The organism is Methylomonas lenta, assembly GCF_001644015.1.
GTDB lineage: Bacteria > Pseudomonadota > Gammaproteobacteria > Methylococcales > Methylomonadaceae > Methylomonas > Methylomonas lenta.
Window position 1 is genome coordinate 1 of record NZ_LUUI01000143.1, and the last position, 51843, is coordinate 51843.

The following is a 51843-nucleotide window of genomic DNA, read 5'->3' on the forward strand; positions in this document are numbered from 1 at the left end:
CTGTGCCCAATAAAATCACAGTTGTATTGGCGATGGGAATATTCCAATACTGGTTTTCATCCTTGGATTCTGTCAGATAGAGTACGCGACCATCTTTTTGCATCACTCGGCACTTTTCCAGGTAATAAATATTGGCCCGTTTGGAATGTAATATGGCTTTTAAATCGGTTAATTGATCCATGATCCTTTGGACTGTGATGTTTGCTGAGAGATTGGAAATAGTTAAGTTAGTTGATGCCCGTTAAGAATACAAATTCAAGTCTGATTGGGTGATAACGCTGACGGCCAGGTTTGTCGGCCCAGTCGTCCGCAAAGTTTGTGTAATAGCTGGATTACCTTTATAGAATTCAATCAAAATATGCATGCCGCACAGGATCAAAAATAGATACTAAAAAAATAGAAAATCATCAACTTAGGATTTCGCCAAATTTAACTTCCGCTTATGATTCCCATGCTTTGCGTCAATGCCATTAAGTTAAGAAAAAGCTCCCTCTCCTGCTGGAGAGGGTTGGGGAGAGGAGATTTATAATAAGGCAAAAAAGCTTTATTTAATCCCCTCATCCTAACCTTCTCCCGGAGGGAGAAGGGATTGTTCTTCCTTAACTTAATGGCAGTGACGCGAAGCGTAGGAACGATGCGAAATCATCAACTTAGTCGGCTATAGCGGATCTTACTTGAAATCTTTGGGATTAACATTAGCCCCACTCATGGGCTATAATTAACAATGATAAAAACATTTTAAATTTTAACAAGTTATCTCTTTGCGGGTATTTTTTGTAAGATTGAAAAAGTAACTTACAGCTATAAAATTTGCTCGGCAATTTGAGTGATCTGAGCAGATGCTGTTTTGTGTTTCACTTTTGCCGAAATAAGCTTGAATTTTGAATAAATTAGCCGATCTTGTCGCAAACTTGAAAAAAGATAACTATGAAGAAAGACAAGCCAGAAAAAAGAATGCAATCATTGGCTTAGGATATGGTTGGAAATAACATCCCGAAATCCAAGCGCATCGTTCCCACGCGGAGCATGGGAACCATAAGCGGAAGTTAATTTTGGCGAAATCCTTATTTATATTTAATGCAACTGAAATACATTTTTCCTAAGGTTTTGTAGAAACCTGTGCAACCCACAATCCGTTAGCGGTGCTTGGTTAATAGGTATCGCTGCAAAATAAACACACTTCATTTCAGGCCATGCTACAGACAATCTTACAACAATCACCGACTTTACTTATTTGCCTGGTTTCTATTCTGGGTTTGTTGGTAGGCAGTTTTTTGAATGTGGTCATCTACCGTTTGCCGGTGATGATGCAAACCGGTTGGCGGCGGGATTGTTTGGAATTTTTACAGCTGCCGGCTGAACAGCCGGGGGAGCGGTTTGATCTTATATTGCCCGGTTCGCGTTGCCCTAGCTGCCAAACCGAAATCAAAGCGTATCAAAATATCCCTGTGTTCAGTTATCTTTGGTTGCGTGGCAAGTGCGGGCATTGTGCTGCAGCTATTTCAATGCGATATCCTTTGATTGAAACCTTTACCGGAGTATGTTCGGCTGTGGTGGCATGGCATTTTGGTTATGGTCCTGCCATGTTATTTGGCTTATTACTGACCTGGAGTCTGATCGCTTTAAGTTTTATCGACATTGATCATCAATTATTACCAGATTCTATTACCTTGCCGATGTTATGGCTGGGTTTGTTTTTAAGTCTGTTTTCGATTTATACCGATAGTCATGCCAGTATTATCGGGGCAGTTGCAGGCTACTTAAGTCTTTGGGGTGTATATCACTTATTTAAAATACTAACCGGTAAGGAAGGTATGGGTTACGGGGACTTCAAATTACTGGCTTTGTTGGGCGCATGGTTAGGCTGGCAGTATTTGCCACTAATTATTTTGTTGTCGTCTTTAGTTGGGGCGGTAATAGGTGTGCTGATGATCGTATTTCGTCAGCATGATGCAGCTAAACCCATTCCATTCGGGCCTTATTTGGCCGCAGCTGGCTGGCTGGCATTGATATGGGGTAATGATATTAATGATTTTTACCTGAATTTTGTCGGGCTTTAATTCATGTTAAGAGTAGGCCTGACAGGTGGCATTGGCAGCGGAAAGTCGACAGTTTGCGATTTGTTCGCTGAATTAGGCATGCCCATAGTCGATGCCGATGTGATTGCCCGCCAATTGGTGGCGCCAGGTCAACCCGCTTTAACTAAACTGGCCGAGGTTTTTGGTCTATCTATCATTGAGCAAGATGGCTCGTTGAATCGCGCTCTACTCAGGCAGCTGGCTTTCAGCGATTTGCTCAATAAGCAAAAGCTGGATGCGATTATGCACCCGCTGATTTATGCCGAAATCGAAACACAGATAGCGAATTTGCAAACAGCTTATTGCATTATGGCAATTCCTTTATTGTTAGAAACGCAAAAAAAACATGCGGTGGACAGGGTGTTGGTGGTGGATTGTCCACCATTTATTCAGTTAAAGCGTGTGATAGCCAGAGACAATGTCAGCACTGAGCAAGCCGAAGCTATTATCGCTTTGCAAGCCGCTAGAGAGACCCGTTTGGCTGCCGCAGATGATGTAATCGATAATTCAGCCAGCCAGACCGGCCTTGCAGAACAGGTCAAAAGTCTGCACAATTCTTATCTTTTATTAGCCACCTCAGGGATAACTTCGGCTTGAATACGCAAACGATTTACGAATTCCCACTTAACGAACGAATTCGGGTGTTTATGCGCCTGGAGCAATTATTCCAACAGCTTAGTCATTTCATGACAGGCAGCTCAATTTTTGACAAGCGAGCGGCCATTAACACGTTGTTGGATATTCTGACCATATTTGGTCGTAGTGATCTTAAGTCTGAATTGATTAAGGAACTGGAGCGACACGCCAAGGTGCTGGGTCATTTGAGTAGCAGCCAAGACGTTGATAACCAGAAACTACAAAGCATTCTCGCCGAACTTGGTCAAGCCAGCCGCAATTTGTATAACACCACCGGCAAGGTGGGGGCTAGTGTATTGGAGAGTGGTTTGTTTCAAAGTATTTCCCAGCGTAGCGCCATTCCAGGTGGTAGTTGTTCGTTCGATTTGCCGGCATTTCATTACTGGTTGGAACAGAGTCAAGAGGAGCAGCAAAAAGATTTAGATCAGTGGATGCAACCTTTTGTCGATATCCGTATTGCGATTGACCTTGTTTTGGGATTCATTCGTCAAAGCAGTATGCCAAAACAGGAAATTGCCCAAGCAGGTTTTTTTCAATTGGCATTGGACCAAGCCCATCCGGTACAATTATTGCGCGTGGGTATACCGGTTTCGGTGCATAGTTTTGCGGAAATCAGTGGTGGCAAACATCGGTTTAGCATACGGTTTCTTAAGCCGTCTAATGATGAAAACCGGCCCGTTCAAACTAAGGATGATATTTCCTTTACCTTGTCACGGTGTGCAGTTTAATGACTGATCAGCAAGTTTTTTCGGTAGCTTGTCCGACCTGTAAAACCCCAGTACCGTGGGTGGCAGAGCAGCAATTTAAGCCATTTTGCAGTTATCGTTGCAAACTAATCGATTTAGGCGACTGGGCTACCGAAGCGCATAAAGTGCCTGGAGAACCAGCTTTGCCGGACTTCGATGCAGATCAGCCGGATTCTGAGTATTGATTAAGCGTTAGCTCAAAAAGGCGCTAATGCCGGCGATGCCTTGGCCGCCGGCGTGCAAAATCTGATTAACATCCTGCATATTCAAGCCACCTAAGGCGAACACCGGCAGATTCACTTGCTCGATTAATGCCGTCATGTTCTTCCAACCTAATGACATGGCATCGGGATGCGTTGACGTAGGCAATATCGGCGCCAGCACCACAAAATCCACACCAATATTTTCCGCATGTTTCAGCTCTGGCAAATTATGGCAGGAGGCTGCCACCCATTCATGAGCTTTTGGGCGGGTTTGACGGGCAAGCAGTGCCCGGCTGCTAAGATGAATGCCATCGGCTGTTGCATGAGAAAGCGGCAGATCGGAATTGATCAACAAACGTATGCTGTGTTGCCGGCATTTAGCCCACACGGCACGGTATACCGTTTCGATTTCAGCATGCGGCAGGGATTTGATTCGCAATTGCAGCAAGCTCACCTGGTTTCGAATTATTTTATCCAGATGGCCTAAAACCTGTTGTGTAGTATGGCCTTCCAGGATGGCATAACGATCAGGTAGGCGAGAGGCGGTAATAATGGGCAGATTGGCCGCCGGAAAATCGAATTCAGATAATTGCTGCGGCGTAACCCATTGCATGGCTTGGCCCTCAAGAGCCGAAGCAAGACCGGAAAACCGCTTAACTTGCCAAACATCCAGTAATACAGCTAGATCGGGATACTGGTGGTTGATTTTAATCAACGGCTGGGCGTCGAGTACATCAATGCCGACTTCTTCCTGTAATTCTCGCTGTAAAGCCTGAAATACGCTCTCACCCGGGTCCAGTTTGCCGCCAGGAAATTCCCATAACCCACCCTGATGCACATGCTTGGCGCGCTGAGTTAGTAAAATTCTACCATCGTCATCCCGCACGACGCCGACGGCGACATGTAAGGCCCTGCAGTTTGTCATTTAGGTGCGGTATTCAGCGTTGATACGTACGTAATCATAAGAAAAGTCACAAGTCAGTACTTCTTCGCGTGCCTCGCCGCGACCAAGACGAACCGTAACGGTTATCTCCTCCTGATTCATTACGCGTTGGCCATCTTGTTCGGTATAACCTGGTGAGCGGCCACCGTTTTCAACGATGCAAACCGTGCCTAGATAAATTTCGATTTTATCCAAGTCCATGTCTTCTAGGCCTGACCGGCCTACTGCAGCCAAAATTCGGCCCCAATTAGGATCGCTGGCGAAAAAAGCCGTTTTTACCAGCGGTGAATGGGCGATAGTTTTGGCAACTTGTACCGCCTCGGCACTGGTTTGCGCTTGTTCAACGACAATCTTGATTAGTTTGGTCGCGCCTTCACCATCGCGAATGATTAATTCTGCCAGGCGCTTGCAAACCGTGGTTATGGCGGCCGCAAACTTGGCATATTCCGGGGTGTCGGCCAAAATCTCAGCCGCGTCGCTGCAGCCGCTGGCTAATAATACACAGGCGTCATTAGTTGAAGTGTCGCCATCCACGGTGATACGGTTGAACGAGGTCTCGGCAGCAGCCGATAAGCATTGTTGCAAAAGGGCGGGCTCGATTTTGGCATCGGTAGCGATAAAACCCAGCATGGTGGCCATATTAGGCTGGATCATACCGGCACCTTTGGAAATGCCGGTGATAGTGACCGGACAGCCTGCGATTTCGATAACCAGCGATGCGCCTTTGGCAAAGGTATCTGTGGTCATGATGGCGCGGGCTGCCCTGTCCCAATGGGTTTCATGTAGATTTTCGACTGCTGCAGGAAGCGCTGCAGTCAGTTTTGACACTGGAAGCGGCTCGCCAATCACGCCGGTGGAAAAAGGCAAAATCTGTTGAGCAATACCTTCCACTTCGCCGGCCAGTGATGCGCAGCTGGCAAAAGCGTCTTGTAAACCTTGCTTGCCGGTGCCGGCATTGGCATTGCCTGAGTTAATCAGTAACCAACGAGGTTCTTGCGTCAGATGGTCGCGGGCGATTAAAACTGGTGCTGCACAAAATGCGTTTTGGGTAAACACTGCAGCACAACAGCCTGTGTCTGCCATTTCGATGACTAAAATATCATCACGCTGAGTTTGTTTAATGCCGGCATTGCTGGTACCCAGTTTGATACCTTTGACGGCATGCATGATGGGGAAATCACATTGTCCTACTGCCATGTCTTCACCTAAAACTAAAATTAAACTACTTCTAAAACAATGATATATTCGCCGTCGTCGGCCTTTGTTTCCAGTACTTTGTGGCCGTTTATACGGCACCAGGCTGGAATATCCTGCATCACGCCAGGGTCTGTGCACTCGACTGTCAGAATGTCACCGTTTTGCAGTGTTTTGACTTTATCTTGTGTGCGAATCACCGGTAACGGGCACAGCAAGCGGCGAGCATTTAAGGTTTCATGACTCATACAAACCACGCTGCGGGGATTTGCTCTGCCGTTAAAGGCTTGACTTGTATATTGCGCTCTTCACCCTGTTGGTTGCGTAGGGTGACTTCAACCATTTCAGCCTCGCGACCCTGTCCGTAACGGGCAGTAATTTGCCCGGCTAGGTACAGGTCTTCTTCTGTCGGCGTACCATCAATTAAGGCTAGCGGCCCACGGTGGCTAGCGCAGTTCATGCTGATAAACTCTTTTTTATAGCCACTCAGAAAGCGTGCCTCGCCATCTTCACGGGCAATAATAACTTTGAAATGCGGTTTAGGGCGAATATGTCGGCCCACTTTCAATAACATCACATCGTCTAGCTCATAGTCGCGATTGCCGCGCGCTTGCCATAAATCCACCAGTTTTTTGGAATAAGCTGCATCGGTCAAAAAACAGCAACCGCCAGCCGGTTGAGCGTAATCGGTGAAATTATATTCTTTGGCCAATGCCATTTGCGGCTTACGGGAGCGACCGCTGAAATCGAACATTTTTTCACGGCTGATCCAGTCTTCCCTCTCAGGTAGTGTAGCTGGAAGGTTTTGCGCAGACAACGGTCTGACCAGTAAATCGTTAGCACCGGATTCGGCAGAGACTATCGGCATAGTTTGTTTGCGCTGCGACATCGGGCGTTGACCGACTACTTCGCCGGTGATGATAAAATCGAAGCCATTTTCCGCCATCCATTGTTTGGCTTTGTTGACCATGAAAATCTTGCAATCCAGGCAAGGATTCATGTTGGCACCGTAGCCATGCTTAGGATTAAGTAATACCTGTTTGTACTCTTCAATCACATCGATGATGTGCAGCTTTATGCCGAGTTGTTCCGCTACCCAAAGTGAATTATTGCGCTTGGGTTTGTCGGCATCCTGTTTGCGAATAGCGTGAGTGTGGCCCTCTACGCAAAACCCGGTAAAAAAGTTGATACCTTCGACATGGATGCCTTGTTCCAGGATAGATTGAGTGGCTAACATGGAGTCCAGGCCGCCGGAAATTAGCGCCACGGCTTTTCGTTGTTGATTCATAACTGCAATAACACGTGTTTCAAAAAAAACCTATTATACGCGATAGCTGTTCGGCTTCACTTGCTTCAACCTACCTTAACTTACGCCGCGATTAATCTACACTTAATTGCATTCTTACAAACACCAGAGCTGATTATGGAATTTAAAGATTATTTGAAAATATTGGTGCAGCACGACGGCTCCGATTTATATCTGACAGTCGGCGCTCCGGCGGCTGCGAAATTTCAGGGGGTGCTGAAGCCGATAGAAAACGTCAAGCTTAATAATGAACGCCTGAAAGAAATAGCCGACAGCATTATGGATGCCGATCAGCGCGCCAGTTTCGAACATGTGCCGGAAATGAATCTCGCCATCAGCGAAACCGGTATCGGTCGCTTCAGGGTGAATATCTTTAAACAGCGCAATTGTTATGCCTTGGTGATACGCAATATCAAAGTGGATATTCCTAATGCCGATTCCCTGGGTTTACCGCAGATTTTGAAAAGCAAAATCATGGAAAAGCGCGGTTTGATTTTATTTGTCGGCGGTACCGGCTCCGGAAAATCGACTTCTTTGGCCGCTTTAATCGATCACCGTAACAGTAACGCCTCCGGGCATATCATCACGATAGAAGACCCCATCGAGTTCATCCATCCGCATAAAAAATCCCTGGTTAATCAGCGGGAAGTGGGGGTGGACACCTTAAGTTATGAAGATGCGCTGAAAAATACTCTCCGACAAGCGCCGGATGTAATTTTGATCGGCGAAATTCGTAGCCAGGAAACCATGGAACATGCATTGGCTTTTGCCGAAACCGGTCATTTATGTTTGTCCACCCTACACGCGAATAATGCTAACCAAGCATTGGATAGAATTATCAATTTTTTCCCGGAAGAGCGCCGTCCTCAACTGTTAATGGATTTGTCTTTAAATTTACAGGCCTTTATTTCCCAGCGCTTGGTGCCAACCGTTGAAGGTAAACGCGTGGCAGCTATCGAAATTCTGCTGGGTACCAAACTGGTCAGTGACTTAATTCACAAAGGCGATGTTCACGGCATCAAAGAGGCGATGGAAAAATCAGAGAACATCGGCATGCAAACTTTCGATAGTCATTTAATGAGGCTATACAAAAGCGGCGTGATTTCGTTGGAAGAAGCTTTAAGTAACTCGGATTCGCCGAATAACCTCAAATTAAAAATCAACCTCAGCGAGGGCTTAGGTTCTGCGACCGCACCCAAAGTCGAGGGCGCAAAAAGCACTCAGGCCTCGTTATCTCTGGAGTCGATCACAAAAGAGGAGGATGAACCAGAATAAAGCTAGTTAACCAGGCGATTTCCTGCGAAAACATAGCGAGTCATTTGGCTATATTGACACTTGGAAATCGCCCAGGCTGCACATTATTCCTTTGCTGGTTGGCAATTAAATGTAAATTTTTCAACTTCACCGCCAGCAGAGAGTGTAAAAATAATCGTATCCCCCGCTTTAATATCATCTGCAAAACCGATCTTTAGAATACCTGAATAACTTGCCTCGGGTTCAAGGGTATGCTGTCTCAAATAAGTTGAATTTAACTGCGTATAAGTCAGCTTATCAATATTTTCTTCATGTGATGCTGCACTTTGGCTGCCTACAGAATAAAACAATCTCCCAATAGAATAAGCAATACTACCAAAAGGGATGAAGCCAGTGCCAATGCTGGCTGCGGTACTGCCGACTTGAGCTGCCGTCTCATATCCTCCATCAGCGGCTTCCTTGGCTAATTGGTCAAAAGTATAAACAGTGCCTACTTCTGATGTATCTGAAGCTACTAAATCAACTGTTAGATTTTTCTCCGAAAATAAAATGCTTTCATTCGTTGTATTGGTTACAGTAAGGCTAATAAGAATTTCATCCAAAGAGTAATCGAGAATAGTCAATTCGGGTTTTAAAACCGTTTGAGAATTTAATTTAATGTTACCCCTGGCATAAGTAACGGCTTGATTATTAGTAACTATAGGATCGACCTGAACTCTGCTGGCTGAACATCCTGTTAACAAAATAGCTAATAATAAAAAAGTTATTTTCATTCTGATATTGGAAAGTTTGACTGCGGTTTATGGATTCAAAAAATCCATTTTGTCATGATATTAACAGCATACTAGCATCTATTCCCAGTATTGTTGGCTATCCTTGGCTTTAATAAAAATAGACAAGTTCCAAAGCGATGATAACAGGTGTCAGTTAGCTGATTAGTCCTTTTCCATTGACTGACACAGACATAACAGATTGATTTTATGAAAATTCTGCTGATGGCATTACAAGTCATCAGCAGTCAAGATTTTATAAGTTGCGTAGGCGGGTCGTTGATAAGGATGAGCCGCTAATAAGGCAGCAATAGCAGGCTTGATATGCTGATCCAGACAAATCATTTCCACTTTGTATTCAGCCACGGTTTCTAGCTGGTCTATTTTTCCCTGGTAGGGCTGGCTGGTAGTTAACGGCCTAAATTGACCTTGCCCTAGTGTTTGCCAGGCACTCTGGTCATAATCTTTATATTGCCCAGCACCTGCGGCGAATAAGGCGTTTTTGACTAGTTCCAGATGGCTGGCGGGGACGTAAAAACTTAGCTGATACATGCGTGTAAGCTTAGCTGGCGCTGGTTAGTAAATACAGACCCCATAATACAACCAGCACAGTCACATCCTCCAGCATGTTAATTGCAGATTGTCTAAATTGACGGCTGCGCATGGCTATTTGATTGGATTTTTGGTCTCGCATATGAACGTATTGTTTCATCATGATGTTGTCTCCTGATGGAATCGCTTAGTTAAGCAACGGTTATGTTGCGGGCTTAGGCTTTTAACGGACTTAGCTTGAGATCGTTGGGTAGGTTCAAGCTGGCGCTAAAATGTTCTCAATTTGTTTTTGATAAGTATAGACAGAAACAAAAAAAGAACAAATAGTTTTTTTATCCGTTTTTTTTTGTAGACTCAAAAGCAGGCTTAAGCTGAGTAACTGATTTCCGGCAGCACGACTTCCCAAAAATTGCAGCGCAGGTTTTTAGAATCGGTGGGGGATTTATGTCTAGCGAGGATAGCAGCAACCTTTACAGCGCTGATTTTACCGGCTGGTGGCGAAAAAGCCTGGGCCATGCGAGTGACGGTTATTCCCTTAACTGTTGCCAGTTCCCAGCCAGTTTTACCGTCTGATCTGGCTTGTAAAATCAATTCACTACCGACATCCAGTTCGGCAATGGCAGCATGAATGGCTTTATCCGCGGCGAAATAGCCGGGCCAGGATAATACGACTTGCTTAGGATTCGCCATCCAGCAGCGTTGCCCTAGTGCTTGATGCGGTTGAGTGGGCGTAGGCTGCGATTTTAGGCAAAGTTCTTCACAGTCGCGGATAAAGCCGTGCGGACTGTCTTGTCTGGCACATAGGGTTAAGGTTAGGCGGGCCCGGGTCATGGCCACGTAATACAAGCGCCGTTCTTCGTCGTTAGTGATTTCCCAGCCGCCAGCGTCCATGATCAGCACATGATCGAACTCCAATCCCTTGGCGCGATGGGCGGTCAGCAGTTGCAGCGGCGCATGCTGTCTGTGGCTGGCCGCAGATTGGCTGCCGGAACGGAATTCATAAATCGCATCAATGACATCGGTTACTCGAAGCTGACAACCCGGCGTGGTGGATTCGCACTCAATAATGAATTGAGCCAGCATTGCCCGATAGGGATGTTCGATAAGATCATTCACCTGTAGTCGATAACGGCGACTGAACCAACGTGACAGTAAGCCGTAACGTAGCAGCAAGCGAGGTTTTCGTTGGCGTGTCTGCGGGTTGTTCAATAGCGATAGCAAGCTAAAGCCTTCACGAGTGCTGTGCAAGTCAAGCAAGTAGTCGTCTTTCAGCAATTGCACAGGGATGTTTTTTAGACGACACAAGGCCGCCATCGGCTCCAGCGCCTGCCAATTTCTGGCGATTACCGCGTAGCGACCCCAGTGGCTCATCTGGCCAGCGTTTTTCAGTTTATTCAATCGTATCAATTCGGCCAGTGCCAGCTCGACCTCAACAAATAACTGCGGCGGCGTTGCTATGATATGCACCCGGCCTTGAGTCAGGCTATCCAGTGCCGCAAACTCACCGCCGTCCGGCGCGTCGCGGCGAGCGTAATCGACATGGATATTCTGCCGGGTTTTCATGCGCTCTCGGGCGGGAGCGATAACCCGATTGGCGCAATGAATAATCTGCGCCGTGGAGCGGTAATTCTCTAGCAGATAATAGGTCTGGGCTTGATAGTCGCTGGCGAATTGTTTAATGAAAGTTACATTGGAACCGCTGAAGGCGTAAATATTTTGATCGTCGTCGCCGACTGCCAGCAACCAAAGCTTATCATCCTCACCAGCTAGCGAACGTCCGGCCAGCGCGCTGATCAGCGCGTAATGTTCGGCATTGATGTCTTGATATTCGTCAACCAACAAATATCGCAAGCCCGCTAGTAAACGGTCGCGATGAGTTGATAATGCTATCTCATCGCTAGCGGCTGCTTTGGTTAGTTGTGCCGTGGCGGTTTTAATCGCAGCAGGAAAATCGATAGCTTCCCCGCGTTCGGCTGCTACGGCATAACTAATCCCGGTCAAACGCATGGCCAAACCGTGCAAGGTTTGTATGCATACGCCTGCCGCATCGGCACCGACCAGCGCCCACAAGCGTTGGCGAATTTCAACCGCTGCCGAACGGTTGTAGCTCAACACTATGATCTCTTCCGGTAAAACCATGCATTCGCGCAGCAACCAGGCGACCCTATGCACAATGACTTTGGTTTTGCCTGAACCGGGACCGGCCAACACCAAATGATTGCCTTCCATAGGCGCTGCTACGATGGCTTGTTGTTGCGGATTTTTGAGGTCGATCAGGATGCGTCTATGCGAGGCTTCGGTGGTGGCTATTTCCAGAATATCCTGCCGACCGGCAAAGTAGCGGCGCACAAACAGGTCTCTATCCATGCCAAAATAGTCGACAATAAACGTCATTGCGGCTTGAATTTTACCCATTGCCAATCGGGCATATTCGGCCATCACATGTACCTGGATGATTTTGTCTTTGTAATGCAATGCCAGCTCGGCGTAATCCGATTTTTTAAACTGTCGCCGTCTGGCCTCGGCATTCAGTTGTATGTTCATCGCTGCACGAAATATCGCTTTGCCGCGAGCCAGATGCAGCACTTCGTTGCTATCCAGATAGATCAAGGTAGCTGCCAAGGCCAGATTCCAGTCGTGCACATCCAAATCCTGCAAGGTCAGGTCAGTCTGTAAAGCGGCTTCCAGGTCGCCCTGTTTGCAGGTGACTAGCAGATTGTTACCTTGCCGTTTAGCGATAAAGTAGCTGACTAAGGCTTGCGCCAAACGCATACGCTTCTGCCGGATAATGTCGATATCCTGCCAACTGCGCAGTAGCTTCACACGCCGACTATCCAACCCAGCTGGACGCAAGGCGAAAAAACCCCGTTGACCGGCACCGCTACCAAAAGCTTCGGCAAATGATTTCATCAGCCGCGACAGTTTATCCGGTTCCAATTCAACGCCGGCGTCGCGTCGCAAGCTATCGCATAAATACCGCATATTCAGGATTTGCCATTCCTCTTGATCGGCATCAGGCGCGGCTTCGCGTAAACTGGCAATCAGGGCGTCTTCCAGCTTACGTAAGGCTTCGAGACGGTCAACGCTATCGGGGTCGCGGTACAGCAAGACACCCAGTTCGGTATCATTCGACAGCAGTTTCAGTCTATCCAGATCACGCAGCATTTGCTGCACCTGATGTGAATCACGGCCGGTGGTCAGCATTAAATCATCGGTACTGATGCCTTCGTCGTCTTCGCTATAAAACAACTGGGACAGTATGTTGATGTAAGGCTCGATGTCGGTATTCGGCCCCAACTTTTTCTCCAGCAAGGTCCGGGCTTCATCCAGTGTAGCGACTTGCAAACTGCCGGGAAAAACACGGATATGATTTTCCTGTCGCTGCAATAATCTAGCTTCTTCCAGCCAGGATACCGCGATGCGGACTTTGGTGTCGGCATCGGCGGCATCAGGATCGATGCCGTGTTTGTCCGGAATTTCCAACAGGATTTCACCGCTGGTCACTACTACCGAGCCTTCGCTACGGTCTTTCTTTTCTATGCTTCTAAGGGCTTTCAGTATCGCGTAAATATCGTGTTGAGTGAGGCGGGAATTGCGCAGCAGCCGAAACTGTACATCCAGGTCGGTATCGTCAAACAGCAATATGCAGCGCGCCGGTGACTGGTCGCGACCGGCGCGACCGGCTTCCTGCAGATAATTTTCCAATGAACCCGGCGTATCCAGATGTATCACCAGCCTAACGTCGGCCTTGTCTACGCCCATGCCAAATGCATTGGTGGCGGCAATCACGCGGAGTTCACCGGCGATAAAGGCTTCCTGTACCTGGCGTTTTTGTTCCGGCAGCATGCCGCCATGAAAATAACCGCAATCCAGCTCGGCCTGTTTTAGAAATTCGGCCATTTCTTCGACGGTTTTCTGCCGCGCACAAAAGACGATGGCGCCACCGTCGTCACGTAAGGACTCTTGCAGCAAGCGTAACACTTCCGGGTATTTGGCTTGCGCGGGCACCGCATGCACTTCGTACAGTAGATTGTCTCTACTGACGCCACCGGTCAGTGTTATCAATTTAATGCCCAGCCGATTATGAAAATGCTCGACGATATCGTGCACCACATCCGGCTTGGCGGTGGCGGTAAAACAAAAAACCGGCGACGGCGTGTCTTTTTGCCGGGTTTTGATGAAACGGGAGACGTACAGGTAATCCGGCCGAAAGTCATGTCCCCACTTGGATAGACAGTGGGCTTCATCGAATACCCAGGCACCCACTTCTCTATGCATGAGTGCCTTGGTAAAGGTTGTGCTGCGGAATTGTTCCGGGGCGACGAAAATCAAGCCCAAATCACCCAGTCGCAACTTATCCAGCATCATGCGGCGTTCCAATGGATTGAGCAGGCTGTTGAGGTAACCGGCGCAAGTGATGCCGTGTGCTTCCAGATTATCGACCTGGTCTTTCATTAAAGACTGCAAAGGCGAAATTACCACGGTCAGACTACCGTTACGATAAAACCTGGCCAGGGCCGGTAATTGAAAACACAATGATTTACCGCCGCCCGTCGGCAGAATAGCCAAAGTTGGAGTGCCGGCAAAGCCATGTTCGACAATCACTTGTTGCAACGATAAGCCATCCGGGGTGGTGGGGGTGGCTCTAAACTGAGTCATGCCGGGAAAATAACGCGGCAGTAGTTGGTGCAAATCATGCTGTTCCCGGCACCAGGCACATGCCGGGTCGATGCAACGCGTGTCACGTAACAGCGCGATTAGACTGCGGGTTTTCGGAAACGCCAGGCTAACCCAGGGCGGTAATACGGAATTAGCACCGGCAACCCGCAACCAAGTCAACACATAAGCCAGTGGTTTATGCCAACTTGGATCGGACAGGTATTGATTTATCAGCTGCTGTTGGCCGGTGATACAAACCTTGCCATCAGTTGCACGCTGCCAGGCGGCTTGGGTTTCCGTCAACGTTGGACGCAAAGCTGCGCGTAAGGTAGCAAAGAAATTCGCCTGGCCTTTACCGTTTTCCGCTGTCAATAGAAAGTGAAGGCACAGAACTTCTTCAGGATGATCCAACACACGTTGCCGCAAGGCTTGATCTTGATCCATAAACAGTTCGTAGGCCAGCTCGGCGTCACGTACCGGGTCGTTACGGGTGGTGGTGCACAGCTTGTAGTCTTTTACCAGGCGATGATAAGGATTCTGCGGAAACGCGATCGGCGATAATTCCAGCGTATCCACCAATGGCAAGCCATGTAATGCCAAGTCAGGATGGAGTAATGCCAATGCGGGCTGGTCAAAGGCAATCACATTATGGCCCAGCACAAAAGCCGCGCCGTCAGTCATACGATCCAGTTTGCTAACAAAATCAGTAGCTTTGCCGGATAACCGCAAGCGAACATCGGTATCGGGCCGATAAGCGCCGATTTCGCGTAACTGTAAGCGGTCTTGGCGGGCGGTTTCAATGTCTATACACAGGCACTTGGCTCTGAGTTTGCCCGGGAAGTCAGCCATTATGTGGGGTAAAGGGAATGTTTAGTGAGTGTTTTGGTTTTTGCCGGAATGCGGGTTAACTATAGTCAAGCTGCCTGGACATGACAAATCAAAGGCTGTAAATGGAGAGCAGGCCAGGGTTTGTAACCCCGGCCCGCTAAGGTTTATGAAGCCTGACCTGCGTTATGCTTAATGTAGCTACGAACGATTTTGCGTAAACCGTTGGCTGAGATCTCCAAGCCAAACGGCGAGCCTATGGATTCGACTTCGTACATCAAATCAGTCGCGGCAATCAAGGTTAAATAACGCAAACTCTCCGCACCGGGTAGCTGTTGGGATACGCTGCGTAACAAGGGGGCCAGTTGATCCCAGGATTCGTTGATAAATTGACGGACGGGATCATGGTCTTTTTCGTGGTCAACGGTTAAGCCTTGTTCAAAAGCTGTGCCGGCATTTTGTAAAACATTGTGCAGGGTGTCGCGGTTGGCAGCCATTTCATTCGTCAGCGGCAATTGATCTATACCTTTTTCTAAAGAGGCTTGCCAGTCTTGCCAAATGGTTTGCCATTGCAGTAATTCATCAGCACTGAGGGCGTCTACCGGATGGGTGTCAGCAGGTTTTACATTGGCCTTGAAGCCCAGGTTAAGCAAGATATTTTTGTCATCGACTTTAACACCGTTAAAACGCAGGCTGTTGACCGCGTCATGCAGTTGTTCGCTGTCTTCTGCCGGCACATAGGGCAGCAGGGTTTTGATGATGTCGTCACGCGATTTGTTCAGGTCTATTTTTAAATCGGCTAGTTTAGGCGCTACCACTTGCTGCAACAGATCCTGCAGCTGAGCAATATCAAGTTTTTGGCCTTTGCTGTCGAATGCGTTAGTGCTGGTGACTGGAAAGCTGAGTACGGTGCCGGTTTTATCCAGCGTGGGTTTTTGCAGGGTTTCTAAAATGCCATTCCACTTCACCAGCGTCATGCATTTGCCACCCATTTTGGCGCCGAATTTAGCATGCACATCGTTATCAATTTTGATTTGTCCGTTTTGTCCTGCAATTTGCGGATTAGATAAATCCAGGAAACTACACTCTTTGCCGTCTTTCCATAAGCGTGCGGATTGCCCTTCACCGGTGAACAATTGGCTGATCAGCACATTGCGAATCAGACCATAATCCAGCGGCACGGTTACGTTGACTTCGCGGGCCAGTGTATTGGCAGAGATTAACAGGCCAAGGCTGATTAATAATGGACGAAATATGAACATGATTTACTCCTGATTGAGGCTGGCAGTGCCGCGGTATGCCGATGATATCGGATACCGGCGGTCGCGGCCGAAAGCTCTGGGTGTGATGCGGATGCCGGGTGGCGATTGGCGACGTTTGTATTCGTTGCGATCCACCAGGCTGATGGCGCGTTGCACCGCATCCAGTGGGTAACCGAGTGCAACGATGTCAGCGGCGGATTTATCCTGTTCGATGTACAAGGCCAAAATCGGATCCAGCACCACATACGGCGGCAAAGAGTCTTCGTCTTTTTGATCGGGCGCAAGTTCCGCAGACGGTGCACGAGTGATAACGCGTTCCGGAATCACCGGCGAAATCGTGTTGCGATATTCGGCTATTTGGTACACCAATAATTTGGAGACGTCTTTTAGCGGCGCAAAACCGCCGGCCATATCGCCGTAAAGGGTGGCGTAGCCAACACTCATCTCGCTTTTGTTGCCGGTGGTCAGTAATAATTTACCTTGTTTATTAGACAAGGCCATCAGTAATACACCCCGGCAGCGGGCTTGGATATTTTCTTCGGTGGTGTCTTTTTTACTGCCGGCAAACAGCGGGGCCAGCATGTCGTTAAACGCATTCACCGCCGGCTCGATCGGAATGGTGTGATGCTGGATGCCGAGTGCATCGGCTTCTAAAATGGCATCTTCGTTACTCATATCCTGAGTATAACGAGAGGGCATTAAAACTGCTTCGACTTTATCCGCCCCCAGTGCATCTACCGCCAAAGCTAGTACCAGTGCCGAATCAATGCCGCCGGACAACCCCAATAAGGCGCCCTGAAAGCCGTTTTTACGCACGTAATCCTTAATGCCCAATACCAGTGCTTTGTATTCGCTGACTACCGGTTGATAGAGCGGTGCAATCGTGTTGGCTTGGGGTTGCTGGTCGACAAATTCGACGATACTGAGTTGTTCGACAAATTCCTCAGCGTGAAACACAATTTCTCCCTGACCGTTGGCGACAAAGGACGCGCCATCAAAAATCAGCTCATCCTGACCACCAATTTGGTTGACGTAAACCAGAGGCACGCCGGCAGCTTTGATTTGTGCGCAAATAACGTCTTCGCGTTGCTGCATTTTGCCGGCATGAAACGGCGAGGCGTTTAAGGTGAGGATGAGGTCGGCACCGGCATTGCGATTGTTGGCAATGATGCCGGTTTGCCAGATGTCTTCGCAAATTGTCAACGCCAAGCGGGTGTCTTTAATAGTGAACAAACAAGTTTGCTGCCCGGCTTTAAAGTATCGCTGTTCGTCAAAAACGCCGTAATTGGGTAGGGCATTCTTATGGTATTCGGCGATGATCTGACCGTTACGCAGTACCACCGCAGTATTGTAGAGATCGCTGCCTTTTCGCTGCGGATAGCCAATGACCAGATCTATGTCTTGTACTTGAGCGGCAATAGCGTCAACAGCGTGTTGGGCGTGTTGAATAAAATCATCACGCAGTAATAAGTCTTCCGGTGGATAGCCGCTGACGCATAGCTCCGGAAAAACAATGACGTCGGCATGTTGTTGTTTAGCCTGTTCCGCAGCCGAGATGATCTTTGCGCTATTGGCCTTGAGGTCAGCGACCGTGAAATTGAGTTGGGCGAGGGCGATTTTTAATGTCATTACAGGGTATTAGTAAGCTTTTTTCTGATCCATGCGGGGCTGCGACGACAATCCAGAACGGCATAAATTAGAATTGTTTGATTCTCTAGACGGTAATAAAGCGCAAAAGGAAAGCGTTTGGACAGCAAACGGTAAAATCTATCAAAGTAAACGGCATGTACGCCAGCATGAATCAATAAAGACTCGATATCGGAGAATAAGCTGTCGAGAAAATAATCGCCGATGGCTGGGGATTGTTGTTGGTAAAATCGCCTGCCATCAGCTAAGTCTTGTCGTGCAGACTTAAGTATCCTTATTTTCATTCAACGTGATTGCGTAGAGCTGCTTTTGCCGTCTCCCAGTCTTCAAAGCCATCATTGCCGTTGCGAATGGCTTCCTCTCGTTCAGCCAAAATGTCGCCATGCCAGCTAGGTGAAACTATTGAGCCAGTTTTGGCACACAAACTGTCCCATAGTGACTCCATCATCGCCAGCTTTTCTTCGGTACTGAGTTGGTCTAATGCAATACTTACCATGTTGTTCTCCCATTTTGGGCGGTCAGTGAGTGTAGATAATCCGTTATGTAAATTCCAAGACTCAGCTAGAAACAATCCCGCATCGCGATGCCGATGTCCGATGGCGAACTAACCATGTGAACGCCGGCTGCTTGCATGGCAGTAATCTTACCGGCTGCTGTGCCAGTGCCGCCGGTGACAATGGCGCCGGCATGGCCCATGCGTTTGCCCGGCGGAGCGGTTTGTCCTGCGATGTAACCGACCACCGGTTTGCTGACATGGGCTTTGATAAATTCCGCCGCTTGCTCTTCATCACTGCCGCCGATTTCGCCGACCATCACAATACCTTCGGTTTGTGGGTCGTCTTGAAAGCGACTGAGTACGTCGATGAATGTCATGCCGTGAATCGGATCGCCGCCTATGCCGACACAAGTGCTTTGCCCCAAGCCTTGACGAGTCGTCTGATGGACTGCTTCGTAGGTCAAAGTGCCGGAACGGGAGACGATACCGATTTTGCCGGGGGTATGGATATGGCCGGGCATGATGCCGATTTTGCATTGGCCGGGCGTGATGACGCCAGGGCAGTTAGGGCCGACGAGTAAGGCGTTAGTGCCTTTCATGGCGGCTTTGACGCGCAGCATTTGCAACACCGGAATGCCTTCAGTGATGCAGACGATTAATTCGATGCCGGCATCGACCGCTTCTAAAATGGCATCGGCGGCAAAAAACGGCGGTACATAAATCATGCTGGCGGTGGCGCCGGTAGCTTGCACGGCTTGTTGCACAGTATCGAATACTGGCAGATCTAGATGCTTTGAACCGCCGCGGCCGGGCGTGACGCCGCCGACCAGTTTTGTGCCGTAAGCCAGTGCTTGCTCGGAATGAAAAGTACCTTGTTTGCCGGTAAAACCCTGGCAAATGACTTGGGTGTTTTGATCGATCAGAATGCTCATGCGCCGACCTCCATGGATGGGGGAAGTGCGGTAGGGGGTAGGGAACCCCCTACGCCCTCTGCTAGTTTTACAACCATCTCGGCTGCACTGTTTAAATCTTCCGCTGTATGTAAACCTAAACCGGATTGCGCCAGCATGGATAAACCCAGTTCGACATTGGTGCCTTCCAAACGCACTACCACCGGTATGGTTAAATGCATTTCTTCCACGGCGGCCAGGATGCCGGCGGCAATTACATCGCATTTGACGATGCCGCCAAAAATATTAACCAATACCGCTTTGGTGGTGCCGTCGGACAATATCAACTTAAAGGCGGCTTTGACCTTGTCTTTATTGGTGCCGCCGCCGACGTCGAGAAAATTGGCCGGTGCGCCGCCCTTTAATTTGACCATGTCCATGGTCGCCATAGCCAAACCAGCGCCATTGACCATGCAGCCGATGTTGCCGTCCAGGGTGATGTAATTAAGGTCAAACTGTTTGGCTTCCGCTTCCTTGGTGTCTTCCTGCGAGGCATCGCGCATGGCGGCGATATCCGCATGGGCTGGCACGGCGTTGTCGTCGAAATTCATTTTCGCATCCAGCGCCACCAGCTTGCCGTCTTCGGTTTCGATCAGTGGGTTGATTTCGATCTGGCTGCAATCTTTAGCTAAAAACAACTCATACATGCCGGTCATGATTTTTTGCAACTGTCCTTGTTGTTCTTTGCCTAGCCCCAAAATAGCGCCCACCTGGCGGCATTGATAGGCTTGCAGGCCCGCCGCGGGATGTACCGAGACATGAATGATTTTTTCCGGGGTTTCGGCGGCGACTGCTTCAATGTCCATGCCGCCGGCTGCAGAGGCGATGAAAATCAGGCGTTCGCTGTCGCGATCGACCAGCAGGCTGAGGTAAAACTCGTTTTTAATGGCCGAGGCCTCTTCCACCCAGACGCTGTTGACCGGCAATCCATGGGCATCGGTTTGATGCGTCACCATTTGGCTGCCGAGCATGCTGCTGGCGAAATCAGCGGCTTCTTGTGCGCTATGGGCGACCTTGACGCCGCCGGCTTTGCCACGGGCACCGGCATGGATTTGTGCTTTCACTACCCACGCCGAACCCGGCAATTGTTGGGTAATTTGCTGGGCTTGATCAGCTGTAGTAGCCACAGCACCTTGCGGTACTGGAATCGCAAAATCACGAAACAGTTGTTTAGCCTGGTACTCATGGATATTCATTAATGCGCTCCGCTGTAATGACTTAGTAATCGTTTAAATAGAGTTTGCTATTATCTTTAAGTCTTAGCCAACTCGAAAAAATCGCCTTATGCCGTCCCATCAAGTTGATACCATCTATCCCTGTCCTTTTTCCAAAGGCTATGGCATCCCCGCAGGACAAGCCTGGTTGATGCTAAAGATATTTTTCATCTATCGGTTCATTAGCGCCACTTTGTTTGTGATGCTGTTTTTTTTAAGATTCGGATCATCTTCATTGGGTTCGCACGATGCCCAATTGTATCAGGTCACCAGCTTGACTTATCTAGGGATTTCACTCCTGAATGCGCCTTTTATTTTCAGGCGTTTGGTAGCTTACAATCAACTGGCGCAGTTATTTATTTTTACCGACATTGTATTCATCACAATGTTGATGCACACCAGTGGTGGCGTGACTAGCGGTGTCGGAAGCTTGTTGGCCATCTCTATAGCTGCCGCCGGATTATTGATTGGTGGCAGGTGCGCGTTATTGTTTGCGGCGTTGGCCAGTTTAGCGGTACTGACCGAGCAATTCTATGCCATGCAAACGCATGCTTTTGACATGGGCTCATTGAATTATTCCGGGTTATTGGGGGTGACATTTTTTGCTATCGCTTTGATATCCTTGATATTGGCGCAGCGCGTAGAGCAATCGGCCAGTCTGGCCAGGCGACATGCGCAGACCATTGTGCGATTGGAGGAGCTCAATCGCTATGTTATTCAGCATTTGCAATCGGGCATCATGATAGTCGATGTTCAGCAATTTATAGTACTGAATAACCATTCAGCGTTACGACTTTTGGGAATAGGCGAATCACCCACGCATTTGGCGGATGTTTCGCCGATGTTGCAGCAGGCATTTTTATTATGGAAAGAAAGTCCTGAGCAGGATTTTGCCATTATTCAGTTACAGAGTGGAGAAGAAGTTCAGGTACGTTTTTCTTTATTATCAGTCGAAGGCGAACAGCTATCTCTGTTGCTTTTCGAAGATATCAGTCTGCACAATCAACGTTTGCAGCAAAGTAAATTGGCATCATTAGGTAGGCTGACTGCCAGTATTGCGCATGAAATTCGTAATCCACTGAGCGCGATTAGTCACGCTGGACAATTGTTATCAGAAGCGCCGGAATTAAAACCGGAAGATTTACGATTGACCGGCATTATTCAAAATCATTGTCAGCGAGTGAATAACATCATTGAAGACATTCTTAAATTATCCAGACGTAATCCCTCGCAAAAACAACGAATTGCATTGGATCAATGGTTGCCAGCCTATGTACAGGAACAAAATAGCTACAATAAGGATGCGTTTATATTAGCGTTTAAGCAGACCGGCTTGAACGCCTATGTTGATGCCGGCCATCTTAAACAGATTCTGGATAATCTCTGCGCCAATGCCCTCAAATACGGTAAACCCGAGTCAGGACAGATCGGTATCGAAGCCGATCGTTTAGCCAATGGTTTGTGTATTCGGGTGATTGACAATGGTCCCGGTATAAACTCAGAGGGCTTGATGCATTTGTTTGAACCATTTTTTACCACCTCTAGGCAAGGAACTGGGCTTGGGCTTTATATTTCCCGTGAATTAGCCGAACTCAATCAAGCTGAATTAAGCTATGCTAAATATCAAAATAAAGCCTGTTTTACTCTGTCGTTGGCTGATGCTGAAAATGTTGTGATTGAAATATGAAGATGCCTGTCACTTTAGTAGTTGATGATGAGCCTGATATCAGGGAATTGTTGGAAATTACCTTAAATCGGATGAATATCCGCACCTGTTGCGCCGAAAATATTAGTCAGGCCAAACAACTATTGGCCAGTGAGTCATTTGATTTGTGCTTGACCGATATGCGATTACCGGATGGTGATGGTTTGGATTTGGTCGATTATATTCAAGAACGCGGCTTACTATTGCCGGTGGCTGTCATTACTGCGCATGGCAGCATGGATATTGCCATTAAGGCCATGAAAAAAGGTGCGTTCGACTTTTTGAGTAAGCCTGTGGATTTAGCGGCCTTGCGGCAATTGGTCGGTAATGCGCTGCAAACTTCACAAGCCAAATTGGTGGAAAAAGACAGGCGTACTCGGGATACTTTGCTGGGCGAGTCGGCACTGATGTGCGAAATTCGCTCTAAAATCGAAAAAGTGGCACGAAATCAGGCGCCGATCTACATCAGTGGTGAATCGGGTTCCGGCAAGGAATTAGTCGCCAAATTGATTCATCAGCAAGGTCCGCGTTCAAATAAACAGTTTGTGGCCATCAACTGTGGCGCTATTCCGCATGAATTAATGGAAAGCGAGTTTTTTGGACACAAAAAAGGCAGTTTTAGCGGTGCGATTGCTGATAAACAGGGGTTTTTTCAGGCTGCCGATGGCGGTACTTTGTTTTTGGATGAGGTGGCCGATTTACCATTGAGTTTGCAGGTCAAATTGTTGCGGGCAATCCAGGAGAAAAAAATCCGCCCTGTAGGTGAGCAACATGAAATTGCGGTGGATGTGCGCATATTGAGTGCGACACACAAAGATCTGGCAAAAATGGTGCAGGAAGGTAGTTTTCGCCAGGACTTGTATTATCGGATCAATGTCATCGAATTGAATCTGCCGCCGTTAAGAGCTAGGGTCGATGACATTCCGCAAATTGTGGCTCATTTGTTGGCGCGCCTGGCAAAAGCAAACGCTGTACCGGTGCCGCATTTTAACGATGCCGCACTGACTGTTCTGAAGCGATATGCCTTTCCTGGCAATGTGCGTGAGTTAGAGAATATTTTGGAGCGCGCTTTAGCTTTGCATGAAGGTGATTGTATCGAAGTCGATGATTTGAACTTGCCGCCATCAAATTCGGGGTCAATTTCAGAGGCAAGTCAGGTAAGAGCGGAAAAAATTTCGTTGGAAAGCTATCTGGAAGATGTGGAGAGAAAGGCCTTAACGGCTGCGTTGGAAGAAAATCACTGGAATCAATCAACCGCTGCCCAGCAATTGGGCATGACGTTTCGATCTTTGCAATATCGGCTAAAGAAATTGGGTTTGGAAAAATGAGGGGCCGGTGTTTGGGCGTCGATTTTTGTTAAAAATATTTTAACTGGGTAGGGTCTAAACTGTTCGACCCTACCGCATTGGATTTTTTCAAAGCACGGGTTTACTGGTATTTATCCATGGCTTTCAATTGCTGTAAGGCAGCCTGGATTTTTGCCGTGGCATCGGTGTCCAGTTCATTATTTTTATAAACTTTATCCAGTAAGCCTTCTTCTACCAAGGCTTCCTTGATCCAGCGCTTGGCAAACGCGTAATTGCCTGGGAGTTTTGCTGTTTCACCGGTTTTCGGGTTTTTCAAGCTATCAGCAGAACTGCTGGCTGTGGTTTTTTTGGTCGCGGCAGGCTTGGCTTTGGGTTTACTGCTAGTCGCTTTACTGACGGGTTTAGTAGCTTTTGGCGGCTCGGGAGCTTTTTCGGCGACGGGTGGCTGCGGCGCTTCTACGCTGGCCACTGATGTTTCGGGTTGGCTGGGTTCCGGTTTTTTTTTCTTACCTATGGCTTCATACACCACATAGGCAACATAAATTGTTGTAACTATAAACAGCAGCTCTGCCATATCGCTTCCCCTTGGTTTGTTTTAGTTTTTAAGTTTAAGTTATAGAACACTATGATGGCTTATATTGACACCGAGTTCGAATATACCAGAGCCTGTCAGGGCGGTAAACCAATATACTATTTGAAACTATTTTGCATAATCCCTAAAAACTGATATTACTCCGTCGGCTTATTTAAAAACATTGGCCTCGAGCGGCTTTTATCGGCAGCCTGACTTTCCTGTGAGTTTAGCAAAATGGCTAACGAAACTTGGTGACTTTCCAATAAATTGCGTTCTGGTTTGCCAAATGCGTAACCTTGCCCAAGATTAACCCCTAGTTGTTTCAGTTTTAAGGCAATGTTGGGTGTTTCTACGAATTCGGCAATGGTTTGCTTGCCCAATTTCCCGGCAATTTCAACCATAGATCTGACTAAAATGCTGTCAGTTTCATTGATATCCAATTGCCTAATAAACTGACCGTCTATTTTTACATAATCAACCGGGAAGGTTTTTAAGTAATTAAAGGAACAAAAACCGGCACCAAAATCATCCAATGCAAATTTGCATCCCAGATCACGGATCTTATGAATCATGTCGCGTGTGCGTTCAAAATTATCCACGGCTGCAGTTTCGGTTATTTCAAAAGTCAGACGACCGGCGTCAACCCAGGTTAGCTCGAGTTTATCGCGGATGACCTGGAGCAAATCAGGATACTGAAAAGCACTGCCGGACAAATTGATGGCCAGTGCTATATGCGACAGATAAGAAGGCAGCGCTGCTAGAAAATCGATAGCATTTTCGACCACCCATAAATCGATGGCATGAATTAAACCCATGCGCTCGGCAACCGGAATGAATTGATCGGGCGTGATGGTTTGGCCTTCGTCGCCACGCATCCTAATCAGAACTTCATAATGTGAAATATCGCAGGTATTCAGTTCGACTACAGGCTGAAAGACTAAAAATAAATCGTTGTCGCGTAAGGCTTTGCGTATGATCGGAACCCAATATATATCCCGGCGACGTTCTTTGATGCTGACGTCTTCATGGTTGTATATGCGTATTTTGTCGCGACCGTTTATTTTGGCAAAATTGCAGGCTTGGCGGGCATGCAAAATCATTTCGCCGGGGTGTTTTGCAGGGGATGAGTTGTCCAGCGAGGTAATGCCAATGGATACACTGGCGCTGTAACAAATTTCGCCGGTAAAAAAACGGAAATTTTCCACCGTTGTACGGATGGTTTCGGCGATGATGTGCGCTTGTTTTTTAGTTTTGTTTTCCAAAAACAGGCAGAATTCGTCAGCACCTATCCGGGCAAAAAGACAACTAGGTGGCACCAATTTACGTATCAGGATCGTCAACTCTACTAATAAACGATCGCCGACATCGAACCCTTCCAGTTCATTAATCATGCTGAAACGGTCGACATCGATAAAAAGCAGCGCCCCCTCCTTTTTGAGTTTGTTGCTTAAATTCATGATCAATCTTAGCTGGCGTTCAAAGCTGTTACGGTTGAACAAGCCCGTGAGTTCATCGTGAGCAACCAGAAACTTTAGTTTGGCTTCAATAACACTTTTGGATGCCAGTTCATTAATCAGTTGTTCTTCTTGTTGATGGCGTATAAGACGCTCTTGTTTCAGCTGCATTAAAAAATTAATCGATAGCGCTAAAACCTGCGGTTCGACGGGAGAGCTGATTTGGAATATCAGGCAATTAGTCGTTGAGGCCAAATATTGATCAATTGCACTGGTGCTCTGGCTCGAATCTGATGGTCTTAATATTACAAAGGGTATGACTAAGCCATCGGTTGAGTTACATAAACTTTGGCTTAACTCGATCAAATTACAATTAGGCAGGTTTTGGTTTACTACGATTAAGCCAATTTTTTCTGGTTGTTCATGAAAAGGTCGCAGAATGTCATAGATTTTCTGGCCGCTACTGGCGTGGCGGATATCTAAAAAGCCGCTTTCTTCAAGGATGGAGGCGATATGCTGAGCTGAAATACTATCGTGCTCGGCAACAATAATGATCAAATCTTTAAGTGAGTCACAAACAATCATCGTTTAATGGTAAGGTGTTTTGCGGCATAATAAAAATAGCGTATTTCAGGTTAAAAGTTAAATGTAATCAAAAGCCTACACGAAACTTGTAATTCTAGTGAAACCCGTTAGGCTTAAACGGTATACAGCCCCCGAACTGTCAAACCTCAAACCAGTATAGGCATAAATTTAAAGAATGTAATATTGATGATAATTTCAACACCGACTTTAACGATTAACGACTTGCTAAAAGGTGATATCAAACTTGCCTCGCCGCCTACTGTTTATTTAGCTTTAAAAAAGGTAGTTGATAATCCTAGGACGACTGCGAGGGATGCCGCCTTTGTTATCGAGAGCGATGCTGCATTAGCATTACGCTTGCTTAAAATCGTCAATAGCGCATTTTACGGATTTCCATCAAAAATAAGTTCAATTACAACAGCAATCACCCTGATTGGGGTGCGTGAATTACAGAATCTGACCTTGGCCACCACCGTGATCGAACGGTTTTCCGATTTGCCTGGACAACTATTTTCCATTCACGATTTTTGGTCGAAAAACCTGCGTTGTGCATTGTTTGCCAAACAGCTGGATGCCGTGATGGGCAAAAAATACGCTGACACGGCTTTTTTATGCGGTTTGATTCATAACATTGGTCAATTGGTGATGTATAGACGTATTCCGGTATTGGCTCGAGAAGTGGATTTACTGACGCAGGCCCGAATGCCAACCGAAGTTGATGCGGCCTATATTGAACAGCAAGTCATTGGTTTTGATCATTTCCAGTTAGGTGCCGAGTTATGCCGATGCTGGAAGTTGCCCGAAGTAGTTGTCGAGTCCATCCGTTTGGAGCTGTTTCCGGATCATGTGGGCAATTATGCTGACTTAGCCACAATAGTGCGTATCGCCAATCACTTCAGCAAGCTTGATACGCCGCATGATGCCATTGTCGCCAACGGTTTTGAATTATCGCCGGAACAAATCAGTGAAATTTTGGATAAAACCCACGACGAGTTTGAAGCAATTTTTAAATTGTTTTTTCCGACTAAATAAAATTAGTCTCATCAGTTCTTGCCGGAAGGTTTACTTTTAATCCAGAAAGGGGGTTGATTTTGCTTGCAGAAATGAGGGTTTACGCCTATTCCGAATAGCATAGGTAATAAAGCACCGATTCACATGTGTAAATCTCTATAATTGCCGGCAATGGCATTATTGATCAAGAGGCTGGCATGATTTCCGAAACCGTTGTCGAATTATCGCGCTGGCAGTTTGCGATAACCGCGATACTGCATTTTTTATTTATCCCATTAACCCTTGGGTTGGCACTATTACTGGCATTAATGGAGTCTGCTTATGTCTTGACTGGCCGCTCGGTTTACCAGGCCATGGCACATTTATGGGGGCGTTTATTCGCAATTAATTTCACCCTGGCAATGGCTACCCGATTGCTAGTGGTCTGTCAGTTTGGAATGAATGGTTCGTATTTTTCGCATTATGCTGGCGATATATTTGCTTTGCCGTTAGCCATAGAAGCTTTAACCAGTTTTTTTCTGGCGGCAGTCTTGTTTGGGCCGTATTGGTTCGGTTGGGAGCGACTGGGTAAATATCAGCATTTGATAGTGACCTGGGTCATTGTATTGGCAGTCAATGCTTCTACTTATTGGATTTTGCTGGCTAATGGCTGGATGCAAAATCCGGTAGCCGCAAGCTTTAATTATCAATCTTATCGTATCGAACTCACCGATTTTGCTGCGTTTCTAAGCAATCCGGCAACTATCGAAAAATATCTGCATACCGTTGCTGCCAGTTATGTTACTGCTGCTGCGACCTTAATGGGGATTAGCGCATTCTGGCTGCTGAAAAAACAAGACGATGAATTGGCTAGCAAGAGCTTCAAGTTGGCCGCTGTCGTAGGTATGCTGGCGATTGTGATTACCGTTGGGCTGGGTGATGATACACCTTATCTAAATAATTCAGCACAACTGGCAAAACGGGCCGCCATTCACGGGCAAGTGAATCAAAACTTGCTGCCGGACATCGAAACGCGGATTCGCAGCGGTATTAAAGCCTATGTCCTGCTACAGGATTTACGTGATGATAATAAAGACCCGCAACTATTGGCAGAGTTCGATCAGCACAAAGCCAATTTGGGCTATGCCTGGCTGTTAACGCCGTGGCATAAAGACATTATTGATGCTAAAGACAAGCAGATTGCATTGGCTGCGCAATCTGCTTTGCCGGCATATCCAACTTTATTATTCTGGGTTTACCGTTTGATGATTGCTTGCGGTTTAGTGAGCTTGGCGTTGTTTACGCTGGCAGCTTGGCACAGTGTTATCAACAAGCCCCTGAGCGTCTTTTTGCTGCGCTGGAGTTTATACCTTGTGCCCTTGCCCTGGCTGGCATGTATTGCGGGTTGGTTTGTTGCTGAGGCGGGTAAGCAACCTTGGGCGATTGCCGGTTTATTGCCCACTTTTTGGGGTGTGTCATCGCTGACGGTGCCTCAATTATTAATTAGTAGCATAGGCTATATGATTGCTTATTTGGCATTACTGGTTGCAGGAGGGTATTTAATGCGACAAACCATACTTGATCGCGGTTTAAATAAGTCGGGAGTTCAGCGATGACAATTGATTTGGAATCTCTGCGTCTTATTTGGTGGGCTCTATTGGGACTGGTAATGGTGAGCTTTGTGTTATGCGAAGGTCTGACCTTAGGCGTATGTCTATTGCTGCCGATGATAGGGAAATCCGAAAGCCAGCGGTTAACACTGATCAGTAATATTGTACCTACCAGCATGGGTAATTTGGCATGGTTCATTGCTATGCTGACCATTGTATTTGCAGCCTGGCCGATAGCTTATGCGGTAACTATGGCTAGTGTTTATCCATTATTGTTGCTGGTATTGCTGGCTATTTTATTGCGGCCGTTAGCGATGTATTTCCAGCATGCGAGTAATCAACCGCTTTGGCAGCAATATAGTGCTAAAGTGCTGGTGGTCGGTGGCGTGGTGCCCGCTACGCTTTTGGGGTTGTTGGCAGGGAATATGTTAAAGGGCATTCCTTTTCATCTGGATAGTGATATGCGTATCCTGTTTTTAGGTGATTTTGCCGGACTGTTTAATTTGTTTTCCATACTGGCAGCGGCATGCAGCGTTGCCTTACTGGCCTTGCATGGTGCGGTATTCATACAGCTTAAAACTAACGGCGAACTGCAGCAAAATGCCAAAGCTTTGACCTTACAAGCAGGAGTGGCCTTTTTGCTATTATTTGCTACGGCAGGGTTATGGATTATGCATCTGGAGGGTTATCACATTGATTCCGATATTTTGCCTGATGCGGCGTCTAATCCGTTGGCAAAGTTTGTTAAACGTGGCGAAGGGTTGTGGCTGGATAATTACGAACATTTGCCCTTGCTGTGGGCGTTACCGGTATTAGCTTTTATGGGCGGACTGGCCGCGATATTGTTCGCAAAATGGGATAAAACCTATTTTGCCATGATCGCCAGTTCGCTATGTGTCAGTATGGTGGTTTTGACTTTTGGTGTATCGATGTTCCCCTTCTTGCTGCCATCCAATATCTCTCTCAATAGCTCGATGACAATTTGGGATAGTAGTGCCAGTCACATGACCTTGCAGAGTTTATTGTGGCTGGCGGTTTTTGCGCTGCCGATGATGGTTATTTCCACGCGCTGGGTGTTTTGTCTGTTTGCCAAAGATAATCACCGGCGAGAGATGGTCTGGGGCGATGATTGACAACAATTTGTAGGGCATTTGTAATAAGTCTAAATGAACAGTTTTCATGTTGCTGTCAAATGGCTAGTCTAAAATGGACTCAGAATAACTTAACTTGTAATTGATTGATTTTTTTCTAATAAAAGGATGGCTTATGACACTCTCTACTCAAGAAACAGAATCTATTAATGCCTATTGGCGGGCCTGTAATTATTTGGCAGCGGGTATGATTTATCTGCGGGATAACCCCTTGCTTAAAGAGCCGTTAAAACCTGAGCATATCAAGAAACGTTTACTCGGTCATTGGGGCGCTAGCCCTGGACTCAGCTTTAGCTATATTCATCTCAATCGCCTCATCAATAAATATGATCTAAATGCCATATTTCTGGCTGGCCCGGGCCATGGGGCGCCAGGTGTGTTGGCGCCAGTGTATCTGGAAGGTACTTACAGCGAAATCTATCCTAACAAAAGCGAAGATGAAGAAGGTCTGCTGAACTTTTTCAAAGAATTTTCCTTTCCTGGCGGCATTGGTAGTCATTGCACCCCGGAAACACCAGGTTCGATTCATGAAGGTGGAGAATTAGGATACAGCGTTTCGCATGCATTTGGTGCTGCCTACGATAACCCGGATCTACTGGTCGCGGTCGTAGTAGGCGATGGTGAATCCGAAACCGGACCCTTGGCGACATCCTGGCATTCCAATAAATTTTTAAACCCTATCCGGGATGGCGCGGTATTGCCGATTTTGCATTTGAATGGCTACAAAATTAACAATCCCTCTTTGTTGTCGCGGATTAGTCATGAAGAGCTAGAAAATTTGTTTAAAGGTTACGGCTGGCAGCCGTATTTTGTCGAAGGCAGTGAGCCTATGGATATGCACGGCAAAATGGCGGCGACTATGGAGGCGTGTGTGTTGGAAATTCGCCGGATTCAAGAGCAGGCCCGTAGTAGCGGTAAAGCTGAACGTCCGCGTTGGCCGATGATAATACTACGCTCACCTAAAGGCTGGACCGGCCCAAAAGAAGTCGACGGTCATAAAGTCGAAGGTTTTTGGCGCGCGCATCAAGTGCCTTTGAGTGGCGTGCAGGAAAAGCCGGCACATTTGGCGCAATTGGAAGCTTGGTTGCGCAGTTATAAGACAGATGAATTATTTGATGAGAATGGCACGTTGCTGCCGGAGCTGAAAGCCTTGGCGCCAAAAGGATTGCGGAGAATGAGTGCCAATTTACATGCCAACGGCGGCCGTTTACGTAAGGCGCTGCGCATGCCGGATTTTCGCGATTACCGGATTGAAGTAAGTAAACCAGGCACGATTTCGGCCGAAAATACTCGACCTTTAGGCAAGTTTTTGCGCGACATTATGCAAGAAAATATGCAAAATTTTCGCGTATTCGGTCCGGATGAAAATACCTCCAATAAATTAGACGATATCTATGAGGTGAGTAAAAAAACCTGGATGGCGGATTATTTACCGGAAGACGCCGACGGCGGGCAGTTGGCGGTAGATGGTCGCGTGATGGAAATACTGTCCGAGCATACCCTCGAGGGTTGGTTGGAAGGCTACCTACTGACTGGCCGACATGGCTTTTTTTCAACATATGAAGCTTTTGTACATGTGATCGACTCCATGTTCAATCAACATGCTAAATGGTTGGAAATGTCAAAAGCCGTACCATGGCGCGCACCGATTTCGTCTTTGAATCTGCTGATTACCTCCACCGTTTGGCGGCAGGATCACAATGGATTTACTCATCAGGACCCGGGTTTTCTGGATGTGGTGGTGAATAAAAGTCCGGCCGTGACACGAATTTATCTGCCACCGGATGTAAACACTTTGCTGGCTATCAGCAATCACTGTTTGAATAGTACCGATTACATCAACGTGATCGTATGCGACAAGCAAAAACACTTGCAATTTCTGGATATGGATTCAGCCATCAAGCATTGCACCAAAGGCATAGGTATCTGGAAATGGGCCAGCAGTGATAATGGTGCCGAGCCTGATTTGGTGATGGCTTGTGCCGGTGATATTCCAACTAAGGAAGCATTGGCAGCCACTGTGATTTTGCGCGAGCATTTTCCGGCTTTGAAAGTGCGATTTGTGAATGTGGTCGACTTGTATAAACTCTCGCCGGCATCGGAGCATCCGCACGGGTTGTCAGATAAAGATTTCGATAGTTTGTTTACTTTGGATAAGCCGATTCTGTTTAACTTTCATGGCTATCCCTGGTTGATTCATCGCTTGGCCTATCGTCGTAACAATCACAAAAATATGCATGTGCGCGGTTACAAGGAAAAAGGTAGCATCAATACACCTCTGGAGCTGGCGATTCAGAATGAAATCGACCGCTTTAGTTTGGTTATCGATGCTATAGATCGGATACCGACATTACGGGTGGCAGGTGCCCACGTGAAAGAAAAAATGCGGGATATGCAGATTGAGTGCCGTAATTATGCTTACGAATACGGTGCGGATTTACCGGCGGCAGATAACTGGGTTTGGCCTTATTAAATTAAGCATTTGGGGTTGGCGTTTTTGCTAGCCCCTAAAGAACACCCTGCATTTTTTGATTAATTTTTCGGTCAATTGGTAGCGCGTCTTAGCGACTGTTTTTTTTACTTCCATCAACAATAACTAAAAAGGGAAACAGCATGAAAACATTACTGAACTACACCCTAATCGGCATCTTGGCTCTGATACCTGTGGTGGTTATTTTGCAAATTATTTTGTTTGTAAAAGATCGATTTTCTGATTTGTTTCAGTTTGTCTATGGTTATTCGGATAATTACTTTGTGACTTTTTTGCTGTTTGGCTTTAGTTTTGGGCTGATAACCTATGTCGGTCATCGTGTTAGTTTAGGTCGATTTTCTATGATTGCGGCTTTTGAGCAGGTCGTTGAGCGTGTTCCTCTGCTTAGTACTATTTATCGGGTGACCAAAAAGCTGGTTTCCATGATTGCCGGACACGAGCTAAAACAGCCTCGCGAGGTGGTATACATTGAATATCCAAAAGAGGGGCTTTGGGTGCCGGCTTATGTCACTAACAAAGTTGGAGATCGTTACGTATTGTTTGTGCCGACTTCGCCTAACCCAACCTCCGGCTTTGCCATTATCGTCCACGAAACGAAAGTTATTAAATCAGCAATGAGTATCGAGCAAGTCACCAGTTTTATTATCAGCGTTGGTGCCGATTATGAAAAAATGGCTGAAGCAAGCTTGCTGCCGAAGTAACCTGCAAATGAATGGGTTTTAATTCCGTAGTAGGTATTGCAATGCCACAGGATATTTATCAACTAGCCAAAGCAGTAGGGCAGCAACTTCAAGCCAGGCATTGGCAATTGGCTTTGGCGGAATCTTGCACGGGCGGTGGTATCGCGCAAGCCGTGACCGATGTGGCAGGCAGTTCTGCCTGGTTTGATCGTGGCTTTGTGACCTACAGCAATGCGGCTAAAGTTGAAATGCTGGGGGTTAAACAACACACGCTAAACCAGTTTGGCGCAGTGAGTGCAGAAACCGTGCTGGAAATGGTGGCTGGCGCTCTGCAGCATAGTCATGCCGATTTAGCTTTTGCAGTTACCGGGATTGCCGGACCGGATGGCGGAACGCTGGATAAACCGATAGGTACGGTATTCATCGCCTGGCAGTTTCGCGGTCGGGCGGCTTGTTATGTTAAGCAGCTTTTTTCCGGTGATAGGCTGGCAGTGAGACAGCAGGTGATAGTCTTTTGCCTGCAACAGGCTTATGCGCTGATGGCTGGAGAAAGCTAAAAGCAATCCAGCTATGCTTGAAAAAGGGTTGAGCCCCACTGCGCCAATTACGCTAAAATGACCCATTGTAATCAGTTTGCGGACGTTGACGAAATGTTGAAAAAAATTTTCCTGACAGTTTCTGCATCGCTATTTTTAAGTGCCTGCGCGACTAGCCCGACCGGTAGGAGTCAGTTTATCTATATGCCGGATAATCAAGTCAATCAAATGGGTTTGCAGGCTTTTGATAGCATGAAAAGCAAAAATCCGATTAGCACGAATGCCCGATATAACCAGTTTGCTCAGTGCGTTGCTTACGGAATTACTCAAGAAGTGGGCGGGCAATGGGAAGTAGTGGTGTTTGAAGATGATACCTTGAACGCGTTTGCTTTACCCGGCAATAAAATCGGTGTGCATTCCGGCTTGATCGATTTAGTCGATAATCAAGATCAGCTGGCAGCTGTTATTGGGCATGAAATTGGGCACGTCTTGTCCAGGCACAGTAACGAACGCTTGTCGCAGGAAACTGCGGTCAGCACAGGTCTAAGTATGGTTCAAGCCGTTACTCAGCCGCAAACCGCAATGGGGCAGACTGCCTTAGGCATGCTTGGTGTCGGTGCGCAGTACGGGGTGATTTTGCCTTATAGCCGTATCCATGAAACTGAAGCCGATACTATCGGTTTGGATTTAATGGCCAAGGCAGGTTTCGATCCGCGCCAAAGTATCAATCTTTGGTTAAAAATGGATCAAGCTTCCAAAGGCGGCCAGCCGATTGAGTTTATGTCGACCCATCCGGCGCATGCCAGCCGCATCGATAATCTTAATCAACATATGAACCAAGCCCTGCAGCTTCAGCAACAGGCTTTAAGTGCAGGCAAGCGGCCGAATTGCGTTAAATAATGAATCCACATTTACAACTATTACATCCCTATCCGTTCGAAAAGCTGGCCAGCCTTAAACGCGGCATCACACCACCTGCTGATAAAGCGCATATCGCATTATCGATCGGTGAGCCCAAGCATGCGACGCCGCATTTTATTCAGGAAGCTTTGTTGCAGCATTTGCACGGTTTGACGCAGTATCCGACCACCAAAGGATTGCCTGTTTTACGTGAGGCTATTGCCGAGTGGCTGAGTCGGCGATTTGCTATTCCTGGGCAATACATCGATGCAGAAACTCAGGTTTTGCCGGTTAACGGTACCCGCGAAGCGTTGTTTTCTTTTGTGCAGGCTGTGATAGATCCGCGCGACAAACCAATTGTCATTATGCCCAATCCGTTTTATCAGATTTACGAAGGGGCGGCACTGTTGGCTGGCGCTGATCCGTATTATCTGAACACGGTAGAGGCCAATAACTATTTGCCTGATTTTGATAGTGTGCCGGAAGAAATTTGGCGCCGCTGCCAATTAATATTTATATGTTCACCTGGCAATCCAACCGGTAGTGTCATGTCGCTGGCGGAGCATGAAAAATTATTAAAACTGGCCGAGCAATACGATTTTGTCATCGCCTCTGATGAATGTTATACCGAGTTATATGATGATGAGGCAAATCCGCCGCAGGGTTTGTTACAAAGTGCTTGTCAGGTGGGTAATGCCAGCTTTAAGCGCTGTGTGATTTTTCAAAGTTTATCCAAGCGTTCCAATGCACCAGGCTTGCGCTCGGGATTTGTTGCCGGTGATGCGGCAATCGTGCAGCAATATCTGAAATATCGCACCTATCACGGCTGCCCAATGCCGGTGCCGACTCAGTATGCCAGTATCGCTGCTTGGCAGGATGAAGAGCACGTGCGACAAAATCGCCAGTTGTATCGGGAAAAGTTTACCGCCTTCATCAATATTTTGCAGGGTGTTTGCGAAATCAGCCGCCCACCTGCCAGCTTTTATATCTGGTTAAAAACGCCTGTTTCCGATACCGATTTTGCCCAAAAATTATTTGCCCAACAAAATCTCACGCTATTGCCCGGCAGCTTTCTATCTCGCGATAGTGAGGGCATTAACCCTGGCCTCAATCATGTCCGCATCGCCTTGGTGGCGCCGTTGGAAGAATGCATCGAAGCGGCAGAACGTATTAAAACCTTTATTTTAGGCGAAAGGTAAAAGCCGAAAGCGAAAGTTAAAAATTACCCCTCTTTCGCCTTGAGACCTTTTCCTGGAACCTTTCAACTTAACCTTGAACCCAAGAGAATCTATGTCAAATCTGGAAGCCATTATTAACGACGCCTTTGAAAATCGGGCAGACATCAGTCCTGCCAGTGTATCAGCTGAAATCCGCGCTGCGGTCAATGATACATTGGATATGCTAGACAAAGGGCAAGTGCGGGTAGCTGAGAAAAAAGACGGCGATTGGATCACCAATCAATGGCTGAAAAAAGCCGTTTTACTGTCATTTCGGATTAATGAAAACAAAGTCATTGAAAGTGGCGATGTGCGTTATTACGACAAAGTACCGACTAAATTTGGTCAATATAGCGAAGATGACTTTGCAAAAGCCGGGGTTCGGGTTGTTCCCAATGCCGTCGCTCGTTTTGGTTCGTATATCGCGCCTGGCGCAATCTTGATGCCGTCTTATGTCAATATTGGCGCTTATGTAGATAGCGGTACCATGGTCGACACCTGGGTAACCGTGGGCTCTTGTGCGCAAATCGGTAAAAATGTGCATTTGTCAGGTGGCGTAGGCATTGGTGGTGTTTTGGAGCCTTTGCAAGCTAACCCGACCATTATTGGTGACAATTGCTTTATCGGTGCTCGTTCAGAGGTTGTTGAGGGTGTGATTGTGGAAGATAACTGCGTGATATCGATGGGCGTTTATATTGGGCAAAGCACAAAAATCTTTAACCGTATGACGGGTGAAGTCAGTTATGGCCGAATTCCTGCAGGATCTGTTGTTGTGTCAGGTAATTTGCCGTCTAAAGACGGCAGTCACAGTCTGTATTGTGCGGTGATTATCAAACAAGTTGATGAAAAAACCCGTAGTAAAACAGGCATCAATGAATTGTTGCGGGATTAATTGGCGAGCGTGACTTTCAATGCCAAGTCGGGCCTGTTTTAGCTTGCCCGGCTTGGCTTTTCTATCAAAATAATCAATAGTTCGTTGTTATCTGCAAAAAAATAGCGAGTGCAGTTAAAATTAAGTTGACAGGTTTGGATTTGTTGATTAATATGTGCGTCTCAATACGGGGCAGCACAACTGCCTTAGATTAGAAGGTCAAATTCGGGGTATAGCGCAGTCTGGTAGCGCGCCTGCTTTGGGAGCAGGATGTCGGGAGTTCGAATCTCTCTACCCCGACCAAGATTTTGCGCTTGTAGCTCAGTTGGATAGAGCATCGGCCTTCTAAGCCGAGGGTCGCAGGTTCGAATCCTGCCAAGCGTGCCACTCCTCGAAAAAATCATTATGGTGAGCGTAGCTCAGTTGGTAGAGTCCCGGATTGTGATTCCGGTTGTCGTGGGTTCGAGCCCCATCGTTCACCCCACCATCTTATCTTAAAATCAATTGTTTAGCTAAATCAGCAGGACTTGATTTCTCCTCAAAATAGCAAAAATTAGCTTGTCTAAGTTCCTCATAGCACATCAGTTTTGTATTAAGCCTTGTCCCACGCTCTTAGCTTTTTGATCAACTTGCAGCGTCATTTTGCTAACTCAAAGGAGCGCTATACCCGACGCAGTCAGGTTTGCGGATTTTTAAAATTGGCCATCCATTGATATACCTGAATTCTAGTGTTTTCATTTTCCGCAATTGTGACCGCGCGCAGTATCTGTAGCAAGGTTGTGCTGCAATCGCGGTGATCTTTTGAGAAAACAGCCACAAGCTGGCGCGCTTTGGCGAATGTTGGGTTTCCAACTTTTAATCTTGCCAGCGAGATGCGGTTTTGTGATATCTCGATCAGCCTTGATGATGTGGTATCAAGGCTGTCCTTAGTGGCTGTAATGAATGTATTGAAGTCGCAAACTAGGCGGCAATGCCGGTATGCCGTAATAAGGCATCGATATTGGGCTCTCTTCCGCGGAAGTTTTTGAATAGGTTCATCGCATTGTCACTGCCGCCTTGTTCCAGAACGTTGTGCAAAAAGGACTCGCCGGTAGCACGGTCGAAAATGCCTTTTTCCTCGAATAAAGAAAATGCGTCTGCCGATAGCACTTCCGCCCATTTATAGCTGTAATAACCAGCGGCATAACCACCGGCGAAGATATGTGAAAAACTATGGGCAAAACGATTGAACTCAGGCACTTTTACCACCGCAACCTGATCGCGCACTTGTTGCAGGATTTGATAAATCCGACCACCTTTGCTGGGATCGTAATGTTGGTGAATTTTGAAATCGAACAGGCTGAATTCCAGTTGTCGCACCATTAGCATGCCCGCTTGGAAGTTTTTGGCGGCCAGCATTTTTTCGAATAATGCATCCGGTAATGTTTCGCCGGTTTGATAATGAGCGGAAATTAAGCTGAGCGCTTCTTTTTCCCAGCACCAGTTTTCCATGAACTGACTGGGTAGCTCTACCGCATCCCATTCCACACCATTGATGCCCGATACGCCCAGGTGGTCGATTTGGGTCAGCATGTGATGCAGGCCGTGACCGAATTCATGAAACAGGGTTTGCACTTCATCGTGAGTGAGTAGTGCCGGAGCTGCGCCGGTAGGTGGCGTAAAGTTGCAGGTTAGGTAAGCTACTGGCGTTTGTAGGCCAGCAGAGCTGAGTTTGCGGCAAACGCAGTCGTCCATCCAGGCGCCGCCGCGTTTTTTGGCGCGGGCGTATAAATCCAGATAAAAGCGGCCACGTAATTGACCGGTCTTATCGAGAATTTGATAAAAATGTACGTCTGGATGCCAGCTGTCGAAGGTTTTGATTTCGCTGATTTGCAAGCCATAGAGTTTTTCGACGATGCTGAATAAACCGGGAATAACACGAGTGGCTGGAAAATAGGTTTTAACTTCTTCTTGTGATAATTGATAAAAATGCTGACGCATTTTTTCTGAGTAATAACCGATATCCCAGGCTTGCAGATCGTGTAGCTTGTGTTCTGTTGCGGCAAATTCTTTTAACTCGGCCAGATCTCGGCGAGCTTGGCGCCAGGATTTGTCGGCCAGATCTTCTAGAAATTGCACCACATCGTCAGTGGTTTTGGCCATTTTGGTGGCCAGTGAGTATTCTGCGTAGTTGTTAAAGTCTAATAATTGGGCTTTTTCATGGCGTAAAGCCAGAATTTGTTCCATCACTTTTGTGTTGTCCCATTGTCCGGCGTGCGGGCCCTGATCCGATGCGCGGGTGGAGAATGCCTGATAATGTTCGTGGCGTAAGTCGCGGTTGTCGGCATACGTCATAATCGCCAAGTAGGATGGGAATTGCAGATTTATCAGCCAGCCCTCTTTACCCTCGGCTTCAGCCGCTTGTTTGGCTTGCGCTAAAGCGGATTCCGGCAGTCCGGCTAGATCGTCGATATGCGTAATGTGTTTATGCCAGGCGTTGGTGGCATCTAATAGGTGCTCTTCGTATTGACTGGCCAGCTTGGATAATTGCTGGCTTATTTCTTTATAGCGTGCTTGTTTGTCAGCGGGTAAATCAACGCCGGATAAATGAAAGTCGCGTAAGGCGTTGTTGATGATTTTTTGCTGGGCGCGATCGAGTTGGGCAAATTCGGCGCTGTCATGAATGCTGAGATAGGCTGCATATAAGTCACGGTTTTGGCCTACTTCGGTGGAGTATTCACTGAGTTTGCCCAGGCAGGCGTTGTAGGCATCACGCATGGCATCGCTGTTGACGACTGAATTCATGTGACTGACAGGAGACCAGGCTTTGTTGAGACGGTCTTCCTTGTCTTCTATAGGTTCAATTAGATTGTGCCAGCTATAGGGTCCGCCGGATTGAAGTTTATCGGCTATGGTTTGTCTAGCCTCTACTAATAATTGAGTTATAGCTGGCTCTACATGTTCAGGCAAAATTTTAGAAAATTGCGGTAGTTCAGTGTTTTCAAGCAAGGGGTTATTCATAGCGGTAATTTTTGAGTCAGTAAAGTGGATCAGGTTAATAGTTGCAGGATTGCTTGGATGCGGTTTTGAGCTTTGTGCAGAATAGTAAACGAAAAATCCGCATCCAGTTTGCCTTGGGGGATTTTGCTATAGGCTGGAATTGTGTTGATGTAAGGTAGGCCCTTGGCTTTCTTGCTACCAAAGTAGCTATGTAACTTGGCCAGGATAACAATGTCGGTAATGGTTAGTTGTTCGCCGCTATCATAAAACCAGTTTTCTGCTTGATACGGAATGTTGCTGAGTTCTGCTGAAAATCCCAGCGTATGTAGAACCAGTGATCCGACCGGGCCTTTAAAAAAAGGCAGCGATGCTTCTAGTTCAGCTAGGTTTGGATACTGTTCAGGAAACTGCTCGGCAAAATGCAGCAGTGGAATGGCACCGATGTCGCATATTAAGCCGGCTAGTAAGGCGTCTTCAGGGTTGATGTTGCTAAATTCCTCAGCCAAAACAAAACACAGGCTGGAGAGGTAAAGGCTGTTTCTCCAAAGTTTTTGCATGCCTTGCATCAGCATCCGGTCCTTGGTATTAAAAAGCTGCTTTAGACTGATGCCTAATACCAGATTCCGGGTGGCATTTAAGCCGATACGGGTGATGGCATCATGGCAGTTATTTATCGGTGTCGTAGCTGCGTATATCGGACTGTTAGCAACTTGAATCAGTTTGGTGACGATGGGTGGGTCGATCTGAATAATCTCTACTGCTTCAGGGATGCCAATCTCTTGCTGCATGGCTTGCTTAAGTTTTAATGCAACATTGGGTAAAGACGGCAGGTGTAAGGTGTTTTTCTGGTAGGCCTGAGCAAAGCTATTAAAAAACCGGTTGTCGCTGAGTTCTGCCGGTAATTCAATATCCAATAGTTCAACACAGGTTAATTCTTCCTGGCATTGGTTCGCCCAAATGCGGGAAATTGAATCAGATACTTTTAAGATGTTGACATTATTGGTAAGCGCAGTGGCGGTAGCGCCATAATGTGTGCCGCAATTTAAGGGTAAGGTGGCTAAGGTGTTGCCGGCAACTACTTCATAACTATTGACGCTGTCAGGTTGCATGACAATTCGACCTGTTAGCAGGTAATAAATATGGTCAGAAGTTTGGTTGCGCTCAAAAATGATGGCGTTTTTGGGATAGTGCATAACGTTGTGCGGTAGGGTCGCAACAATTTCATCATCCAGGTTTCTTAAGGGAACGAATTTTTTTAGTTGTTCAATACTCAGTTTTACTTCTTGCCCGGTAAAGCTGTTACTGGATTCGAAAACATGAGGTGAGCTATGCTCTGCTGTGAGGTTTTCGTTTGCTGGAGATGTTTTTGAGTCAAATAATCCGTTGAGCCATTTCATGGTTAAGTCCTGAAAAAACTGAGGGCTTCTGCAATTTGTTGCTTGGCTTCTTGTAGGGCGAGAAGCGACATGTCGGGTGTTAGTGTGTTATCACCAAGCTTTAAGAATGCCGGTAAGGTGTTGAGTGGTGGTAGTTTTTCGGTTGTAGTTTGGCCTAATTGGGCGTGAAACTTGGCTAACAAAACAATATCACTCATTTCTAACTGAGGATAGTCATCGTGATACCAATTGCAGGCTTGTTTAGGCAGCTGTAACAGGTTTTTCGGGAAATGCCATTTTTCTAAGATAGCAACTCCTACTAAGCCTTGTAAAACCGAAAGGGTTTGATCCAGCTCTTCTGCCGTGTATGTATCATCCTTCAGCGTTCCGGCATAGGTAATAATGGGCAAAGCGCCAATACTGTGTATTAGTCCGGCTAATAGAGCTTCATCGGGATTGATGGTTTTCGTCAGGCTTGCCAGTGTATAGCTCAAGCTGGCAATTTGGATGCTGCTCTTCCACAATTGTTGAGCGCGGGCATTCAAGAGTTTGTTGCTGCTGCGAAACAGGTTGCGTAAGCTAATGCTGGTGGCCAGGTTTTGCGTGGTTTTTAAGCCTAACCGGGTGATGGCATCGTGACTGTTGTTGATAGGATTGATGCTTCTATAGAACGGGCTGTTAACCATTTGGATCAATTTAGAGGCAATGACTGGATCCAGATTGATGATTTTTACCGCATCTGCAACGCAGATAGACTCTTTTTGTAGGGCGCTACGTAATCTGATTGCAACATCCGGCAGGCTGGGTACTTGTAAATCATCCCGCTGAAAAGCGTCACAAAAACCTTTAAAAAATTTACTATTGACCAGGTTGGCTGGAATGTTTTTGGCGTTGATCAGCTGGTTGTTGGTTTCAACGGTTTGAGAGCACTGTTGTAATGTAGAGAGGGGCAAATAGGCGATTTTTGTGGCAGATTTGGCTATGGCATTGAATTGATGTTCGGTGTGGGTAGATAAGGGGTAATTTGCTTTGAAAGTTGCTTCGTCTACCATGTAACCATTGCCGTTAGCCGCCTCCATAAAGACATTGCCTGCATACAGATACAGCAAAGAATCTGCACTTTCACCACGATTAAAAATGATCTGACCAGGACTGAAACTGCGCAGACTGGTATTTAGTAATTGTAGGTCTGCATCGGTTAATTCACCCAGTGGAATGAGTCTTTGCAAAAAATCCAGTGGCAGTTTAGCTTTCGGGCCATCTATGCCAGCTTTGGGAATCCCTGCTTTTTCATCTTGTTTTTTTAAAAATTTCCAGAACATGGGCTTATCGGCTAAATATGGCTAAGGCTTCATTAATTTGGTTTTTAGCATCATGAAGTATAGCCAGGGTATTTTCGGGTGATAGAGCCATGCCTTTGAGCTTGCTGGCAGCTGGTATGGCGGTGATGGCGGGTAGTTCGGTGTTGTTTTTTTGTCCAATTAAGCTATGTAAGCGCGATAACACCACGATATCGGTTAATGAAAGCTGTTTACTGCCATTTTCGTACCAATTTGAGGAGTTTAAAGCTACATCGACGAATTCGTCTGCAAATTGCCATTCTTTGAGTACGGTGGCGCCAATTCTGCCAATAACTATGGGTAGCGCTTGATTGATTTCAGCTTCATTGATAAATTCATCGGGCAAGTTGGCGACGAAGCTAAGAAAGGGAATGACACCAATGTCGCAAACTAATCCAGCTAATAATGCATCTTCCGGGTTTGCTTGTTGACAGGAAGTCGCTAATACATGGCATAGCGCTGACATATATAGGCTATTTTTCCATAGTTTTTCCAGTCGCACTTTTATGTGCGGTGACTTAGTTTTAAAAATTTGTTTAAGGCTGATGGCTACCACCAGATTGCGGGTGGCGTTTAGGCCTATGCGGTTGACAGCGTCCAGACAGTTTGTGGCTGGGTTGACAGTTAAATACAATGGGCAATTGGCAACTTCAATCAGCTTGGCAGAGATGGCAGGATCTAATTGAATGATTTTGACAGCATCTTTAATATCGACGTCTTTTTGAATGGCATGTCGCAGTTTGATAGCTACTTCAGGTAGAGAAGGAATTTCCATCTCATGGTTTTGGAAATGATCGGCAAATAAGGCTAACAACTGATTGCTTTTTAACGCATCTGGAATTTCCAACGATTTATGTTGAAAGCGATTGCGGGTGGACATTATTTTCAACGAGACGCGCAAGATGCTAAGTGCCGTTTGGGCGACGGCTGTAGTGGTATGTTTATCTCCGCTGCAAATTGGGAATTTGGCTTGGTCGCTGCCGGATTCAATGATATAGCCACGGCCGTTTTGATCGGTGAGTTTAATGTTGCCTGAAATCAGGTAAATAGCGCAGTCGGCTGGGGTATCTGCTGTGAATAATGTGGTACCGGCATTGATCAGTTCGACATGATTTTCGGAGGCGAAGCTTTGCCGAATCTCTTCGCTGAGGTTTCTAATCGGGAAAAGTTGTTCAAGCTTTTCCAGCGAAATTTTATCGCCAAATTGCGGTTCGGTTGATGTTGATGTTGACGATTGTAGTTTTTCAAAGAAAGCTTTTATTGAGGCCATATTTTTCCTGCGCCAAGTCGCATTGAATCTTGATACTAGTATGGGTGATTTTCTCTGCTACCGGTACCTCAGATCAATAATTATGCGGATGAAGGCGGTAAATGACGTTCACTATTAAGCAACGCAATGACCGGAGAGGTTGCTGGTTGAATGCCGCGCCAAAGTTTAAAGGCCGCTGCGGCCTGTTCTACCAACATGCCTAAACCGTCCAGGCTAAAGCGAGCGTGCTGTGAAATGCCCCAGCGGACAAAGGCCGTAGGTTCATTAGCATAGGCTAGGTCATAGCAGCAGGCGTCAGCGCTCAAGAGGTTAGCTGGCAACGGTGGTAATTGGTTGCTGAGACTGGCCGAGGTGGCATTAATAATCAAATCAAATTGCATCTGAGCCAAATTTGCGAAGTCGCTACTTCGCAGGTTGCCGAGTTGGGCAAATTCTGTGGCTAGCGTGTCTGCCTTACTGCGTGTGCGATTAGCAATCACGATTTGACTGGGTTGCTGTGCGAGTATCGGCGCCAGAATGCCGCGTGTAGCACCACCAGCGCCGAGGATTAAAATACGTTGGTTTGACAGTGTAATAGCGTGATTGAGGGTTAAGTCGTTGACTAGGCCTATGCCATCGGTGTTGTCACCCAAAATGCGCCCGTCAGGTTGGCGAGCCAGCGTATTTACCGCTTTACTCAGTCGGGCACGATCGCTGAGATGGTCAGCGTAACTCCAAGCGAGTTCTTTTAAGGGAACTGTGCAATTGAGGCCATTGCCTCCATGGCTAAAAAAGTTATCTGCGCTTGTTTTGAAGTTTTTGCTGGGCACGTCTTGTGCTGTATAGGTTAGATCTTGTCGAGTTTGTTCGGCAAATAGCCGATGAATGCGTGGCGACTTGCTGTGGTTGATGGGGTGGCCAAAAACGGCGTAGCTATCAATCATTGTTGAGGGCATTTTGTTTGCGGATCCAGTAAGTCCAGAAAAAAGTACCACCAACAATCAGCACGCCAAGGCCGCTGCAGGCCCAAATATAATGTTCGATGTAGGCAACAATGATGGAACAGGAGGCCAGAAAAAATCCGAGCAATCTAAATTGCCAGCCTATGCGGTAGCCGTCAAGCATGGTAGATAAGGCCAGAATTAACAAAATGACCAAGCTGGCGCCAGTATCTGTCAGTTGTCCAGATTTGTTCAGTAAAAATGCGGCGCCAACAATAATAAGCGTATGTAACCAATGCATGGCTTGGGCTTTGACGATTTCGCTAAAGTCTTGCTCGCCATTTTTGGCTTGCAGCCAGGAAACGAAAATCGATAAAGCGCCGAATACGAATACCATGAGCAACCAATAGCCATAGCCATCGTGTGGTGAGTAATCGGTAACGGCAATACCTAATAAAGACAGTATCACCAATAAAATGAACACTATCTCTTCAAGGCCGAAATGGCGTTTGCCGGCTAAAAGTTCGTCGATTGGGGTGTTTTCTTGCATGCGAGGATTTCCTTGGTTAGATTTATTATTGTTTTAACCACTGTGCTGCAGATTTGGCAAAATAAGTCAGTATGGCGTCACTGCCTGCGCGTTTGAATGCCAGCAGTGATTCCATGACCACTTGCTTTTCATCCAGCCAGCCATTTTGCGCGGCGGCTTTCAACATGGCATATTCACCGCTGACTTGATAAGCAAAAGTCGGTACCCCAAACTCATCTTTGGCGCGGCGGATGATGTCTAAATACGGCATGCCGGGCTTGACCATGATCATGTCGGCGCCTTCCTGTAAATCCAGCGCAATTTCACGCATAGCCTCATCGGAGTTAGCCGGATCCATTTGATAGCTGTACTTGTTGCCAGTGCCGAGATTGCCCGCCGACCCTACCGCGTCACGAAAGGGGCCATAAAAGCTGGATGCATATTTAGCTGAGTAGGCCAGAATGCGCGTATTAATGTGGCGGTTGTTTTCTAAAGTGTGGCGGATGGCGCCAATTCTGCCATCCATCATGTCTGATGGCGCAACGATGTCCGCGCCTGCTTCTGCATGCGACAGAGCTTGTTTGCACAACACGGCAACTGTTTCATCATTGATGACATAACCTTGTGCGTTCAGCAAGCCATCCTGTCCGTGGGAGGTAAATGGGTCAAGAGCTATATCTGTGATTACACCCAGTTCCGGAAATGATTGCTTTAGGGCTCTAACTGCACGTTGCGCCAGGCCTTCAGGGTTAAACGCTTCGCCAGCGTCCAGAGACTTCTGTGCTGGGTTTATTATAGGGAATAAGGCAATCGCCGGGATACCAAGATTGAGTAGCTGATCGGCTTCTTGTAATAGCAGGTCTATAGATAGGCGGCATACGCCCGGCATGGATGATATTTTTTGCTTTTGATTATGGCCTTCAATGACAAACATGGGGCAAATCAAGTCATCGACGCTTAAATGATTTTCACGCATTAATCGGCGGGAAAAAGCTTGATAGCGCATTCGGCGTAGGCGAGTAGAGGGGAAAAAGTCTTTAGGGAGGGACATGTTTTCCATAGTAAAATGATGGGGTAAGTAGTTAGCCTGGTAAGGTTGGTCAATTTCATCGGATTGACGAAATTAATGAATATTATTGTAACAGTGTATCAGTGGTTGGACGGTTGAATTAATCATTGATACCTCATTTTAAGTGGTAACAAAAATCATGAATCGTTATATAAAAGTTTTAGTAGTTTTGACTTTTGGTATTTTTATGAGTGCGCTGTCTGCAAATGTCAATGCTGCAGATCTACTCGCACCTGAAAAAGTAATTGAAGATGCATCAGAACAATTAAAGCAGAGAATGCAGGATCCTAGTTTTACCAAGGATTTTCGTAAGATTACGGAGTTTGTTCAAACAGTGTTGTACCCGCGGGCTGATTTCGATCTAATTTCTTCGTTGGTGCTGGGTAAGCTTTGGAAGCAGGCGTCGCCGGCTGAAAAAGATGCGTTTACAAAAGAATTTCAGACTTTATTGGTCAGAACTTATTCCAGGGCTTTTGTTGAGTTTAAAGATTGGTCGGTTAGATTTTTACCGATTAATGCAGAGGATGATCAGCGAAAAGTAATGGTCAAAACCGAAGTTCTGCAGCCTGGTTTGCAGCCAATCAGTGTGAATTACCGTATGCTGAATAGGGGCGGAGAGTGGAAGGTTTACGACATCCTGATCGAGGGCGTGAGTTTGGTGACTAATTACCGGACCAGCTTTAAAAATGAAGTGGAGCGAACAGGATCTTTGCAAGAAGTCATCAATCAATTGGCTAAACGGAACACCGAAGCCTTGTCCGCAAATCAGTCCTAAACATGTATCTGTTCCCCGGCTTCGTTGTCGGGGAGTCTTGGGTGTAGTAATTTTTTACTTGACCTCATTCAGGCCGCCGATCAGGTGAAGTGGCGGTAATTTTTATTCTGTTTCGCATCAACGGATTGCTTTGAAGTGATAGATTATACGCCTCTATATCGAGCCCTAGAAGATGCTGGTGCTACTAGCTGGGTTGAGCAGTTGCCTGGGCAAATTCAAGCCGTATTGAATCAGCAGTCGCATGGCGATTGGGATAGGTGGCAAAGCGTGGTTGACAAATTGCCGAGCGTGATCCCAAGTAGTAATGAATTAATTGATTCGGTGCGGATTGGCAGTGCTGGAGATTTATCTACTGAGTTGCAGCAGAAGTTGTTTGATGAATTGCAAGCGCTGCATCCTTGGCGTAAAGGACCTTATCAAGTATTTGGTATTGATATCGATACCGAGTGGCGATCGGATTGGAAATGGGAACGTTTGAAAAATCATATTACTTCGTTGAAAAATCGCTTGGTGCTGGATGTCGGTTGTGGAAATGGTTATCACGGCTGGCGTATGTTGGGGGCCGGGGCAAGAATGGTTCTGGGTGTTGATCCTACCTTGTTGAGTATCATGCAGTTTCAGGCTTTGCATAAGCTTTATGGCGAGGCCGCTTTATATGTGTTGCCGCTAGGTATAGAGGACTTGCCGGCAGATTTGAAGTTGTTTGATACGGTATTTTCTATGGGGGTTTTGTATCATCGGCGTTCGCCTATCGATCATTTGCTGGAGTTGAAAGGATTTTTGCGGTCTGGGGGGGAGTTGGTGCTTGAGACTATTGTGGTAGACGGTGGCGTAGATACCGTATTACTGCCTGAACAACGTTATGCTCAAATGCGGAACGTTTGGTTTTTGCCCAGTTGTGACGCTCTAATAGTATGGATGCAGCGTTGTGGCTTTAAAAATATTAAGCTGCGAGATGTCAGTAAAACAACGATCGAAGAACAGCGCAGCACGGCATGGATGCGGTTTAATTCGTTGCAGGATTTTTTGCATCCAGAAGACGATAGTTTGACGTGTGAAGGGTTGCCGGCACCGTTACGGGCCATTGTGACAGCAAATATAGATTGAAAACTTGAAATCAATTTTTTATGGGCTATGCTAGCAGTCAGCATCAGGCGATTAAGTGAGGGGGTTAGTGCAGGATGCTGAACATGTAAACTAAATTCAAGGAGTAAGAAATGATAAAAATATTTATTTTTTTAAGTTTACTGTCAGCGAGTGTTTTTGCTGATCCAGTCAATATTAACACAGAAGATGCGGAAACAATTTCCAATGCTTTGACGGGTGTCGGGCCCAAAAAAGCGGATGCAATTGTTCAGTACCGTAAAGAGCACGGCTTGTTTAAATCATTGGAAGAGTTGGAGAATGTCCCTGGTATAGGTGAAAAAATCATCAAAGCTAATGAGAAAGATATCTTGATTACCGGTGAGTCGGCAGTTAAAAGTGATACGGCTGAAAAAGATGTCGCAAAGTCCAAACAAGAAAAAATTGAAAAGAAAGCAGATTAATAGGTATTAAGTCGATAGGGTGGTGTCATGGATGTTTATCACCCTATCCTTTGAAAGCTTCATTGCAAAAGCCGGATGTTGAAGCGGCTGAAAAGTTCAAAAAATGAAGTTTAACACCCAATAAGATATGTTGCAGGCATTGACATATATCCTATTTCTATCTTACAGTTGCCAACGCATCACGAGTATGTGATAAGCCTAGCAGATTGTGGCAGTAGGCAAATCAGCTATTACAACTATAAATTAAAACTTTCGGAGCACTTCACATGGCAAGACCCTTAATTCAAATGGCGTTGGACTCACTGGATTTCGACCAAACCGTAGCATTGGCCGATCAAGTAGCGCCTTATGTTGATATTTTTGAAATCGGTACCCCTTGCATCAAATACAACGGTATCAATCTGGTTAAAGAGTTGAGACAACGTTTTCCAGATAAATTGTTGTTGGTTGACCTGAAAACTATGGATGCTGGCGAATACGAAGCTGGTGCATTCTACGCAGCTGGTGCGGATATCTGCACCGTATTGGGTGTATCTGGCCTGGCTACTATTGCTGGTGTTATCAAAGCAGCCAAAAAATATGGCGCTGAAACTCAAATCGATTTGATCAATGTTGATGACAAATCTTATTGTGCAAGAGAATCGGTTAAATTGGGTGCGCAAATCATGGGTATCCACACTGGTTTGGATGCACAAGCAGCAGGTCATACCCCTTTTGGTGATTTGAATGAAATCGCTGGTTTAGGCTTAGGCGTTCGCATTTCTGTAGCTGGCGGCATCAAGCCTGCTACTGTGCAACAAGTTGTTGAAGCCGGTGCAAACATCATCGTTGTTGGTGCGGCTATTTATGGTGCGCCATCTCCAGCAGAAGCGGCCAGTGAAATTCGTGAATTGGTAGACGCAGCGGCGGTATAAGTTATGCATCAGCAATTAATTATCGATAAAATTTCAGGTATTCTAGAAGCAACACCTGATGGAAATGATAAGGCGCTGGTCGACATGTTGGATCAGGCCAAAAGAATTTTCATATCGGGTGCGGGGCGTTCTAAACTGGTCGGTAACTTTTTCGCTATGCGTTTAATGCACGGCGGATACGATGTCAGTGTTGTAGGTGAAATTGTTACGCCGAGTATTAAAAATGGTGATTTATTGATCATCATTTCAGGTTCGGGTGAGACAGAGCAATTGGTTGCATTCACTAAGAAAGCTAAAGAAATCGGCGCAAAAATTTTATTGATTTCTGCGCAAAGTGACTCAACCATTGGTGACTTGGCTGATATTACTCTGCAAATTGGTAGATCCGAACAATATGGTAAAGTCAAAGGCATGCCCATGGGTACAGTTTTTGAATTATCTACATTGTTTTTCTTGGAAGCGACCATTTCTCATGTAATTCATGAAAAAGGGATCGAAGAAGAAATTATGAGATCCAGACACGCTAACTTAGAGTAATAGCTAAAGACCTGTGGCCTTAAAGGGCTACAGGTCTTTTATACTTTAGGTGTCAAGGCGTTACCGATTCCAGCAGTCTAAAATACAGGGTGTTGTGTTGGTTGTCCTTGCAATTCACCGAGCCTCAGCCTAGCGATGTTTGAAGAAGCAAACGTCGAACCTAAAAACAAATTATAAGGAGACAAACATGCCTTCGCGCCGAGACTTAGCGAACGCCATCCGCGCACTCAGCATGGACGCCGTACAAAAAGCCAACTCAGGACATCCTGGAGCCCCGATGGGGATGGCTGACATTGCAGAAGTATTGTGGAACGATTTTCTGCAACACAACCCTGCCAATCCAAAATGGCCTAACCGCGACCGCTTCGTGTTGTCCAACGGTCATGGCTCCATGTTGATTTATTCCTTGTTGCACCTGGCGGGCTACAATTTGCCGATTGAGCAATTGCAACAGTTCCGTCAACTGCACTCACAAACCCCCGGTCACCCTGAATACGGCTACACCGACGGTGTTGAAACCACCACAGGCCCGCTGGGACAAGGCATCACCAATGCCGTGGGCTTTGCGTTGGCAGAACGTACGCTGGCCGGCCAATTCAACCGTCCAGGCCACGATATCGTCGACCACCACACCTACGCATTTCTGGGTGACGGCTGTTTGATGGAAGGTATCTCCCACGAAGCCTGCTCACTGGCCGGCTCCATGGGCCTGGGTAAACTGATCGCCTTCTACGACGACAACAACATCTCCATCGACGGCGAAGTGCGCGGTCACGGCAATGTTCACGGCTGGTTCCTGGACAACACCCCACAACGTTTCGAAGCTTACGGCTGGCACGTGATTCCTAAAGTCGACGGTCACGACGCCGACGCGATTAAAAAAGCCATCGAAGCCGCGAAAAAAGTCACCGACAAGCCGACCATCATCTGCTGCCAAACCGTCATCGGTTTTGGCTCGCCTAACAAACAAGGCAAAGAAGAATGTCACGGTGCTGCATTAGGTGAAGCTGAAATTGCCCTGACTCGCGAACAACTGGGCTGGCCGCATGCGCCGTTCGAAATTCCCGCCGACATCAAAGCCGGTTGGGATGCTCATGCCAAAGGCGCTGAACTGGAAGCCGGTTGGAATGCCAAATTCGCCGCTTACAAAGCTGCGCATCCTGAACTGGCGGCTGAATTCGAACGTCGCATGGCCGGTGAACTGCCAGCAGACTGGGCTGAAAAATCCAATGCCTACATCGCTGCGGTAGACGCCAAAGGCGAAACCATCGCCAGCCGCAAAGCCTCACAAAACACCCTGAACGGTTTCGGTCCCTTACTGCCTGAACTGCTGGGCGGCTCTGCCGACTTGGCCGGCTCCAACCTGACCCTATGGTCCGGTTGCAAAGACGTCAATGTCGACGGACACGACGGCAACTACGTCTACTACGGCGTGCGTGAATTCGGCATGTCTGCCATCATGAACGGCATCATGCTGCACGGCGGCTTCAAGCCTTACGGCGCCACCTTCCTGATGTTCAGCGAATATGCCCGTAACGCTCTGCGTATGGCCGCGCTAATGAAAGCACCGACCATCTTCGTTTACACCCACGACTCCATCGGTCTGGGCGAAGACGGCCCGACCCATCAACCGGTCGAGCAAACCGCTACGCTACGCATGATACCCAACATGCAAGTCTGGCGTCCGTGCGACGCAGTTGAATCGGCCGTATGCTGGAAAGCCGCGATCGAACGCAACGATGGTCCAAGCACGTTGATCTTTTCCCGTCAAAACCTGGCGC

At 46.9% G+C, this 51843-nt stretch carries 45 protein-coding genes, 3 tRNA genes and 1 pseudogene; 25 read left to right on the plus strand and 24 right to left on the minus strand.

What is annotated here, in order from left to right:
* Window positions 1-181 (minus strand): annotated as a pseudogene (locus A1359_RS17125) (type I-F CRISPR-associated endonuclease Cas1f); the annotation flags it as partial.
* Between the two features lie 1012 nt (window positions 182-1193).
* Here A1359_RS17125 and A1359_RS17130 point away from each other — a divergent pair.
* The 4 genes from A1359_RS17130 to A1359_RS17145 are packed head-to-tail and all read left to right on the plus strand — an operon-like array spanning window position 1194 to window position 3645.
* A complete protein-coding gene (locus tag A1359_RS17130; RefSeq protein ID WP_066985999.1) occupies window positions 1194-2060 on the plus strand; it encodes a prepilin peptidase in 867 nt (288 codons plus the stop codon).
* A gap of 3 nt (window positions 2061-2063) precedes the next feature.
* Window positions 2064-2675, plus strand: coding sequence for a dephospho-CoA kinase (gene coaE / locus A1359_RS17135; RefSeq protein WP_066986002.1), 612 nt, complete (start codon window positions 2064-2066; stop codon window positions 2673-2675).
* Window positions 2672-3442, plus strand: coding sequence for a cell division protein ZapD (gene zapD, locus A1359_RS17140; protein ID WP_066986005.1), 771 nt, complete (start codon window positions 2672-2674; stop codon window positions 3440-3442). The genes coaE and zapD overlap by 4 nt, the downstream gene beginning before the upstream one ends.
* Entirely contained in the window at window positions 3442-3645 is a 204-nt protein-coding gene (locus A1359_RS17145) for a DNA gyrase inhibitor YacG (RefSeq protein ID WP_066986009.1), read from the plus strand. Before zapD ends, A1359_RS17145 begins: the two co-directional genes overlap by 1 nt.
* 7 nt (window positions 3646-3652) lie before the next feature.
* Here the strand turns inward: A1359_RS17145 and A1359_RS17150 are convergent, their stop codons facing one another.
* Genes A1359_RS17150 through A1359_RS17165 form a run of 4 tightly spaced genes read right to left on the minus strand, consistent with a single transcriptional unit; the run spans window position 3653 to window position 7088 of the window.
* The gene (locus A1359_RS17150) at window positions 3653-4588 is read right to left on the minus strand and encodes a Nudix family hydrolase (RefSeq protein WP_066986013.1); all 936 of its coding nucleotides are present in this window, start codon (window positions 4586-4588) and stop codon (window positions 3653-3655) included.
* Window positions 4589-5803 carry a bifunctional glutamate N-acetyltransferase/amino-acid acetyltransferase ArgJ gene (gene argJ / locus A1359_RS17155; protein ID WP_066986016.1) on the minus strand — a complete coding sequence of 405 codons (1215 nt, stop codon included), beginning with the start codon at window positions 5801-5803 and terminating at the stop codon, window positions 4589-4591.
* Window positions 5804-5823: 20 nt separating this feature from the next.
* Window positions 5824-6048 carry a sulfurtransferase TusA family protein gene (locus tag A1359_RS17160; protein ID WP_066986019.1) on the minus strand — a complete coding sequence of 75 codons (225 nt, stop codon included), beginning with the start codon at window positions 6046-6048 and terminating at the stop codon, window positions 5824-5826.
* Complete coding sequence (locus tag A1359_RS17165) at window positions 6045-7088, minus strand: tRNA (5-methylaminomethyl-2-thiouridylate)-methyltransferase (RefSeq protein WP_066986021.1); 1044 nt, start codon at window positions 7086-7088, stop codon at window positions 6045-6047. The genes A1359_RS17160 and A1359_RS17165 overlap by 4 nt, the downstream gene beginning before the upstream one ends.
* Before the next feature lie 135 nt (window positions 7089-7223).
* On the opposite strand from A1359_RS17165, the gene A1359_RS17170 reads away from it, so the two are divergent.
* A complete protein-coding gene (locus A1359_RS17170; protein WP_066986024.1) occupies window positions 7224-8381 on the plus strand; it encodes a PilT/PilU family type 4a pilus ATPase in 1158 nt (385 codons plus the stop codon).
* Between the two features lie 83 nt (window positions 8382-8464).
* On the opposite strand, the gene A1359_RS17175 is transcribed toward A1359_RS17170, so the two are convergent.
* The 10 genes from A1359_RS17175 to sucC all read right to left on the minus strand — a co-directional run bounded on the left by A1359_RS17175 (window position 8465) and on the right by sucC (window position 20717).
* On the minus strand, window positions 8465-9133 hold the full coding sequence (locus tag A1359_RS17175; RefSeq protein WP_066986027.1) for a hypothetical protein: 669 nt from the start codon (window positions 9131-9133) through the stop codon (window positions 8465-8467).
* 228 nt (window positions 9134-9361) lie between these two features.
* Window positions 9362-9682 carry an NGG1p interacting factor NIF3 gene (locus A1359_RS17180; RefSeq protein ID WP_066986030.1) on the minus strand — a complete coding sequence of 107 codons (321 nt, stop codon included), beginning with the start codon at window positions 9680-9682 and terminating at the stop codon, window positions 9362-9364.
* Window positions 9683-9692: 10 nt separating this feature from the next.
* Window positions 9693-9845 (minus strand): hypothetical protein, encoded by a 153-nt coding sequence (locus A1359_RS22905; RefSeq protein WP_198159393.1) that lies wholly within the window; start codon window positions 9843-9845, stop codon window positions 9693-9695.
* A gap of 203 nt (window positions 9846-10048) precedes the next feature.
* Complete coding sequence (locus tag A1359_RS17185) at window positions 10049-15190, minus strand: RecQ family ATP-dependent DNA helicase (RefSeq protein WP_066986033.1); 5142 nt, start codon at window positions 15188-15190, stop codon at window positions 10049-10051.
* Window positions 15191-15333: 143 nt separating this feature from the next.
* Window positions 15334-16428 carry a hypothetical protein gene (locus A1359_RS17190; RefSeq protein WP_066986035.1) on the minus strand — a complete coding sequence of 365 codons (1095 nt, stop codon included), beginning with the start codon at window positions 16426-16428 and terminating at the stop codon, window positions 15334-15336.
* A gap of 3 nt (window positions 16429-16431) precedes the next feature.
* On the minus strand, window positions 16432-18057 hold the full coding sequence (locus A1359_RS17195) for an NAD+ synthase (protein WP_066986038.1): 1626 nt from the start codon (window positions 18055-18057) through the stop codon (window positions 16432-16434).
* Window positions 18057-18359 (minus strand): type II toxin-antitoxin system RelE/ParE family toxin, encoded by a 303-nt coding sequence (locus tag A1359_RS17200; RefSeq protein WP_066986039.1) that lies wholly within the window; start codon window positions 18357-18359, stop codon window positions 18057-18059. Before A1359_RS17200 ends, A1359_RS17195 begins: the two co-directional genes overlap by 1 nt.
* The gene (locus tag A1359_RS17205) at window positions 18356-18571 is read right to left on the minus strand and encodes an addiction module protein (protein WP_066986042.1); all 216 of its coding nucleotides are present in this window, start codon (window positions 18569-18571) and stop codon (window positions 18356-18358) included. The genes A1359_RS17200 and A1359_RS17205 overlap by 4 nt, the downstream gene beginning before the upstream one ends.
* 65 nt (window positions 18572-18636) lie before the next feature.
* Window positions 18637-19503: a succinate--CoA ligase subunit alpha gene (gene sucD, locus A1359_RS17210; protein ID WP_066986045.1), complete on the minus strand. Its 867-nt coding sequence runs from the start codon at window positions 19501-19503 to the stop codon at window positions 18637-18639.
* Window positions 19500-20717, minus strand: coding sequence for an ADP-forming succinate--CoA ligase subunit beta (gene sucC / locus A1359_RS17215; RefSeq protein ID WP_066986048.1), 1218 nt, complete (start codon window positions 20715-20717; stop codon window positions 19500-19502). Before sucC ends, sucD begins: the two co-directional genes overlap by 4 nt.
* 88 nt (window positions 20718-20805) lie before the next feature.
* On the opposite strand from sucC, the gene A1359_RS17220 reads away from it, so the two are divergent.
* Window positions 20806-22422: a sensor histidine kinase gene (locus A1359_RS17220; protein ID WP_066986051.1), complete on the plus strand. Its 1617-nt coding sequence runs from the start codon at window positions 20806-20808 to the stop codon at window positions 22420-22422.
* Complete coding sequence (locus tag A1359_RS17225) at window positions 22419-23768, plus strand: sigma-54-dependent transcriptional regulator (protein ID WP_066986055.1); 1350 nt, start codon at window positions 22419-22421, stop codon at window positions 23766-23768. The genes A1359_RS17220 and A1359_RS17225 overlap by 4 nt, the downstream gene beginning before the upstream one ends.
* A gap of 100 nt (window positions 23769-23868) precedes the next feature.
* Here A1359_RS17225 and A1359_RS17230 read toward each other — a convergent pair whose 3' ends face one another.
* On the minus strand, window positions 23869-24321 hold the full coding sequence (locus A1359_RS17230) for a hypothetical protein (RefSeq protein ID WP_066986058.1): 453 nt from the start codon (window positions 24319-24321) through the stop codon (window positions 23869-23871).
* A gap of 155 nt (window positions 24322-24476) precedes the next feature.
* Window positions 24477-26360: an EAL domain-containing protein gene (locus A1359_RS17235; protein WP_066986061.1), complete on the minus strand. Its 1884-nt coding sequence runs from the start codon at window positions 26358-26360 to the stop codon at window positions 24477-24479.
* A gap of 186 nt (window positions 26361-26546) precedes the next feature.
* On the opposite strand from A1359_RS17235, the gene A1359_RS17240 reads away from it, so the two are divergent.
* The 12 genes from A1359_RS17240 (at window position 26547) to A1359_RS17295 (ending at window position 37290) form a co-directional block, all read left to right on the plus strand.
* Window positions 26547-27392, plus strand: a complete 846-nt coding sequence (locus tag A1359_RS17240; RefSeq protein ID WP_066986064.1) for an HDOD domain-containing protein — start codon at window positions 26547-26549, stop codon at window positions 27390-27392.
* 176 nt (window positions 27393-27568) lie between these two features.
* Window positions 27569-28966, plus strand: coding sequence for a cytochrome ubiquinol oxidase subunit I (locus A1359_RS17245; RefSeq protein WP_066986067.1), 1398 nt, complete (start codon window positions 27569-27571; stop codon window positions 28964-28966).
* Complete coding sequence (gene cydB / locus A1359_RS17250) at window positions 28963-30093, plus strand: cytochrome d ubiquinol oxidase subunit II (RefSeq protein WP_066986070.1); 1131 nt, start codon at window positions 28963-28965, stop codon at window positions 30091-30093. The genes A1359_RS17245 and cydB overlap by 4 nt, the downstream gene beginning before the upstream one ends.
* A 133-nt stretch (window positions 30094-30226) precedes the next feature.
* Window positions 30227-32584 (plus strand): phosphoketolase family protein, encoded by a 2358-nt coding sequence (locus A1359_RS17255; RefSeq protein ID WP_066986073.1) that lies wholly within the window; start codon window positions 30227-30229, stop codon window positions 32582-32584.
* A gap of 140 nt (window positions 32585-32724) precedes the next feature.
* Window positions 32725-33303, plus strand: coding sequence for a DUF502 domain-containing protein (locus A1359_RS17260; protein WP_066986076.1), 579 nt, complete (start codon window positions 32725-32727; stop codon window positions 33301-33303).
* An 11-nt stretch (window positions 33304-33314) separates the two neighbouring features.
* On the plus strand, window positions 33315-33839 hold the full coding sequence (locus tag A1359_RS17265; RefSeq protein WP_232322343.1) for a CinA family protein: 525 nt from the start codon (window positions 33315-33317) through the stop codon (window positions 33837-33839).
* 93 nt (window positions 33840-33932) lie between these two features.
* Window positions 33933-34718 (plus strand): M48 family metallopeptidase, encoded by a 786-nt coding sequence (locus A1359_RS17270; protein WP_066986123.1) that lies wholly within the window; start codon window positions 33933-33935, stop codon window positions 34716-34718.
* Complete coding sequence (dapC, locus tag A1359_RS17275; protein ID WP_066986080.1) at window positions 34718-35917, plus strand: succinyldiaminopimelate transaminase; 1200 nt, start codon at window positions 34718-34720, stop codon at window positions 35915-35917. Before A1359_RS17270 ends, dapC begins: the two co-directional genes overlap by 1 nt.
* Before the next feature lie 91 nt (window positions 35918-36008).
* Window positions 36009-36827 carry a 2,3,4,5-tetrahydropyridine-2,6-dicarboxylate N-succinyltransferase gene (dapD, locus tag A1359_RS17280; RefSeq protein ID WP_066986083.1) on the plus strand — a complete coding sequence of 273 codons (819 nt, stop codon included), beginning with the start codon at window positions 36009-36011 and terminating at the stop codon, window positions 36825-36827.
* A gap of 205 nt (window positions 36828-37032) precedes the next feature.
* A tRNA-Pro gene (locus A1359_RS17285) sits at window positions 37033-37109 on the plus strand.
* 7 nt (window positions 37110-37116) lie between these two features.
* Window positions 37117-37193: transfer RNA gene (locus A1359_RS17290), tRNA-Arg, on the plus strand.
* A gap of 21 nt (window positions 37194-37214) precedes the next feature.
* Window positions 37215-37290 (plus strand) — tRNA-His (locus tag A1359_RS17295).
* Between the two features lie 476 nt (window positions 37291-37766).
* On the opposite strand, the gene prlC is transcribed toward A1359_RS17295, so the two are convergent.
* From prlC to hemB, 7 genes are all read right to left on the minus strand, one after another.
* Window positions 37767-39806 carry an oligopeptidase A gene (prlC, locus tag A1359_RS17300; RefSeq protein ID WP_066986087.1) on the minus strand — a complete coding sequence of 680 codons (2040 nt, stop codon included), beginning with the start codon at window positions 39804-39806 and terminating at the stop codon, window positions 37767-37769.
* 29 nt (window positions 39807-39835) lie between these two features.
* On the minus strand, window positions 39836-41182 hold the full coding sequence (locus A1359_RS17305) for an HDOD domain-containing protein (RefSeq protein ID WP_066986090.1): 1347 nt from the start codon (window positions 41180-41182) through the stop codon (window positions 39836-39838).
* A gap of 2 nt (window positions 41183-41184) precedes the next feature.
* Window positions 41185-42483: an HDOD domain-containing protein gene (locus tag A1359_RS17310; protein WP_066986093.1), complete on the minus strand. Its 1299-nt coding sequence runs from the start codon at window positions 42481-42483 to the stop codon at window positions 41185-41187.
* Window positions 42484-42487: 4 nt separating this feature from the next.
* Entirely contained in the window at window positions 42488-43771 is a 1284-nt protein-coding gene (locus A1359_RS17315; protein ID WP_066986096.1) for an HDOD domain-containing protein, read from the minus strand.
* An 80-nt stretch (window positions 43772-43851) separates the two neighbouring features.
* The gene (gene aroE / locus A1359_RS17320) at window positions 43852-44694 is read right to left on the minus strand and encodes a shikimate dehydrogenase (protein WP_066986099.1); all 843 of its coding nucleotides are present in this window, start codon (window positions 44692-44694) and stop codon (window positions 43852-43854) included.
* A complete protein-coding gene (locus tag A1359_RS17325) occupies window positions 44687-45241 on the minus strand; it encodes a hypothetical protein (RefSeq protein WP_066986101.1) in 555 nt (184 codons plus the stop codon). Before A1359_RS17325 ends, aroE begins: the two co-directional genes overlap by 8 nt.
* A gap of 25 nt (window positions 45242-45266) precedes the next feature.
* A complete protein-coding gene (gene hemB / locus A1359_RS17330; protein WP_066986103.1) occupies window positions 45267-46280 on the minus strand; it encodes a porphobilinogen synthase in 1014 nt (337 codons plus the stop codon).
* Between the two features lie 148 nt (window positions 46281-46428).
* Here hemB and A1359_RS17335 point away from each other — a divergent pair, with 148 nt between their 5' ends.
* From A1359_RS17335 to tkt, 6 genes are all read left to right on the plus strand, one after another.
* On the plus strand, window positions 46429-47064 hold the full coding sequence (locus A1359_RS17335) for an MlaC/ttg2D family ABC transporter substrate-binding protein (RefSeq protein ID WP_066986105.1): 636 nt from the start codon (window positions 46429-46431) through the stop codon (window positions 47062-47064).
* 135 nt (window positions 47065-47199) lie between these two features.
* The gene (cmoB, locus tag A1359_RS17340; protein ID WP_066986107.1) at window positions 47200-48171 is read left to right on the plus strand and encodes a tRNA 5-methoxyuridine(34)/uridine 5-oxyacetic acid(34) synthase CmoB; all 972 of its coding nucleotides are present in this window, start codon (window positions 47200-47202) and stop codon (window positions 48169-48171) included.
* 110 nt (window positions 48172-48281) lie between these two features.
* On the plus strand, window positions 48282-48611 hold the full coding sequence (locus tag A1359_RS17345; RefSeq protein ID WP_066986109.1) for a ComEA family DNA-binding protein: 330 nt from the start codon (window positions 48282-48284) through the stop codon (window positions 48609-48611).
* 266 nt (window positions 48612-48877) lie between these two features.
* Window positions 48878-49525: a 3-hexulose-6-phosphate synthase gene (gene hxlA / locus A1359_RS17350; protein WP_066986111.1), complete on the plus strand. Its 648-nt coding sequence runs from the start codon at window positions 48878-48880 to the stop codon at window positions 49523-49525.
* Between the two features lie 3 nt (window positions 49526-49528).
* Window positions 49529-50062, plus strand: a complete 534-nt coding sequence (hxlB, locus tag A1359_RS17355; protein WP_066986114.1) for a 6-phospho-3-hexuloisomerase — start codon at window positions 49529-49531, stop codon at window positions 50060-50062.
* A gap of 187 nt (window positions 50063-50249) precedes the next feature.
* Window positions 50250-51843, plus strand: a 1594-nt coding sequence (tkt, locus tag A1359_RS17360; RefSeq protein WP_066986117.1) for a transketolase, incomplete at its 3' end; no start/stop codon positions are given.

Bases quoted from the DNA above. Each gene is read 5' to 3' on its own strand.
- A1359_RS17325 (WP_066986101.1), bottom strand. From the start codon at position 45,241: ATGCAAGAAAACACCCCAATCGACGAACTTTTAGCCGGCAAACGCCAT.
- A1359_RS17265 (WP_232322343.1), top strand. From the start codon at position 33,315: ATGGGTTTTAATTCCGTAGTAGGTATTGCAATGCCACAGGATATTTAT.
- A1359_RS17200 (WP_066986039.1), bottom strand. From the start codon at position 18,359: ATGAAAATAAGGATACTTAAGTCTGCACGACAAGACTTAGCTGATGGC.
- A1359_RS17305 (WP_066986090.1), bottom strand. From the start codon at position 41,182: ATGAAATGGCTCAACGGATTATTTGACTCAAAAACATCTCCAGCAAAC.
- A1359_RS17175 (WP_066986027.1), bottom strand. From the start codon at position 9,133: ATGAAAATAACTTTTTTATTATTAGCTATTTTGTTAACAGGATGTTCA.
- dapD (WP_066986083.1), top strand. From the start codon at position 36,009: ATGTCAAATCTGGAAGCCATTATTAACGACGCCTTTGAAAATCGGGCA.
- sucC (WP_066986048.1), bottom strand. From the start codon at position 20,717: ATGAATATCCATGAGTACCAGGCTAAACAACTGTTTCGTGATTTTGCG.
- A1359_RS17225 (WP_066986055.1), top strand. From the start codon at position 22,419: ATGAAGATGCCTGTCACTTTAGTAGTTGATGATGAGCCTGATATCAGG.
- A1359_RS17230 (WP_066986058.1), bottom strand. From the start codon at position 24,321: ATGGCAGAGCTGCTGTTTATAGTTACAACAATTTATGTTGCCTATGTG.
- hxlB (WP_066986114.1), top strand. From the start codon at position 49,529: ATGCATCAGCAATTAATTATCGATAAAATTTCAGGTATTCTAGAAGCA.
- A1359_RS17345 (WP_066986109.1), top strand. From the start codon at position 48,282: ATGATAAAAATATTTATTTTTTTAAGTTTACTGTCAGCGAGTGTTTTT.
- A1359_RS17170 (WP_066986024.1), top strand. From the start codon at position 7,224: ATGGAATTTAAAGATTATTTGAAAATATTGGTGCAGCACGACGGCTCC.
- A1359_RS17150 (WP_066986013.1), bottom strand. From the start codon at position 4,588: ATGACAAACTGCAGGGCCTTACATGTCGCCGTCGGCGTCGTGCGGGAT.
- A1359_RS17130 (WP_066985999.1), top strand. From the start codon at position 1,194: ATGCTACAGACAATCTTACAACAATCACCGACTTTACTTATTTGCCTG.
- A1359_RS17235 (WP_066986061.1), bottom strand. From the start codon at position 26,360: ATGATTGTTTGTGACTCACTTAAAGATTTGATCATTATTGTTGCCGAG.
- A1359_RS17145 (WP_066986009.1), top strand. From the start codon at position 3,442: ATGACTGATCAGCAAGTTTTTTCGGTAGCTTGTCCGACCTGTAAAACC.
- hemB (WP_066986103.1), bottom strand. From the start codon at position 46,280: ATGGAAAACATGTCCCTCCCTAAAGACTTTTTCCCCTCTACTCGCCTA.
- A1359_RS17205 (WP_066986042.1), bottom strand. From the start codon at position 18,571: ATGGTAAGTATTGCATTAGACCAACTCAGTACCGAAGAAAAGCTGGCG.
- prlC (WP_066986087.1), bottom strand. From the start codon at position 39,806: ATGAATAACCCCTTGCTTGAAAACACTGAACTACCGCAATTTTCTAAA.
- sucD (WP_066986045.1), bottom strand. From the start codon at position 19,503: ATGAGCATTCTGATCGATCAAAACACCCAAGTCATTTGCCAGGGTTTT.
- A1359_RS17310 (WP_066986093.1), bottom strand. From the start codon at position 42,483: ATGTTCTGGAAATTTTTAAAAAAACAAGATGAAAAAGCAGGGATTCCC.
- A1359_RS17270 (WP_066986123.1), top strand. From the start codon at position 33,933: ATGTTGAAAAAAATTTTCCTGACAGTTTCTGCATCGCTATTTTTAAGT.
- A1359_RS17245 (WP_066986067.1), top strand. From the start codon at position 27,569: ATGATTTCCGAAACCGTTGTCGAATTATCGCGCTGGCAGTTTGCGATA.
- A1359_RS17195 (WP_066986038.1), bottom strand. From the start codon at position 18,057: ATGACATTAAAAATCGCCCTCGCCCAACTCAATTTCACGGTCGCTGAC.
- hxlA (WP_066986111.1), top strand. From the start codon at position 48,878: ATGGCAAGACCCTTAATTCAAATGGCGTTGGACTCACTGGATTTCGAC.
- A1359_RS17335 (WP_066986105.1), top strand. From the start codon at position 46,429: ATGAATCGTTATATAAAAGTTTTAGTAGTTTTGACTTTTGGTATTTTT.
- aroE (WP_066986099.1), bottom strand. From the start codon at position 44,694: ATGATTGATAGCTACGCCGTTTTTGGCCACCCCATCAACCACAGCAAG.
- A1359_RS17160 (WP_066986019.1), bottom strand. From the start codon at position 6,048: ATGAGTCATGAAACCTTAAATGCTCGCCGCTTGCTGTGCCCGTTACCG.
- A1359_RS17255 (WP_066986073.1), top strand. From the start codon at position 30,227: ATGACACTCTCTACTCAAGAAACAGAATCTATTAATGCCTATTGGCGG.
- A1359_RS17190 (WP_066986035.1), bottom strand. From the start codon at position 16,428: ATGTTCATATTTCGTCCATTATTAATCAGCCTTGGCCTGTTAATCTCT.
- cydB (WP_066986070.1), top strand. From the start codon at position 28,963: ATGACAATTGATTTGGAATCTCTGCGTCTTATTTGGTGGGCTCTATTG.
- coaE (WP_066986002.1), top strand. From the start codon at position 2,064: ATGTTAAGAGTAGGCCTGACAGGTGGCATTGGCAGCGGAAAGTCGACA.
- A1359_RS17165 (WP_066986021.1), bottom strand. From the start codon at position 7,088: ATGAATCAACAACGAAAAGCCGTGGCGCTAATTTCCGGCGGCCTGGAC.
- A1359_RS17260 (WP_066986076.1), top strand. From the start codon at position 32,725: ATGAAAACATTACTGAACTACACCCTAATCGGCATCTTGGCTCTGATA.
- A1359_RS17220 (WP_066986051.1), top strand. From the start codon at position 20,806: ATGCCGTCCCATCAAGTTGATACCATCTATCCCTGTCCTTTTTCCAAA.
- argJ (WP_066986016.1), bottom strand. From the start codon at position 5,803: ATGGCAGTAGGACAATGTGATTTCCCCATCATGCATGCCGTCAAAGGT.
- A1359_RS17180 (WP_066986030.1), bottom strand. From the start codon at position 9,682: ATGTATCAGCTAAGTTTTTACGTCCCCGCCAGCCATCTGGAACTAGTC.
- A1359_RS22905 (WP_198159393.1), bottom strand. From the start codon at position 9,845: ATGATGAAACAATACGTTCATATGCGAGACCAAAAATCCAATCAAATA.
- dapC (WP_066986080.1), top strand. From the start codon at position 34,718: ATGAATCCACATTTACAACTATTACATCCCTATCCGTTCGAAAAGCTG.
- A1359_RS17185 (WP_066986033.1), bottom strand. From the start codon at position 15,190: ATGGCTGACTTCCCGGGCAAACTCAGAGCCAAGTGCCTGTGTATAGAC.
- A1359_RS17315 (WP_066986096.1), bottom strand. From the start codon at position 43,771: ATGGCCTCAATAAAAGCTTTCTTTGAAAAACTACAATCGTCAACATCA.
- A1359_RS17240 (WP_066986064.1), top strand. From the start codon at position 26,547: ATGATAATTTCAACACCGACTTTAACGATTAACGACTTGCTAAAAGGT.